A 54952-nucleotide genomic window follows, 5' to 3' on the forward strand; every position below is an offset into this window, starting at 1 on the left:
AGCGAGGCCAGAAACGCTTCGCGCTCCACGGTTTTCTCCGCCAGGCACTGATTCACGATCATCGGCTGAACGCTGCCGCCTTCCGTTCCCGAACCGATAAACGCACAGTCCGCGTCGCGCAGGGCAATCCAGGCCTGCTGCGCCTTTTTCAGCAGCTCGCGCTGGGGAGCTTCCGCGCGCTTGACGGCGGCCTGATAGGTCTGGTTGAGTTTTTTATCGGCAGCCTGGTATTGCTGCGCGCTACAGGTATTCAGTTCAAGCTGAGTGGTCGCTTTGTCGCACTCGTCGGCCAGCGCGCTGGCGCTCAGCAGCAGTGCTGCGCCTGCGAGAAATACTCTTTTCATCTTTCCCTCAGTGTAAAAAAGCCGGATGCGCTGCGCTTATCCGGCCTACGGTTGTTTTGTCGCCCCGGTAAGCATAGCGCCACCGGGGAGAGTTTACACGGATTAACCGATGGTCATCAGGCTGGCGTTACCGCCCGCTGCCGCGGTGTTGACGCTGAGGGAACGCTCCACGTACAGACGCTCCAGCAGCAGGTTGGTTTCCCCGCGCGCGAAGCCCTGCACTGAAACAATTGCCCCGCTGCGGGCCGCAACCTGCTCGCACAGCTCGCGCAGCTGGTCGGAATCACCGTGATATATGACGGCATCAAACGGCTGCGTCAGCAGCGCATCGGCTTTCGCGAAGTGGATACGGGCCGAGACCGCTTTCGGCAGCTGTTTGGCGAGATCGCTATGCAGCGCATCTTCCGGCCACAGCACTTCACACCCGGTGGCCATCGCGGCGGCCAGCTGTACCAGCGCGTCCTGCTCGTTATCCGCCACGCACAGAACGCGCTCGCGCGGCATCAGCGTCCAGGTATTGCGCTCGCCGGTCGGCCCCGGCAGCAGACGCTGCGTACCGGCCTGTGCCAGCTCGCCATACTGCTGCGCCACGGCACGCAGTTCAGGACGTTTTTCCGCCCAGGCGATCAGCGCTTCCAGCGGCTGGGTCAGCACGGTTTTCAGCTGTGCATCCACCGGATACTCCGCATCCTGACGTGCCAGGGTGACGCCCAGCGCGTTCTCAGGACGGTTCGCCAGCAGACGGTACAGGTAGAGCGGACCACCCGCTTTCGGGCCGGTGCCGGAGAGGCCTTCACCGCCGAACGGCTGCACGCCCACGACCGCGCCAACCATGTTGCGGTTAACGTACAGGTTGCCCACTTTGGCGCTGCCGGTTACCTGCGCGATGGTCTCGTCGATACGGGTATGTACGCCGAGCGTCAGGCCATAGCCGGAGGCGTTGATCTGCTCAACCAGATCGTTGAGGTTGTTACGGTTGTAGCGCACCACGTGCAGCACCGGACCGAAGACCTCTTTTTTCAGCTCGTCGAAGCTTGCCAGTTCGATAAGCGTAGGCGGCACAAATGTGCCGGAACGCCACTCGCGGGCGTCTTCGCTGTTGTCTCGCACCGCCTGGAACACCGGACGGCCTTTCGCGCGCATGGCCTGAATGTGGTTTTCAATATTGGCTTTGGCTTCCGCGTCGATCACCGGCCCGATGTCGGTGGTGAGACGGCCCGGGTTGCCCATGCGGCATTCGGCCATCGCCCCGCGCAGCATCTTCAGCGTGTGGTCAGCCACGTCATCCTGCAGGCACAGCACGCGCAGGGCGGAGCAGCGCTGACCGGCGCTGTCGAAGGCGGAGGCCAGCACGTCAACCACCACCTGCTCGGTGAGGGCGGAGGAGTCAACGATCATGGCGTTCATGCCGCCGGTTTCCGCGATGAGCGGCGTAGGACGACCCTGCGCATCCAGACGGGTGGCAATATTGCGCTGCAGCAGCGAGGCCACTTCGGTCGAACCGGTAAACATCACGCCGCGCACGCGGTTATCGGAGGTCAGTTTGGCGCCCACGGTTTCACCGCGGCCCGGCAGCAGCTGGACCACGCCCGCCGGTACGCCTGCTTCCAGAAGAATGTTGATGCCCTGCGCGGCAATCAGCGGGGTCTGCTCTGCCGGTTTTGCCAGCACGCTGTTGCCAGCGGCCAGGGCGGCGGCAATCTGGCCGGTGAAGATCGCCAGCGGGAAGTTCCACGGGCTGATACAGACGACCGGGCCGAGCGGGCGGTGGGTTTCGTTGTCAAAATCATCGCGCACCTGACCGGCGTAGTAGTGCAGGAAGTCGACCGCCTCGCGCACTTCGGCGATGGCGTTGCTGAAGGTTTTACCCGCTTCGCGCACCAGAATGCCGATGAGCGACTGCATCTGGTCTTCCATCAGCACCGCCGCGCGCTCCAGGATGGCGGCACGTTCCTGCGGCGGGGTGGCGAACCAGATAGGGGCGTTATTCACCGCGCTGTCCAGCGCCTGATCCACTTCCGCATCGGTGGCTTCTCGCACGTAGCCGACGATGTCTTTTGGCTCCGCCGGGTTGATGACCGGCTGCATGTCGCCGTCAGCAACGGGCTGCTCCAGCATCGGTTTGGCTTGCCACTTCTGCAGCGCGCTGTTGAGCAGGGCAGAGGAGAGGGACGCCAGACGGTGTTCGTTGGCGAGATCCAGCCCCGCCGAGTTGACGCGACCCTTGCCGTACAGCTCGCGCGGCAGGGCAATCTTCGGATGCGGCAGGCCAATCTGGCCTTCCTGCGCCGCCATCTTCTCAACGGCCTGCACCGGATCGGCGACCAGCTCGTCGAGCGGCAGCGTGGTGTCGGCGATGCGGTTAACGAAGGAGGTGTTCGCGCCGTTTTCCAGCAGACGACGCACCAGGTAGGCCAGCAGGGTTTCGTGGGTACCTACTGGGGCATAAATTCGGCACGGGCGGTTCAGCTTGCCGTCGGCCACTTTACCGGTCACCTGCTCGTACAGCGGTTCACCCATGCCGTGCAGGCACTGGAATTCGTACTGGCCCGGGTAGTAGTTCTGCCCGGCCAGGCTGTAGATTGCCGCCAGGGTATGGGCGTTGTGGGTGGCGAACTGTGGATAGATTAGGTTCGGCACGCCAAGCAGCTTTTTCGCGCAGGCGAGGTAAGAGACGTCGGTGTAGACCTTGCGGGTATAAACCGGATAGCCTTCCAGCCCTTCCATCTGGGCGCGTTTGATTTCGCTGTCCCAGTAGGCCCCTTTCACCAGGCGGATCATCAGGCGACGGCGGCTACGGCTGGCCAGGTCAATCAGGTAATCAATGACGAACGGGCAGCGCTTCTGGTAGGCCTGGATAACGAAACCGATGCCGTTCCAGCCCGCCAGCTCCGGCTCGAAGCACAGTTTTTCCAGCAGATCGAGGGAGATCTCCAGACGGTCGGCCTCTTCGGCGTCGATGTTGATGCCGATGTCATACTGGCGCGCCAGCAGGGTCAGGGACTTCAGGCGCGGGTAGAGCTCTTCCATCACCCGGTCGTACTGCGCGCGGCTGTAACGCGGGTGCAGGGCGGAGAGCTTAATCGAGATGCCCGGGCCTTCATAAATACCGCGACCGTTGGACGCTTTACCGATGGCGTGTATCGCCTGCTGGTAAGAAACCATGTAGGCCTGCGCGTCGGCGGCGGTCAGCGCCGCTTCGCCGAGCATGTCGTACGAATAGCGGAAACCTTTATCTTCCAGCTTGCGGGCGTTCGCCAGCGCTTCGGCAATGGTTTCTCCGGTCACAAACTGTTCGCCCATCAGACGCATTGCCATATCCACGCCTTTGCGGATCAGCGGCTCGCCGCTCTTGCCGATGATGCGGTTCAGTGAGCGTGACAGGTTGGCTTCGTTATGGGTGGAGACCAGTTTGCCGGTAAACAGCAGACCCCAGGTCGCGGCGTTGACGAACAGCGACGGGCTGCGGCCAATGTGCGAATGCCAGTTACCGTTGCTGATCTTGTCGCGGATCAGCGCGTCGCGGGTGGCTTTATCTGGAATACGCAGCAGCGCTTCCGCCAGGCACATCAGCGCCACGCCCTCCTGTGAGGAGAGGGAAAATTCCTGCAGCAGACCCTGAACCATCCCGGCGCGGCCGGTGGCGGTCTTCTGGTTACGCAGTTTGTCAGCCAACTGGTACGCCAGGCTGTGCGCCTGCGCGGCAACGGCTTCCGGCAGGCGAGCCTGCTCCAGCAGCATCGGCACGGCGTCGGTTTCGGCGCGACGGTACGCGCCGGTAATGGCGGCGCGGCTGACGGACTGCGGCAGGATCTGCTCGGCGAATTCCAGGAACGGCTGATGGCTCTCGTCACCAGCGGCCGGCGCTTCCTCGCTTTCATTGGCGGCGCCAGCGAGCAGGGCAGGCAGCTCCGGCAGGCCCTCGTCGCTCTCGAGTCTTTCGAGATAGTTAAAAATCGCCTGCTTAATTAACCAGTGCGGCGTGCGGTCAATGCGGGTTGCTGCGGTCTTAATCCGTTCGCGGGTTGCGTCATCCAGCTTAACCCCCATGGTGGTCATACCCATGCCAAAGCTCCTGTTGTGCTTTCATCGTGTTTGGTCGTTAGCGTGAAATATCCACCATGTTGCAACTTTGTGCAACCGTGTTAAATGTGACCTGGTTTGCAACCCGGGAAATGAATGAATTGTTAACGGATGGTTAGCTGGAAAAACGTGCTGCCTTTGTCCCGGGAAGCCTGTTTTTATGCGGGAGTTAACACTTTTAAAAGGTGCAACCCGTAAAAGCGTGAGCGAGTGCAACCTATAGGAAACTCGTATCAAACCGGGGATGAAATTGATGTAAATGCAGTGTTAAATCGTTTGTCAGCGGAGGGCGCATACGGCAGGATAGCGCGCCTCACCGAAACACAAGATACCGTCACCTCGTTCCGGTGATCATATAACAAGGCAACCCGGACGGTTGTCGCTCGACACTTTTGGAGAATTTGAATGGCAATTAGCACACCGATGCTGGTGACATTTCTCGTTTATATTTTTGGCATGATCCTGATAGGGTTTTTGGCATGGCGTTCAACAAAGAACTTTGACGACTACATTCTGGGCGGACGCAGTTTAGGCCCAATGGTGACCGCACTCTCTGCGGGCGCTTCCGACATGAGCGGCTGGCTGCTGATGGGGCTTCCGGGCGCGATTTTCATCTCCGGTATCTCGGAAAGCTGGATTGCCATCGGTCTGACCGTCGGTGCATGGATCAACTGGAAGCTGGTGGCAGGCCGCCTGCGCGTGCACACCGAGGCCAACAACAACGCCCTGACGCTGCCTGACTACTTCACCGGACGCTTTGAAGATAACAGCCGCGTGCTGCGTATTATCTCGGCGGTGGTGATCCTGGTGTTCTTCACCATCTACTGTGCCTCCGGCATCGTGGCCGGTGCGCGCCTGTTCGAAAGCACCTTCGGCATGAGCTACGAAACCGCCCTGTGGGCCGGTGCGGCGGCAACCATTCTCTATACCTTCGTGGGCGGTTTCCTGGCGGTAAGCTGGACCGACACCGTGCAGGCGAGCCTGATGATCTTCGCGCTGATCCTGACCCCGGTGATTGTGATTTTCACCGTTGGCGGCTTTGGCGATTCGCTGGAAGTGATCAAGCAGAAGAGCATCGAAAACGTCGACATGCTGAAAGGGCTGAACTTTGTCGCCATCGTCTCCCTGATGGGCTGGGGTCTGGGCTACTTCGGTCAGCCGCACATCCTGGCGCGCTTTATGGCGGCGGATTCTCACCACACCATCGTTCATGCGCGCCGCATCAGTATGACGTGGATGATTCTGTGTCTGGCGGGGGCGTGTGCGGTCGGCTTCTTCGGGATCGCCTACTTCAGCAATAACCCGGCGCAGGCGGGCGCGGTGAACCAGAACGCCGAACGCGTGTTTATCGAGCTGGCGCAGATTCTGTTTAACCCGTGGATTGCCGGTATTCTGCTCTCCGCGATCCTGGCCGCGGTAATGTCCACCCTGAGCTGCCAGCTGCTGGTCTGCTCCAGTGCGATCACCGAAGACCTCTACAAAGCCTTCCTGCGTAAAAACGCGAGCCAGAAAGAGCTGGTGTGGGTAGGGCGCTTTATGGTGCTGGTGGTGGCGCTGATTGCCATCGCGCTGGCGGCCAACCCGGAAAACCGCGTGCTGGGTCTCGTGAGCTACGCGTGGGCGGGCTTTGGTGCGGCGTTTGGTCCGGTCGTGCTGTTCTCCGTCATGTGGTCACGTATGACCCGTAACGGCGCGCTGGCGGGAATGATTATCGGTGCGCTGACCGTTATCGTCTGGAAACAGTTCGCGTGGCTGGGCCTGTACGAAATCATCCCAGGCTTCATCTTCGGCAGCATCGGTATCGTGGTCTTCAGCCTGCTGGGTAAAGCACCGTCTGCCTCCATGCAGAAACGCTTTGCGGAAGCAGACGCGCACTACCACTCCGCACCGCCGTCTAAGCTGCAGCCAGAATAATTTTCTCACGCAGTACCGTAGGCCGGGTAAGCGCAAGCGCACCCGGCTTTTTTCTTGCCAAAATCCGTCTTTTCCTGTGATATCCCTGTGCTTATAACAATGAGGATAGCGAAGCATGACAATCAAAACAGGGTTAATGGCGACGGCATTATTGATGCTGGCGGGCTGCAACGCGCCATCGCAACACGCGGCGGTGGAAACCTGCAAAGCGGATAACCAGATGCAGCAAACCACGCTCTATTTCGGCTTAAACCGTCCTGCCGGGGCGCAGATTACCCCCAACGAGTGGCAGCAGTTTGTTGACCAGGACGTGACGCCGCGCTTTCGCGATGGCTTAACGGTATTTGATGCCCGCGGGCAGTGGCTGGGGAACGACGGAAAAGTGGCGCGTGAACCGAGCAAGGCGCTGATGCTGATCCACGGTAAAGATGCGCAGAGTGAGAAGAACATCGAAGCGTTACGCGGGATTTATAAGTCACGCTTCGCGCAGGAGTCGGTGATGCGTGTCGATCAGCCGGTGTGCGTGCAGTTTTAATGAAAACGGCGGGAATGCCCGCCGTTGTTGTTTTGCAGGCCGGGATCGCTACGCGCCACCCGGCATTGCATCAGAGCACCAACCCCGCAAAGCTCGCCGACAGCAAACTCACCAGCGTCGCACCGTAGACCAGACGCAGCCCGAAACGCGATACCACGTTACCCTGCTGCTCGTTCAGGCCCTTAATCGCCCCGGCCACGATGCCGATGGAGGCGAAGTTAGCGAACGAGACGAGGAAGACGGATAAAATCCCCAGCCCGCGCGGGGACATCTGGTGCGCTATTTTCTGCAGCTCAATCATCGCCACAAATTCATTCGCCACCAGCTTGGTCGCCATAATGCTGCCCGCGTTTAAGGCATCGCTCAGCGGAATACCCACCAGCCATGCCAGGGGATAAAATACATAGCCCAGGATCTGCTGGAAGCTCATGCCAAATACGCTGGAGAAGAGGGCGTTAACGGCGCTAATAAGGGCGATAAAGCCAATCAGCATCGCCAGAATAATCATCGCCACCTTAAAACCGGCCAGAATATACTCGCCGAGCATCTCGAAGAAGCTCTGCGATTCATGCAGTTTTTCAAGCTTGATATCCGGCTCCGCTTCCGGGCGCGCCGGGTTGATGACGGAGAGAATAATAAAGGTGCTGAACATGTTCAGAATCAGCGCCGCGACGACAAATTTGGCATCGAGCATGGTCATATACGCCCCGACAATCGACAGGGAGACCGTCGACATGGCCGTGGCCGCCATGGTGAACAGACGACGCGAGGAGAGATCGCCCAGCACGCCTTTGTAGGCAATGAAGTTTTCCGACTGGCCGAGGATCAGCGAGCTCACCGCATTAAAGGATTCCAGCTTGCCCATGCCGTTCAGTTTGGACAGCAGCGTACCGATCACCCGAATAAAAATCGGCAGGATCCGCCAGTGCTGAAGAATACCAATCAGCGCGGAAATAAAAATAATCGGGCAAAGTACGCCGAGGAAAATGAACGCCAGCCCTTTTTCTCCCATACCGCCAAAGACGAAATTAGTCCCTTCGCCAGCAAATTTGAGCAGTGACTCAAAAAATCCCGAGACGTATTTAATCAGGAATAACCCGCTTTCGGCGTGCAGGAAAAAGAACGCCAGGGCAATTTCAATGACAATCAGCTGTAAAACAAAACGAATGCGAATTTTTCGGCGGTCGAAACTTACCAGCCAGGCAAGCGCGAGAATAATGACCAGCGCCAGCAGGAAATGGACAATTTTAAACATAATTTATTTTCACCAGGTGTTTGAGGCGGATATTTAGCCACAGCCCTGAATCAGCGTAAATGGGCATTTTCGTTATAACTTATAAACTTGACCGTTACGTATGTAACTATTATCAGGCTCTGCGTTTACAACTCGTCATCAAAACACCGCACATTTCGCTTGTGTTTCTTTCTGCCGTAATGATAATCACTATCACAAGAATTTACCTTTCTTTGCATCAGTTGACCGCGATAAACATTTAAGGTGTCGGCATGTTTGTTCCATTTCTCATTATGTTACGTGAAGGGCTCGAAGCCGCCCTTATCGTGAGCCTCATCGCCAGTTATCTGAAGCGAACCCAGCGCGGGCGCTGGATTGGCGTCATGTGGATCGGGGTCTTCCTTGCCGCGGCGCTCTGCCTGGGCTTAGGTGTCCTCATCAACGAAACCACCGGCGAGTTTCCGCAGAAAGAGCAGGAGCTGTTTGAAGGTATCGTCGCCGTGATTGCGGTGGTGATCCTCACCTGGATGGTGTTCTGGATGCGTAAAGTCTCCCGTAACGTGAAGGTGCAGCTGGAGCAGGCGGTGGATAACGCCCTACAGAAGGGGAACAACCACGGCTGGGCGCTCATTATGATGGTCTTTTTCGCCGTGGCGCGCGAAGGGCTGGAGTCTGTTTTCTTCCTGCTTGCGGCGTTTCAGCAGGATGTGGGGATCTGGCCGCCGCTGGGGGCCATGCTGGGCCTTGCCACGGCCGTGGTGCTCGGTTTCCTGCTCTACTGGGGCGGTATCCGCCTGAATCTGGGCGCCTTCTTCAAGTGGACCAGCCTGTTTATTCTGCTGGTAGCCGCGGGTCTGGCGGCAGGGGCGATTCGCGCCTTCCATGAAGCGGGCCTGTGGAACCATTTCCAGGACGTGGCGTTCGACCTCAGCAACGTTCTCTCCACGCACTCTCTGACCGGCACCCTGCTCGAAGGTATCTTCGGCTATCAGGAAACGCCGAGCGTCAGCGAAGTAGCGATGTACTTTATCTATCTGGTTCCGGCGCTGGTGCTGTTCGCAATGCCGCCGCGTACCGGCACGCAGGCGTCGCGCGTTGCGCCGTAATCTTTGATTGAGTAACAACATACTTTTAAAGGGAAGAGTCATGGCAATTCAGTTCCGTCGTAGTGCGTTATGCGCAGGCATTGCCGCGCTGTTCGCTTCTGCATTCTCCGCCTGGGGCGCGGATGTTCCACAGGTTAAGGTTACCGTCAACGACAAGCAGTGTGAGCCGATGACCCTCACGGTGAACAGCGGAAAAACCCAGTTTATTATTCAGAACCACAGCCAGAAGGCGCTGGAGTGGGAGATCCTGAAAGGCGTTCTGGTGGTGGAGGAGCGCGAAAATATCGCTCCTGGCTTCAGCCAGAAGATGACCGCCAACCTGCAGCCGGGCGAGTATGAGATGACCTGCGGTCTGCTGACCAACCCGAAAGGGAAGCTCATCGTCAAAGGTGAAGCGACGGCCGATGCGGCGAAAGGCGCTGCGGTACTGAGCCTGGGCGATGCGATTACCGCGTATAAAGCGTACGTCACGAAAGAGACGGCGGATCTGGCAGCGGCAACCAAAGCCTTTACCGATGCGGTGAAGGCCGGTGATATCGAAAAAGCGAAATCCCTCTACGCGCCAACCCGTCAGCATTACGAGCGCATTGAGCCGATCGCCGAGCTGTTCTCTGACCTTGATGGCAGCATTGACGCTCGTGAAGATGATTTCGAGCAGAAAGCGGCCGATCCGAAATTCACCGGTTTCCACCGTCTGGAGAAAGCCCTGTTTGGCGATAATTCTGCCAAAGGGATGGAGAAGTATGCCGACCAGCTGAACAGCGACGTGCTGGAGCTGCAAAAGCGCATCAGCGAGCTGGCCTTCCCGCCATCAAAAGTGGTGGGCGGTGCGGCCGGGCTGATTGAAGAAGTGGCCGCGAGCAAAATCAGCGGCGAAGAAGATCGCTACAGCCATACCGACCTGTGGGACTTCCAGGCTAACGTCGACGGCGCGCAGAAAATTGTTAACCTGCTGCGTCCTCAGCTGCAGAAAGAGAACGGCGAGCTGCTGGCCAAAGTGGATGCCAACTTCAAAAAAGTCGACACCATCCTGGCAAAGTACCGCACCAAAGACGGGTTTGAGACCTACGACAAGCTGACCGATGCCGACCGTAATGCGCTGAAAGGCCCGATTACCGCCCTGGCGGAAGATCTCTCCCTGCTGCGTGGCGTACTGGGTCTGGACTAAGCACGATGAATAAGCATAACGAGAGCGACGTGGCTGAGCCTTCCCGTCGCCGGTTGTTAAAAGGGGTAGGGGCGCTGGGGGGCGCGCTTGCTCTGGCTGGCGGGTGTCCGGTGGCGCACGCGGCGAAACCGCAAAGCGCGCCCGGCACGCTGTCACCCAATGCCCGCATGGAGACGCAGCCGTTTTATGGCGAGCATCAGGCCGGTATCCTGACGCCGCAGCAGGCGTCGATGATGCTGGTGGCCTTTGATTCGCTGGCCAGTGATAAAGCCGATCTGGAACGTCTGTTCCGCCTGCTGACGACGCGCATCGCGTTTCTTACCGCCGGTGGACCGGCGCCCGATACGCCGAACCCGCGTCTGCCGCCAATGGACTCCGGCATTCTGGGGCCATTCATTGCCCCGGATAACCTGACCATAACCGTTTCGCTGGGAGAATCGCTGTTTGACGCGCGCTACGGGCTGGCAAAACAGAAGCCGAAAGCGCTGCAAAAAATGACGCGCTTCCCGAATGATTCCCTGGATGCCGCCCTTTGTCACGGCGACCTGCTCCTGCAGATCTGCGCCAACACCCAGGACACGGTGATCCACGCCCTGCGCGACATCATCAAGCACACGCCGGATCTGCTGAGCGTGCGCTGGAAGCGGGAAGGGTTTATCTCTGACCACGCCGCCCGCAGCAAAGGCAAAGAAACCCCGGTGAACCTGCTGGGCTTCAAGGACGGCACGGCCAACCCGGACAGCCATGATAGCGCGCTCATGAAGGAGGTGGTGTGGGTCACTGCCGACCAGAATGAACCGGCATGGGCTGTGGGCGGCAGCTATCAGGCGGTGCGCATTATTCAGTTCCACGTGGAGTTCTGGGACCGCACGCCGCTGAAAGAGCAGCAGACGATCTTCGGTCGCGATAAGCAAAGCGGGGCTCCGCTCGGCATGAAGAACGAGCATGATGTGCCTGACTACGCCAGCGATCCGAATGGCGATGTGATTGCGCTGGACAGCCATATTCGTCTGGCCAATCCGCGCACCAAAGAGACGCAGTCGAGCCTGATGATGCGTCGGGGATACAGCTACTCGCTCGGCGTCACCAATTCCGGTCAGCTCGATATGGGGCTGCTGTTCGTCTGCTATCAGCACGATCTGGAAAAGGGCTTCCTGACTGTGCAGAAGCGGCTCAACGGCGAAGCGCTGGAAGAGTACATTAAACCCATCGGCGGCGGCTATTTCTTTGCCCTGCCAGGCGTGCGCGACAGCAACGCGTATCTCGCTCAAGGTCTTATTGAAGCCTGATAATTGTCCCTGCGACGATTCGCAGGGACATTATTTTTTCATATGACTATCCTGCTGTTATATTTCTGTAATATTTCTATATGAGACTGATTTCAACTGTAGGGACAGTCTTAAACGTTGCATTCAGGTAAAATAAATGTTGCATTTATGATAACTCCTGATGTACTTAAGATAAGACAGCGGTAGTTCCCGGCAGTGATGCTGAATCACTATGGAGATCGCGAATGGTTGCGTCCTGTACTGGACAAGGTAAACATAACAACCGCAGCACCCGGCGCGGAGGCTCAGACTCCGGCAGCGATTTCCTCACCACTAAATTTTCCCCCCTTCCTCAAGAATCTGATTCGACCGACGTGCAGAACGGTGCGCGTAGCTGTTCCGTATCGTCATCCGATAGTGCAAGCAATGGCTTACAAGGAAGCCAACCCTCTGATGTTCGTGCGCATAATCGTGCCGACGCTGGCGCGTGTGATGAATACCAACAACTCAAGGTGCTATCCATGGGAAGACAAAAAGCAGTGATCAAAGCTCGTCGCGAAGCAAAACGTGTGCTGAGACGGGATTCACGTAGCCATAAACAGCGTGAAGAAGAATCGGTCACCTCGCTTGTGCAGATGAGTGGCGTAGAAGCAATTGGCATGGCCCGTGACAGCCGTGATAATTCTCCAATTGTGGCGCGCAATGAGGCTCAGGCGCACTACCTGAATGCTATCGAGAGTAAACAGCTCATCTTTGCAACCGGTGAAGCCGGATGCGGGAAAACCTGGATCAGTGCAGCCAAAGCGGCGGAAGCGCTGATCCATAAGGACGTGGAGAGAATCATTGTTACCCGTCCGGTACTGCAGGCTGATGAAGATCTCGGCTTCTTGCCCGGTGATATTTCGGAGAAGTTTGCCCCGTACTTCAGGCCCGTCTATGACGTGCTGGTGAAGCGGCTGGGTGCATCCTTTATGCAGTACTGCCTGCGGCCAGAGATTGGCAAGGTGGAAATCGCGCCGTTCGCCTATATGCGCGGACGTACATTTGAAAATGCGGTCGTCATTCTTGACGAGGCTCAGAACGTGACCGCTGCGCAAATGAAGATGTTTTTAACGCGCCTCGGGGAGAACGTGACGGTTATCGTTAACGGCGATATTACCCAGTGTGACCTGCCGTCCGGCGTGAAATCCGGACTGAGCGACGCCATGTCACGTTTTGAGGAAGATGAGATGATTGGGGTGGTACGCTTCACCAAAGATGACTGCGTGCGCTCGGCGCTCTGCCAGCGCACGCTGCAAGCGTATTACTGAGTGTGCTGTTGCGTTCAAGGCCCGGGAAACCGGGCTTTGTTTTTTTTGCGGGCATGTCGTCGGGTGGCGCTGCGCTTACCCGACCTACAATACTCCATGCGTGCAATATGCGAAAAAAAAGCCCGCATTTTCATGCGAGCTCTTCTTTAAATATGGCGGTGAGGGGGGGATTCGAACCCCCGATACGTTGCCGTATACACACTTTCCAGGCGTGCTCCTTCAGCCACTCGGACACCTCACCATATTGTTTTGCTGCCTGACCGCTTGGGGGGCAACGGGGCGCTACTATAGGGAGTTGCGCTGACACGGTCAAGCAGATTTTCAGCTTTAGTGCCTGTTCGGTTAAGCAATAATCAGCTCCACGGTTTTTACGCCGTGGAGCAGGGGATTAACGCTGTGAATCGAGCACTTCGCTGTTTTTAACCACTTCCTGCGCTTTGCTGTAGCTTTCGATCAGCAGCTGATAAGCCGGGAAGATGTGGGTGTACACTTCCGCCCACTCCGCTGCATCTTCACGGTTCCATGTACGCTGGATCTCAGAGGCCACCGCCGCCGTATCCATCGGGACCACACCGGCCTGCACCACGCGCGCCAGCGTGATCTCCTGCGCCATTTTGCTGTAGGTGCCGGAGGCATCAATCACCGCAAACACTTTATACCCGTCCGCCACCGCGCTGATTGACGGGAAGGCCATGCAGACGCTGGTGATGGTGCCCGCAATGATCAACGTCTTACGCCCGGTGGCTTTTACCGCTGCCACGAACTCCGGGTTATCCCAGGCGTTGATTTCGCCTTTACGGGCAACATATTGCGCATGCGGCGCGTTGGCGTGGATCTCCGGGATAAGCGGTCCGTTTGGTCCTTGTGGGACGGACGCGGTGGTGATCACCGGAATCTTCGCCAGGGTTGCGATTTTTGCCAGCGCTGCCGCACGGGCACGCAGTTCTGGCATTGGCATATCCCCAACGGTCTGGAACAGACCGCTCTGGTGATCGATAAGCAACATCACCGCATCGTTTACATCGATGGCCGGACGGGTTCCGTTAAAATTCGCAGGTGTAGACATCTTCTTCTCCTTTATTACGTTCAGATCTGGCCGAAGCGGCCGGAATTGAAATCACGAATGGCTTCGTTGATTTCGGTTTTACTGTTCATCACAAACGGGCCATAGCCCACGATCGGTTCATTCAGCGGCTCACCGGCCATCAGCAGCACTTTTGCGTCGCTGTTCGCTTCCAGGTGCAGTTTGTCGCCTTCCTGACTTAACACGACCAGCTGGGCTTCACCCGCCTGAGCGGTACCGTTTACCGTGATACTGCCTTCAAGCACGACCAGCGCCGTGCTCCAGCCTTCCGGCTGAGCGAGCGTCAGATGGCTTCCCTGGTTCAGCGCGATGTCCCAGACGTTGAGCGGCGAGAAGGTGTGCGCCGGGCCGGTCACCGTGTCGTAGCGACCGGCAATAACCCGCAGCGTTCCACCACTGTCAGGCAGCGTCACCACCGGGATGTCGGCTTTCGTGATGCTCTGGTAGCCCGGTGCGGCCATCTTGTCTTTCGCCGGTAGGTTGACCCAAAGCTGCATCATTTTGAGTTCCCCGCCTTTCTGCGAGAACGCGCTGGAGTGGAACTCCTCGTGCAAAATGCCTGCGCCTGCGGTCATCCACTGCACGTCGCCGGGCCCAATCACACCGCCTTTCCCCGTGGAGTCGCGATGCTCCACTTCTCCGGCATAGACGATAGTGACCGTCTCAAAACCCCGGTGAGGGTGTTGGCCGACGCCGCGTTTCGCACCATCTGCCGGAAAGGTGTATGGACCCGCGTAGTCCAGCAGCAGGAACGGGCTGAGTGGCTCGCCGTGGGTTTGATAAGAGAACATTGAACGGACCGGGAAACCATCGCCCACCCAGTGCTGACGTGGAGCGGTATAAACGCCAGTGATGTTTTTCATGATTAATTCCTGATGTTCTGTTGATGTAATTAGCTTATATTCAGGGTTAATATCCCGGTAGATAGTGAAAATGGCATTCACTGTTCTGAAAATAGAACGATGAGGATTTATGCAGGATCTCAATGACTTCGTCTGGTTTGTGAAGGTTGTGGAGTACGGGGGGTTTGCGGCGGCGGGAAGGGCGCTTGACCAACCCAAGTCCAAACTGAGCCGCAGGATTGCGCAGCTGGAAGAGCGTCTCGGCGTACGGTTGATACAGCGCACGACGCGGCAGTTTACGGTGACGGAAGTGGGGCACACTTTCTATCAGCACTGTAAGGCAATGCTGATAGAAGCAGAAGCGGCAGAGGAGGCCGTTGCTGCGCTGCAGGCTGAGCCGCGCGGCGTCGTCAGGATCACCTGTCCCGTCACGTTACTGCACGTCCACGTGGGACCGATGCTGGCGCGGTTTATGGCGCGCTACCCCGGGATTAATCTCCAGCTTGAGGCCACCAATCGTCGGGTCGATCTTGTTGGCGAAGGTATTGATGTGGCTATCCGCGTGCGTCCGCGTCCGTTTGATGACAGCGATCTGGTGTTAAGGGTGCTGGCTGACAGGGGGCATTGCCTGGTGGCAAGTCCGCAGTTGATTGAACGTATGGGTAAACCGCGAATGCCTTCCGAGCTCAGTGAATGGCCTGGATTAAGTATGGGGGCCGGTAAACAGGTGCATAAATGGGAGCTCAGTGGTCCAGAAGGGGCGAAAGCGGAGATCCACTACGCACCGCGCTTTATTACCACCGACATGCTGGCACTGCGGGAAGCAGCGATGGCGGGCGTGGGCGTTGTACAGTTGCCGATATTGATGGTGAAGGATCAGCTTGCGTCAGGGGAACTGGTACGGGTGCTGGACGCGTGGGAACCCCGACGGGAAGTGATTCACGCGGTTTATCCTTCGCGGCGCGGCATGCTGCCGTCGGTCAGGACGCTGGTGGATTTTCTGACTGAAGAGTATGCGAAGATGGTGGAGGAGTAGCTTTTTGTAGGTCGGGTAAGCGCAGCGCCACCCGACATAAAGAGCGCAGGGAGTTTCAAGGTTCGAATCCCCCCTGCATGCGTGCAATATGCGAAAAAAAAGCCCGCATTTTCATGCGAGCTCTTCTTTAAAGATGGCGGTGAGGGGGGGATTCGAACCCCCGATACGTTGCCGTATACACACTTTCCAGGCGTGCTCCTTCAGCCACTCGGACACCTCACCATATTGTCATCCCGTTGTTGACGGGACGGGCGCTAATGTAAGGAAAAGCCGAACTGCCGTCAACTCACTTTTTCAGTAATTTAGCGCGTTTAGACAAACTTCAGACAACATGATTCTTAAATGTGCTGAAAGCGTCTTTTTTATCAACAACACAGCCGTGCAATAAATTTGTTATGCTGACAACCTCGTTAAAAAACAAAATAAATCAGCGCAATAAAAGGCAGGAATGACTATGGATATACTTTTCTATCACCCCACGTTTGATACGGCCTACTGGATCGAGGCGCTCACGGCGGCATTACCCGGCGCACGCGTTCGCGAGTGGAAGCGTGGAGATAACGAACATGCTGACTATGCGCTGGTCTGGCATCCGCCGGTAGAAATGCTCCAGGGCCGTAAACTGAAGGCCGTTTTTGCCCTTGGGGCGGGCGTGGATTCCATTCTGAGCAAGCTGAAGGCGCACCCTGACATGCTGCCGGAAGCGATTCCCCTGTTCCGCCTGGAAGATACCGGAATGGGGCAGCAGATGCAGGAATATGCCGTCAGCCAGGTGCTGCACTGGTTTCGCCGCTTCGATGACTATCAGGCATTTAAACAGCAGGCCCACTGGGAGCCGCTGCCGGATTACCGTCGTGAAGACTTTACCATCGGCATCCTCGGGGCGGGGGTGCTGGGCTCAAAGGTGGCTGAAGCCCTCGCACCGTGGGGCTTTCCGCTGCGCTGCTGGAGCCGCAGCCGCAAAGATTATCCGGGTGTCGAGAGCTTTGCCGGCACGGATGAACTCCCGGCCTTTCTGAACGGCACACGCGTGCTGATCAACCTGCTGCCCAATACGGCGGAAACGGTCGGTATCATCAATGAAGACTTGCTCAACCAGTTAGCCGATGAGAGCTACCTGATGAATCTGGCGCGCGGGGTGCATCTGGTCGAGTCCGATTTGCTGAAGGCGCTGGACAGCGGAAAGCTAAAAGGCGCCATGCTGGATGTCTATAGCCGTGAGCCGCTGCCGGTGGAAAGCCCGCTGTGGGCACATCCGCGTGTGGCGATGACCCCGCACGTGGCCGCCGTGACGCGTCCGGCAGAAGCGGTGGCGTACATATCCCATACCATCAGGGAAATGGAGAAGGGTAACGCGGTCACCGGCCAGGTCGACAGACAGCGCGGCTACTGAGAGAAACCCGGCGTTCGCCGGGTTTTTGCTAATATTCGCCGCTGATAACTGCTATCCTTTGGAAAAACCGCAGAGGAGAGAGAGATGTATCCCGTTGACCTGCATATGCACACCGTCGCCAGTACCCACGCGTATAGCAACCTCCATGATTATATCGCCCAGGCGAAGCTTAAGGGGATTAAGCTGTTCGCAATCACCGATCATGGCCCGGACATGGCGGATGCGCCGCACTACTGGCATTTTGTGAATATGCGGATCTGGCCACGTCTGGTGGACGGCATTGGGATACTGCGCGGCATCGAGGCGAACATCAAAAATACCGACGGTGAGATCGACTGCACCGGCCCGATGCTGACGTCTCTGGACCTTATCCTCGCCGGTTTCCACGAGCCGGTTTTTGCACCTCAGGATAAAGAGACCAACACCGCGGCGATGATTGCCACCATTGCCAGCGGCAATGTGCACATTATCAGCCACCCCGGCAACCTGAAGTACCCGATTGATATTCAGGCTGTCGCGCAGGCGGCAGCGAAGCACCGCGTGGCGCTGGAGATTAACAACTCCTCCTTTGTTCACTCGCGTAAGGGCAGTGAAGCCAACTGCCGCGAAGTGGCGGCCGCCGTCCGCGATGCGGGCGGCATGGTGGCGCTGGGTTCGGATTCCCATACCGCCTTCACGCTGGGCGATTTCAGCGAGTGCCTGAAGGTGCTGAATGACGTTAACTTCCCGGAAGCGCAAATCCTGAACGTCACCCCGCGCCGCATGCTCGATTTCCTCGAATCGCGCGGCATGGAGCCGATTGCCGAATTTGCCGATCTTTAATTGTGTAATGGAATAATAAAAATGAACGAGTTTTCCATCCTTTGCCGCGTGCTGGGTACGCTCTATTATCGCCAGCCGCAAGACCCGCTGTTGGTTCCGCTTTTTACGTTAATTCGTGAAGGCAAACTGGCGGAGAACTGGCCGCTGGAACAGGATGATTTACTGGCGCGTCTGCAAAAAAGCTGCGACATGCAGCAGATTGCGACCGATTACAATGCGCTGTTCGTCGGTGAAGAGTGCCGCGTTTCGCCATACCGTTCTGCCTGGCAGGAAGGGGCGACGGAAGCGGAAGTCCGAGCTTTCCTCTCCACCCGCGGTATGCCGCTAAGCGATACGCCAGCCGATCATATCGGTACGCTGCTGCTTGCTGCCTCCTGGATCGAAGACAACGCCGGGGATGATGAGAACGAAGCCATCGAAACCTTGTTCGAAACGTACCTGCTGCCGTGGGTCGGCACATTCCTGGGTAAAGTCGAAGCCCATGCCACCTCGCCATTCTGGAGAACGCTGGCACCGCTGACCCGCGACGCGATCGCGGCGATGTGGGATGAGCTGGAAGAAGAGAATGAAGAGTGATTTAGATCACATAAATTCTGCAACTCCGCATTTCAATTTGCACATAATGTGCTTCTGATCGCATTTCTATGGTGCGCTTCTGCTAAGATGCGCGCCATGAACATATTACTTTGTATCGCAATAACGACGGGCATTCTCTCCGGACTCTGGGGATGGGTGGCCGTGTCTCTCGGATTGCTCAGCTGGGCCGGATTCCTTGGCTGTACGGCCTATTTCGCCTGCCCGCAGGGGGGCGTCAAAGGGCTCTTCATCTCAGGCTGCACGCTGATGAGCGGGGTTATCTGGGCGCTGGTGATCATGAAAGGCAGCGCGCTGGCGCCGCATCTGGAGATACTGGGGTACGTCATGACGGGCGTGGTTGCCTTCCTGATGTGCGTTCAGGCTAAGCATCTGCTGCTTTCGTTTGTGCCGGGAACCTTCATGGGAGCGTGCGCCACCTTTGCAGGGCAGGGTGACTGGAAGCTGGTGGTGCCTTCCCTGGCGCTGGGGTTGCTGTTTGGCTATGCCATGAAAAACAGCGGTCTTTGGCTGGCGTCGCGGCGGGAAAAAGCGCAAAACATCACGGCGGTGAGCGAATAAAAAAAGGCGAGATAATCATCTCGCCTTTTTTATGCGCTTCCTGTCAGGATTCCGGAGGGACTGACATATCGCGGTATTTCACCAGTATCGGGTTCTGCACGTCTGCTTTGTTTTGCAGATCCCACAGCCCGCGGTCAATACCGTCGTTGATTAAGAAGATCACGCCGGTTTCAATGGCTGACATCAGACACATCATGACCGGCTCGTTAGAGGTGTAACCAATTTCACCCTCAAGCAAACGCTGGTAATCGATGAAGCGGAATACCCCTGCCTGAACTTCATAGGACAGTATGGTTTTGCTGGTGGTCACCGAAGAGAGCACTTCGCCTGTACTGACGTTGACCACACGCAGGTTAACGGCGATTTGGTCGAGCTGGTATTGGGTATCCGCACCGATACCGAAGTACCGCGCGCCCGCACCACCCGATTTAACGTTACTTTCGTAACCAATAATCGATCCTTCAATCATCACGTTTGCTGCCGCCAGAGATTCCAGAGGCGTGCGGTTATTGGCCGCGACGGTACCATTCTCCTGTGCGGCACGAATGATTTTCCGTTCATTCAACAGGTTCTGAAGACCCTGACGTTCCAGCGGAATAAACCAGTGCGAATCCTTGAGTGCGGTAACCAGCATCGCGGTGGCGCTTTGCGGCACAGCCGTGGAGAAGTTACTTGCCGGGTAAGGTTTGAATTGCCCGGTTTCATCCTGAATGTTGTATACGGAGACAAATATTTTCCCCGTTGGAGCAGGTAAATGTGTTAAATCACGATAACTCTGGGCCCGAGGCATTAATGTTGGTTTTGCAGCTTCTTTAGGTGGAGCAGTTAAACAACCGCTCAATAAGCACACTGCAACAAATATCAGGAAGCGCTGCATGATCGTTGTCCTTATTTAGCTATTGTTTAAAAGTCAGTTGAATTACTTTGAAGACCGGAAACCTGAATGGTGGATATTCTTCCGGTTTTACGATCGGTCACGTTCAGCTGAAGCTGTCCATCAGTGTTGGCGATATCAACGATAAAATCGTTGGTCACCATCCGGCCGGGTTTACCGGTATTAATGTTGGTCAATAACCCGCCTAAAATCTGCGACTGGATAGCCTGGGTGAAGTTGTCCAGGGCGGATGGGGTATCAATGCTAAAATCCTTTAAGCTTGGATCCTTATAGGAGTTTTGCGCCTGAGCCTCATTCAGCAGAAACGCACCGTTGTTAGGGTTACCGCCAAAGTTAGGGTTACGGAACTGAAACGTCATGTTTCCGGCCCAGCTTATGGGGGTGATCAGCATTATCGAAACAACTGCATATGCAATACGCATGACAGCCTCCGCATATCGGTTCGCTAGAACTCGTCTTTTGCTAAATCGCTGGTGCTTAATAGGGCTTTATCTATTTGCAGGCGATTAATAGCGTCTTCTGATTGTGCCAGTGCTAAGGCTACGTTTTTATCGAAGTCCATTTTTGTGGGGAATAAAAACGTTTGATAAATAACGTACTGATTGGCCGTTATTGTTATCCAACTTCCCCATCGTGCACTGGGCCGCTCGTTGATTGTTATATTTCCGGTATAGGTACTGTCCCATTTGTCACTGAAGGCCCGGTAAAAACTGTGCCCGACCGATGAGACAGTGTGGTCTGTTAACAATCCGGGAACTTCGACCTCGACGGCCTTCAGATTCCCTGCAGCGAGCAGGAAACTCGCTGCGGCGATCCAACTCAACGTGCGTTTCATGTGATTAACGCCTGAGGTTATCGTTAGCCCACGAAACCGCCTGAGTTCGGTTTTTCACAGCTATCTTCTTGAAAAGATTATAAAGGTGCGTCTTTACCGTATTTTCGCTGATAAATAACGAACGGGCGATTTCAATATTTGAAGCACCAATGCGTAACTTATTCAGGATCTCTTTCTCACGGTGCGTGAGCAGTGCTGACTCTGAGCTGTTATAGCGATAATTTCCGGAGTGCGTAATGAGATAGCTTGCAAGCTTTTGCGAAAAATAACACTCGCCGCGCAATATACCTTGCAGGCCCTCAACCACCCGGTCTTCTTCTTCCGTGACGTAGAACACGCCATTGATATGCGGCCAGCTTTCAATATCTCTGAAGGGATATTCGTCAGGTGTATTCAACAATAGCACGCGGATATTATTGTTTTTCCTGCTTAAAATATCCTGCCAGTAATGGATAAGCTTTTTATCAGCTTCCATCATATCGAACAGAATGATGCTGCCAGGGGCAATATCATCAAAAGAACGTTGAATATTATGCAATTTCCCGTTCAGTGATAAAGATTGCTTTAAATGTTGTAATAACGCTGTCGCTTGCAAAGAAGGTTTTGTGATCAACAGTAATGTATGACCATGTAAACTATGGACTTCATTATACATGATGAAACCCCACTTTTTTTGGCACCTGGCAGCTGCCCTCCTGTTTATTAGAGGACACCAGAAGTACTGACAGATGTTGCACTGCTGTGTGTAGAATCAGACCATAACCTCCACAGGGAGGTAAATATAAAACCAATTTCGTACATCTAATTTCAATCTAGCTTTTACGAAGTTTAAAGCAAGTGTTAAACATGTAACTGAATGTAAAAATCAATATTAATTTGTGAAATTAGCTTGTAATGAATGGCGAGAAATGATGAGAAAGTTGTACATATTAATAGAGGTGCACAGATTTTAAAAATCATACAAATATTTATAATTATTTGATTTATAAAGTTATTTGTTATTTTGATGAAACGATAATTAAGTATGAGTTACAGGTTGGTTCTAAGTCCGGGAATGAGCCGTGGTCTGGCTTAAGAAAATAGGTGTCGTGTCACGCACTGAGAAAAAATGTTCTTCAGCCGTTACGTTTAAACACCCCGGCAAGACCCGTGGACAGCCTTCGCCTCGCTGTACAACCCTTTCGCAAAACACCTGTAATAAAAAATATAAGCTGGCCTGAATAAAGTGTTTATTGATGTAAATTACGACTTTGTGGTGATCTGAAAAATAAAAATAAGCCGCGCGGGTGAGATATTTAAAATGTTTCAGCGGACATACTCTTCACCGTAACGACGCGTTAACACAATACGAATCGTTTTTACAATTAACACAGTTATACGGTTATGGCGTGATTCAATAACCAGGTCCAGGGTGACAACATGAAATACACATCGTTATTTATGGTGTTTACATTACTGGGTGCGCCTGGATTTGTAACCGCAGCGAATTCAGATTTAGCCAATCCTGAATATAACTTTGCGGTTAACGAATTAAGTCTTTCATCACTCAATCAGGCAGCCATTATTGGTCAACAGGGTGTTTTCAATGACGCTCAGGTTCGCCAGGAGGGTTCAAAACTCTTGTCCATTGTTTCCCAGGAGGGGGCAGGTAACAGAGCGAGAGTTGATCAATCAGGGGGTTACAATATTGCCTGGATCGATCAGAGCGGTAACGCGAATGATGCAGGTATTACGCAAGATGGATACGGTAATAGCGCGAAAATTATCCAGAAAGGGTCGGGTAATAGAGCAAATATTACGCAGTACGGTACGCAGAAAACCGCAGTTGTAGTGCAGAAACAGTCGCAAATGGCGATTAACGTTATTCAACATTAGCGCCTTCGCGACGACTTTAATCAATCCGATGGGGGTTTACCATGAAATTTCTCAAAGTGGCAGCGCTTGCAGCAATCGTAGTTTCTGGTAGTGCTATGGCGGGTTCTATTAATCAGGGCGGCTGGGGTCATGGACATGGTCATGGCGGATACAGTGGCCCAAATTCAACCCTGAATATTTATCAGGACGGTGGCGGTAACTCCGCGGTTGCTCTGCAGACAGACGCCAGAAATTCTGTGCTGAATATTACCCAGAAAGGTGGCGGTAACGGCGCTGACGTTGGTCAGGGTTCTGATGACAGTAAAATCAACCTGACCCAGAAAGGATTTGGCAACAGTGCAACACTTGATCAGTGGAACAGTAAAAAATCTGTTATGAACGTTAGCCAGTCCGGCGGCTTTAACGGTGCCCTCGTAGACCAGACTGCTTCTAACTCTACTGTCAACGTTACCCAGATCGGCTTCGGTAACCACGCGACAGCTCATCAGTACTGATACTGAAATCTGTGCTACAAAAAAACAGGGCTGATGCCCTGTTTTTTTTCGGGAGTTCATCATGAATACCTTAATTCTCCTCGCCGCGCTTTCCAGCCAGATAACCTTCAAAACGTCGCAGCAGGAAAATATGACCACCATTATTCCCCAGGTCACTCTGGCGCAGCCGTGTGATTGTCAGGTTCAGATTGTTTCCGTTCGGGAAGGGCAGGGGGGACAAAGTTCGTCCCGACAGCAAAATACCCTTTTTATCCCCGCTAATCAGACGATTGATTTAATGCGCCTGAGTTTAAATATAAGCGCAGGAGACACGGTAAAAATCGTTGTCACCGTCTCAGATGGAAAATCGCTTCATTTATCACAACAGTGGTCGCCAGCGGGAAGTTCGATCTAAACATTCATGGAATCAATGGCTTGTGAATGTGGCGGGTCTGTACCGTTGAGCTATGCTGATATCAGGGACCAGGTCATTATGTTCCTTAACGTGAGACTTCGTTTGTCATAATGAAGTGCGTTTACCCCTCAAGGACGATTTTCATTGAGGAGTACCTATAATGAACCACTCTTTCGTTCGACTCGTGACGGGTCTGGGCCTGATCGTTTCTGTTTTTAGCCTCCCGGTTTATTCCGCTACCATTGTGAACGGTGGCGTCATTCATTTTCGCGGTGCCATTGTTGCCGACCCCTGTGAAGTTACGCCGCAGCAGAGACAGTTTGCCATGTCCTGCCCGGATAATAATCGTATGCAAACGCGCATGGTCAGCTATGAAGAGGCGCTTAATGGCCACGTGTCCGATTCGAACCTGGCATCGCTGCGCATGAAATACCTCAACCCTGAAAAAACGCTCGCGGTTGTCGAAATACAGTATCGATAACGCTCTCTCTTCCGCTTTGTGCGGAAGAGGATTTTTTCTGATAGTTTTTTCTCCCGGGCAGCCCTGCGATACACTTAAGAAAAAGGCGGGTTGCAGAGGGGCTTTATGAAACCGCAAATTGAAGTTATTCATGGCGATATTACGACCATGCACGTCGACGTCATCGTCAATGCGGCCAATCCCTCCCTGATGGGGGGAGGCGGTGTGGACGGGGCTATCCACCGGGCTGCCGGACCGCAGCTGCTGGAAGCCTGCAAAACCGTGCGGCAACAGCAGGGTGAATGTCCTCCCGGTCATGCGGTCATTACGCTTGCGGGCGATCTGCCTGCCAGAGCGGTCATTCACGCCGTAGGGCCTGTCTGGCACGGTGGCGATCGGCATGAGGCGAGTATTCTGGAAGAGGCGTACCGGAACTGTCTGCGGCTGGCTGCCGACAACGGCTATAAAACAATGGCGTTTCCGGCTATAAGTACCGGTGTGTATGGCTTTCCTAAGGCGGCGGCCGCGACGATCGCCGTCGAAACCGTTTACCGCTACCTGTCGCTAAAACCGATGCCTGAGAAGGTTATCTTTGTCTGTTTCGACGAAGAAACTACCCACCTTTATCAACGGTTGCTGACCCAGCGCGGGCAGGAACTGGACACCTGAAGACAGCGCGGCGCACTCAGTGCGCTGCGGTTGTTTATGAGGCTTTTACCTGTGGTTTTCCTGAAAAGAGGAAACGCAGGAGCGGGATCCGCAGATGGATTTCATAGAGCACGATCGCAATCCCCACGACAAACACCAGACCGGTAAAGAACCCCAGCGTGTTGGAGGCGATATGCGGGGTGATATAAGCCCCGAAGAAAAGCGTTAACGGGTGATGCACCAGATAAATAAACAGCGAAGCATTGACGAAGTAGGTCACACGGCTGGACTTAAAGTTCAGCAGGCGGTGGCCGAGCGCGAATACCACGTTCACCATCCACAAACCCAGCAGCATGGTGATCACGCTTTCCGTTTCGTACATCCAGGCGTCGCCGCTGCCGTAGCGCTGATTCAGCAGATAGGCTGCGAACGCGAAGGCCGCACCTATCGCACACCACGGTGACGGAGTGGTAAACAGTGCTTTCAGCTTCGGATAAATAAACGCCAGCGCGCCGATTAGAAAGAACGGGATGTAGAACAGCGACTGCATCACCACGAAATTAAAGAGCCCGTCGCTTAAAATCGGCGAATAGACGATAAGCAGGGTCCGTCGCACGGCAGCATAAGCGATCCCCAACAGCAAGAAGAGCACTGACAGTTTGCCCATCGTAACGTTGGCGAAAAAGGCGTCGGCTGTCGAACTCAGGTGGTGGCGCAGGCGGCTAAAAATAAACAGACTCACCGTGGTGAGCACCACCAGGACCAGCAGGAACCACAGGTGAGACACCAGCTCCCAGACCAGCGTATTGTACTTTTCATACAGCGACAGATTCGGCCAGTTTTCCGCTTTGCCTTTGACGTACTGCAGCATAATGAACTGAGGCAGCGTCAGCAGCGGAATCGCGGTCAACATGGGGATCCCCACGCGCTCGACGCGCACTTTCCACCAGCGTTTAAGCGGGTATCGCAGAAACAGCATGTAAGAGAAATAGCCGGAGATGACAAAAAACACCTGCATACGGAAGGCGTGAATAAAGTCATTAAACAGCGTCAGCCACCAGGACGGCATCTGGCTATTCACATGCCAGGTGTGGCTGGAGTAAATCAGTGATATGTGAAAAGGGATCCCCAATAGCATCAGCCATGCCCGGATCGAGTCGAGGAAATATTCACGTTCTGTTGGTGTTGTGCTCATATAACGTTGTGCATTCTCAGACTTTTCGTCTTATCCCTAAGACTCATAATGGTTACATTCGAAAGCAACCCTACACCAAGACCGACACCCTGTCTCCAGGATAAGCACGCAAAGTGAATAATGGGTTCTTTCATTTGCTTAATCCATGAGCCAGCAGCTGAACAAAGCAGTGATAATGTTGTCGGATTGCCTGAGTTTCCATTAAAATGGATCGGATCGATATAAGCACACAAAGGGGGAAGTGCTTACTTATTATGAAACATAAACCACAGATGATGAAAATGCGTTGGTTAGGTGCTGCAGTGGTGTTATCACTGTATACCTCATCGGCACTGGCCTTTAACATCGACGATGTCGCAAAACAGGCAAAATCGATGGCAGGCAAGAGCTACGAAGCGCCGAAAAGTAACTTGCCCTCCGTTTTCCGCGACATGAAGTATGCGGACTATCAGCAGATCCAGTTCAATCACGATAAAGCGTACTGGAGCAATATTAAAACCCCGTTCAAGCTTGAATTTTATCATCAGGGTATGTACTTCGACACGCCTGTTGCCATCAATGAAGTGACGGCAACCGCGGTACGCAAGATCAAGTACAGCCCGGATTACTTCAATTTTGGCAATGTGCAACACGACAAAGATACGGTGAAAGACCTGGGCTTCGCTGGCTTTAAGGTGCTTTACCCGATCAACAGCAAAGATAAAAACGACGAAATCGTCAGCATGCTTGGTGCAAGCTATTTCCGCGTGATTGGCGCGGGGCAGGTATACGGGCTTTCTGCGCGCGGACTGGCTATTGATACCGCGCTGCCATCAGGTGAAGAATTCCCACGTTTCCGTGAGTTCTGGATTGAACGTCCAAAACCAACGGACAAACGTCTGACTATATATGCGCTGCTGGATTCTCCGCGTGCGACCGGTGCCTATCGCTTTGTGATCATGCCGGGTCGTGACACGGTGGTTGACGTGCAGTCTAAGGTTTACCTGCGTGATAAAGTGGGCAAACTGGGCGTTGCGCCGCTGACCAGTATGTTCCTGTTTGGGCCGAACCAGCCGTCACCGGCCACCAACTTCCGCCCGGAACTGCATGACTCCAACGGTCTGTCTATTCACGCCGGTAACGGCGAGTGGATCTGGCGTCCGCTGAACAACCCGAAACATCTGGCGGTGAGCAGCTTCGCAATGGAAAACCCACAAGGTTTTGGCCTGCTGCAGCGTGGTCGTCAGTTCTCCCGCTTTGAAGATCTGGACGACCGCTATGACCAGCGCCCAAGCGCCTGGGTCACGCCAAACGGTGACTGGGGTAAAGGTAAGGTCGAGCTGGTAGAAATTCCTACCAATGACGAAACCAACGATAACATCGTCGCTTACTGGACGCCGGATCAGTTGCCGGAAGCCGGTAAAGAGATGAACTTCAAGTACACCATCACCTTCAGCCGCGACGAAGATAAGCTGCATGCGCCGGATAACGCGTATGTCATGCAGACTCGCCGCTCAACGGGTGATGTGAAGCAGTCTAATCTTATCCGTCAGCCTGACGGTACCGTGGCCTTTGTCGTGGACTTCACAGGCCAGGATATGAAGAAACTGTCGCCGGACACTGCCGTTGCCGCTCAGGCCAGCATCGGTGATAACGGTGAAATCGTTGAGAATACCGTGCGTTACAACCCGGTAACCAAAGGCTGGCGTCTGACCCTGCGCGTGAAAGTGAAAGATCCGAAACAGACCACTGAAATGCGTGCAGCGCTGGTCAGTAACGATCAGCCACTGAGTGAAACCTGGAGCTATCAGCTACCTGCCAATGAATAATACATCTGAATATATTGATGCCATGCCGCTGACGGATATCGAAAAAGCGGCACTGCCTAAGAGCGACATCCGCGCGGTTCACACCGCGCTGGATGGTGAACATCGTCAGTTTTCCCGTGATGATGATACGCCGCTGGGGTCAGTAAAGGCACGTCTGGAGCAGGCCTGGCCGGACTCGCTGGCAGAAGGGCAGTTGATTAAAGACGACGAAGGGCGCGATCAGCTTCAGGCGATGCCGAAGGCCACGCGTTCCTCAATGTTTCCCGATCCATGGCGCACCAACCCGGTGGGCCGCTTCTGGGATCGCCTGCGCGGGCGTGATGTGACGCCCCGCTATCTGTCACGCCTGACGAAAGAAGAGCAGGCTTCCGAACAGAAATGGCGTACCGTGGGGACCATCCGTCGCTACATCCTGCTGCTGCTGACGCTGGCGCAGACGGTCGTTGCGACCTGGTATATGAAAACCATCCTGCCTTATCAGGGCTGGGCGTTTATCAACCCGACGGACATGATGGGCCAGGATCTCTGGGTCTCCTTCATGCAGCTGCTGCCGTACATCCTGCAGAGCGGCATCCTTTTGCTGTTCGCGGTTCTCTTCTGCTGGGTCTCGGCTGGTTTCTGGACCGCGCTGATGGGCTTCCTGCAGCTGCTGATGGGGCGTGACAAATACAGCATTTCGGCGTCAACGGTCGGGGATGAACCCCTCAATCCTGAGCACCGTACCGCGCTGATTATGCCTATCTGTAACGAAGACGTTGACCGCGTGTTTGCGGGCCTGCGTGCCACCTGGGAGTCCGTAAAGGCGACCGGCAACGCGGAGCATTTCGACGTTTACATCCTGAGCGACAGTTACAACCCGGATATCTGCGTGGCGGAACAAAAAGCGTGGATGGAGCTGATTGCGGAAGTGCAGGGCGAAGGGCAGATCTTCTACCGTCGTCGCCGCCGTCGTGTGAAGCGTAAAAGCGGTAACATCGATGACTTCTGCCGTCGCTGGGGTAATCAGTACAGCTATATGGTCGTGCTGGATGCGGACTCCGTCATGAGCGGTGACTGCCTGAGCGGTCTGGTGCGTCTGATGGAAGCCAACCCGAACGCGGGTATCATTCAGTCTTCGCCAAAAGCCTCCGGTATGGACACGCTCTATGCGCGCTGCCAGCAGTTCGCCACCCGTGTTTACGGGCCGCTGTTTACGGCGGGTCTGCACTTCTGGCAGCTGGGTGAATCGCACTACTGGGGTCACAACGCCATTATCCGCGTGAAGCCGTTCATTGAACACTGTGCGCTGGCGCCGCTGCCGGGCGAGGGTTCGTTTGCCGGTTCTATTCTGTCGCATGACTTCGTGGAAGCGGCGCTGATGCGTCGTGCTGGCTGGGGCGTCTGGATTGCCTACGACCTGCCGGGATCGTACGAAGAGCTGCCGCCGAACCTGCTGGACGAACTCAAGCGTGACCGCCGCTGGTGTCACGGTAACCTGATGAACTTCCGCCTGTTCCTGGTGAAAGGGATGCACCCGGTTCACCGTGCAGTGTTCCTGACGGGCGTGATGTCTTATCTCTCAGCACCGCTGTGGTTTATGTTCCTGGCGCTCTCCACTGCGCTGCAGGTCGTGCATGCCCTGACGGAGCCGCAATACTTCCTGCAACCGCGGCAGCTGTTCCCGGTGTGGCCACAGTGGCGCCCGGAACTGGCGATTGCGTTGTTTGCCTCCACCATGGTGCTGCTGTTCCTGCCTAAGCTGCTCAGCATCATCCTGATCTGGTGCAAAGGCTCGAAAGAGTACGGCGGTTTCTTCCGCGTGACCCTTTCACTGCTGCTGGAAGTGCTGTTCTCCGTGCTGCTGGCACCGGTGCGTATGCTGTTCCACACCGTGTTCGTGGTCAGTGCGTTCCTGGGCTGGGAAGTGGTCTGGAACTCACCGCAGCGTGATGACGACTCCACGCCGTGGAGCGAAGCCTTTATGCGCCACGGTTCTCAGCTGCTGCTGGGTCTGGTGTGGGCGGCCGGGATGGCGTGGCTGGATCTGCGCTTCCTGTTCTGGCTGGCGCCGATTGTCTTCTCGCTGATCCTGTCGCCGTTTGTCTCCGTGATCTCCAGCCGTTCGACGGTGGGGCTGCGGACCAAACGCTGGAAGCTGTTCCTGATCCCGGAAGAGTATTCCCCGCCGCAGGTGCTGGTGGACACCGATCGTTATCTCGAGCAGAACCGCAATCGCACGCTGGATGACGGCTTTATGCACGCCGTGTTTAACCCGTCATTCAACGCCCTGGCAACGGCGATGGCCACCGCGCGCCACCGTGCCAGCCAGGTGCTGGAGATTGCCCGCGATCGTCACGTTGAGCAGGCGCTGAACGAGACCCCGGAAAAACTCAACCGTGACCGTCGTCTGGTCCTGTTGAGCGACCCGGTCACGATGGCGCGTCTTCACTACCGCGTGTGGTCCGCTCCGGAGAGATACTCTTCGTGGGTAAACTACTATAAAGAACTGAAGCTGAACCCGCTGGCGTTGAAGGCGAAGTAAGGGGTTAAGTAGGGCGGGTAAGCGAAGCGCCACCCGCCAAATAAAATACCGGCTTAATCGCCGGTATTTTTTTAGAGGTTACTCATGAGAATAATCATCGTCGTTCTGATGGCGTGCCTGCTCAGCGGCTGCGGCAGCATCATCAGCCGCACCATTCCAGGGCAAGGCCACGGGAATCAGTATTACCCGGGCGTGAAATGGGATCTCCGTGACTCCGCATGGCGCTACCTCACCGTGCTGGATCTGCCATTCTCGCTAATTTTCGACACGCTGCTGCTGCCGATCGATGCCAGCCACGGCCCTTACGAGTAGCGTAAATTAACGCTCGTCCCACTCATCGGCTGCGGTTTGACCTTCTTCCGTATCGAGTGGTGGCTCGAGCTGAAATTCGCCCTCATCCCACTCGTGCAGGGTGTTTTCTTCCAGCCATTCCTGCCGCAGTTCGATTTCATCATAGTCACCGTCAAAGACGGCCTGCGCACCTTCACCGCTCAGGACCGGCAGACATTCCCCTTCTTCACCTTCATCGGCAAAGAATTCGGCCTGCCACATAATATCCCCATCCTGCAGAACGTATTTTTGGATATTAAGTTGTTGCACGTCAGCATCTTCTTCTTCAACGCCGGGGTTGTCGGCGAGGAACTCTTCACGAGCGGCATCAATAGCTTCTTCCAGCGTGGCGTACATGGTCATTGGTGTCTCCCTGTTTTCCAGAAGGTTTCAGGGAAAGAATAGCTGAATATCTGATTCTGCAAGTATGAATACGAAAATAAGCTTCAGGCGTTCGTCTTATTCCGCCACCGGCCGTAGCGCGCGGGATAAACTGAACCACGAATAGATCGCATTAAACAGCACTACGCCTGCCGTCACGATAAAGACGGCGCGAAAACCAAAGCTGGCGGAAATGCCAGCCCCGAGGAGCGGCCCGGTGACATTACCGATGTCGCGAAACGACTGGTTATAGCTGAAAATACGCCCGGCAATCTGGTTTGTGGAGTTGTAGACCAGCAGGGTCTGGACGGCGGGCAGTAACGCGCCGTCAGCGGCGCCCAGTAAAAAGCGCAGAACACCAAGCTGCCAGGGCGAGTGCACCATCGACATGGGGATCAGCAGCAGAACAGAGATCACCAACGCACAGATCAGAATTTTTTCCGGGCCGACGCGGTCTCCCAGTTTCCCCAGCCTCGGGGCGCTGAGCAATGCCGCCACGCCGGGCACGGATGCGATCAGCCCGCTAATAAATGCAATATTGCTGACGTTGCCCGCCAGATCGCGAACGTACAGCGTGAGGATAGGGGCAATCGATCCGGTTGCAACCTGAATAATCAGGGTCGTCACGAACAGACTCAGCACCAGTCTGGGATTTTTGAGCGAGGTCAGCACCTCCCTGGCGTGGAGCATCTCTTTCTTCGCAACGGGCGTGAAGTTTTCCCGAATACAGAGCAGGGTGATGATAAAGCACAGGAACAGCACGCTGGCGGTGATGAAGAACACCGGGCGCAGGCCATAGCTGTCGGCCAGGAGTCCGCCGGCCAGTGGCCCCAGCAGGGCACCGCTCACGCCGCCGGTTGAGAGCGTGCCCAGCGCCCAGCCGCTCTTATGGCGAGGAATTTGTGTGGCAATCAGGGCGTTGGCATTGGGAATAAAGCCTCCCAGCAAGCCCAGCAGCGCGCGCAAAATCAGGAACTGCCAGACGTTTTGCGCCACGCCCATCAGCGCCATGATGATGGCCATCCCCAGTGCCGAGCGGAGCAGCATGATTTTTCGCCCCTTACGGTCGGCAAGGCCACCCCAGAAGGGCGAGGCCATCGCGGAAAACAGGAACGTGATGCTGAATACCAGGCCGGACCACATATTGAGCGCGCTGTGGCCCGTCACGCCCAGCTGTTCGACGTAAAGCGGCAGGAAAGGCATGACCAGGCTAAACGCTGCGCCGGTGAGAAAACAGCCAAGCCACGCAACCGTGAGGTTACGCTTCCAGTTTATGGGGGCATCTGAGGGTGACATAACAATCCGCATAATGAGGTGCTGAGCACCTGAAGCATGAAGTAATAAGCCTGCTAATTATGCGCCTGGGTTATGATTGCCGCAATGAGGGGGAGCTTTTAAAGCTAAAACAGCATGCGGCCCTGAGGGCCGCACGTTGAAAATCAATAGCGTGACGGCGTGCCTTTTGGCCGGGTTTTAAAGCGACGGTGCAGCCACATATACTGCTCCGGGGCGAGCATGATGCACTTCTCCACAACGCTGTTCATCCAGCGTGCGGTGGTTTCTGCATCGTCAAGCGGCGGTGCGAGTTCCGGCTCCAGCATCATCAGCTCGTAGCCCGAACCGTCCGGCTTACGGCGGGGAACAAAAGGCACGATGGCGGCTTTGGACATCCGCGCCAGCATCCAGGTACCGGTGGTTGTCGCGGCCTCTTCAACGGCGAAGAAAGGGACAAAAACGCTGGCCTGTGGACCATAGTCGTGGTCGGGGGCATACCAGACCACTTCACCGGATTTCAGCGCGCGGATCATTCCCTTCAGATCTTTACGGTCGATCATGCTTTTGTTAGAGCGCATGCGGCCGTTGGTCTGGATTAAATCGATGACCGGGTTATCGTTAGGGCGATAAACGCCAATGCCGGGCGCCTGCATGCCGAACATACGCGCCCCGATTTCCAGCGTCAGAAAATGGACGCCGATCAGCAGAACGCCCGTCTGGTTGGCCTGAAGCGTATGCACCGGATCCATGCCGGTTCCCGTCACCTCACTCCAGCGAGCCATGCGTTTGTCCGGCCAGAACCACGCCATGCCGGTTTCCATAAGCCCCATCCCGACGGATTCGAAATTCTTCGCGACCATGTCGTGACGCTCTGATTCGCTCATCTGCGGAAAACACAGCTCAAGGTTGCGGTACGCGATTCTGGCGCGACGCTTCATAAACAGCTGTGCGAAACGGCCCAGAAATTTACCCAACCGAAAAATAACAGGGTAGGGAAGCTGTACCAGAAGCCATAAAAAGCCGATGCCAAGCCAGGTCAACCAATAGCGGGGATGCAAAAGGGCGGCAGTAAATGTTGGTAACTGGGTCATGTCTTTCCTGTGTTCAAACGTCCTGTTTTGCTAGTGTCTCATTTTTTGAGGCGTAGCCAAAATATCTGCTTTCGAAGCGTGCACGAATACAGCAATTGTTAAGCCTGATTAATCAGGGTGTGTGAAATGTAGCGTAAATTGTGTGGATGTAAATTGGTTTTGTTTGCTATATGATGCCGACCGAATTTTCATTCTCTCTAACGATTCCAGGATTGTACACCATGCCAGTGTTACACAACCGCGTGTCGAATGAGATGTTAAAAGCGCGTATGTTGGCTGAAACCGAACCGCGCACCACCATCTCATTCTATAAATACTTCACGATCGACGATCCGCAGGCGACCCGCGATGCGCTTTATCAGGCGTTCACGGCGCTGAACGTCTTCGGCCGCGTCTACCTTGCCCGTGAAGGCATTAACGCGCAGATTAGCGTACCGGAAAGCAAAGTCAGCGCCTTCCGTGACGTACTTTATCAGTTTGACCCGGCCCTTAACGGCTTACGCCTGAACATTGCCCTGGATGATGACGGGAAATCCTTCTGGGTGCTGCGCATGAAGGTGCGTGAACGCATCGTGGCGGACGGTATCGACGATCCTGAGTTTAACCCGGCGGACGTCGGTGAATACCTGAAGGCGGCGGAAGTGAATGCGATGCTGGACGATCCGGATGCCGTGTTTATTGATATGCGTAACCACTATGAGTATGAGGTGGGGCATTTCGAGAACGCGATGGAAATCCCGGCCGATACCTTCCGCGAGCAACTGCCGAAAGCGGTTGAGATGATGCAGGAGCATAAAGATAAAAAGATCGTTATGTACTGCACCGGCGGTATCCGCTGTGAGAAAGCCAGCGCGTGGATGAAGCACAACGGCTTTAATAAGGTCTGGCACATTGAAGGAGGCATAATCGAGTATGCTCGCCGCGCCCGTGAGCAGGGGCTGCCGGTACGCTTTATCGGGAAAAACTTTGTCTTTGACGAGCGTATGGGCGAACGTATTTCGGACGACGTCATTGCCCAGTGCCACCAGTGCGGCGCGCCGTGTGATACTCACACCAACTGCAAAAATGACGGTTGCCATCTGCTGTTCATTCAGTGCCCGGCCTGTGCCGAGAAGTTTAACGGCTGCTGTAGCGAGCTGTGCAGCGAAGAGAGCATCCTGCCGGAAGAAGAGCAGCGTCGCCGTCGCGCAGGGCGTGAAAACGGCAACAAGATTTTCAATAAATCACGCGGTCGTCTGAATACCAAACTGGGTATCCCTGACCCGGAATGATAATAACGCCCGGCACGGTGAAAGCCTGCCGGGCGACATTATTACGATTTCTGCTGTACACCTTCAACGGAAATAATCAGCTCCACGTCCTGAGACGCCGGGCCTAAATCCGTTGTGATATTAAAATCTTTCAGGTGAATTTTCCCTGCCGCTTCAAAACCTGCGCGTTTACCTCCCCACGGATCATCACCCTGACCCAGTAATTTCGCATCAAGCGTGACCGGTTTGGTTACGCCGTTAAGCGTCAGGTTGCCGGTAATATTCAGCTGATCGCCGTCTTTCTTCACCTCAGTAGAAGTGAAGGTTGCCTGCGGGAATTTCGCGACGTTGAGGAACTCCCCACTGCGCAGGTGTTTATCGCGCTCTGCGTGGTTTGTGTCGACGCTGTTCGTATTAATCGTCACATTGACTTTATCGGCCGCGGGATTTTTTTCGTCAAAGGTGAACGTGCCGTCAAAATCCTTAAAGGTGCCGTACAGCCAGCTATATCCCAGGTGCTGAATACGGAAATTGATGAAAGCGTGCTGGCCCTCTTTATCAATTTTATAATCCGCCGCCACGGCGGAACCGGCGGTGAATAACAGAGAACCCAGTGCGATACCCAGCAGGTGTTTTTTCATTTTATGCTCCAGAGTCAACTGACGAGCGGCCAAGCATGCGCTTTAGCGTATCGTCTTTATCAATAAAATGGTGTTTGAGGGCGGCAAACCCGTGAAGTACGGACAGGATCACCACGCTCCAGGCAAGCCAGAGGTGAATGACCCCCGCCGTGTCGGCCTGCGCCCCGGCATCGCTCAGTGTTGCCGGAACGTCGAACAGGCCGAAGACGTTAATCGGCTTACCGTCAGCCGTCGAAATGAGATAGCCGCTAATCAGGATGCCAAACAGCAGTGCATAGAGGGCAATATGCGCGGTGACTGCACTGAGGCGGGTAAATTTACTGTGGGTCTTTGGCGCAGCGGGCGGCGGGGAAATATGTCGCCAGATCACGCGGAAGACCAGCCCCAGCATCAGCAGGACACCAATGCTTTTATGCAACTCCGGCGCCTGGTGATACCAGCCATCGTAATAGCTGAGCGTGACCATCCAGAGCCCAAGTCCAAACATACCGTAGACGGCAAGAGCAAATATCCAGTGCAAACCTATGGATATTATTCCGTAGCGCCGGGAGGAGTTACGCAATTGCATCAGAATGTCCATTTTCAAATTAACCGGAAAGTAAAAATGAACGGGAAGGCGGGATATTGCAACTGAAATAATTGTCTATTGATTTTTATTTTATTTATTTCAGCAATTTTGAAAAGGATCGCTAGCGCTAATTCAATCTCTTCGTGCAAGCGAAATGGTGAGTTTCAATAAAGATAAATTAACGTCAATTATTGTCAGTAAGGCTTTTCAGTAAAATACAATGTAAACAAAATCAATAATGGCCAACAGCGCCCACAATAAGAGATAGAGCATAAAATGCTCGCGAATATTATTCATCAGAAAGCTAACGATCCTGCGCATAACGCCCCGTAATGCAGTGTGAATGAAACGGGCCCCGGGACCTCCGGCGCCCGTGGCGAATTATCCGTTAAAACGCGAGAGGGAGAAGGGCGTCAGATCAAACTGCGGTGCAATACCCTGGGCAAACTGCGCGGCGATTTCACCCAGCACGGAAGCAAACTTAAAGCCGTGGCCGCTCAGTCCGGTGATGAGCAGCGTGTTGTCATGCCCCGGCAGCGTATCAATGATAAAGTCTTCATCCGGCGTGTTGTCGTAGGTACAGGCCGCGCCATACAGCAAGCCGCCGATGCCCGGAAGAATAGTGCGCAGGAACGAGAAGGCTTCCGAACCATCCTGAGGAAAGGCGCCGAAAGGCTTACGCTCTTCAGGGGAGGTGATAGCCTGGCCCCCGTTGTGTTTACCGATTTTCAGCGCGTCTTTTTCTGACGGGAAGCCGTAGAACTGGTCGCCGTTGGGTAATTCGCCGGTGAAGGCCGGGAATTTATTCTGGACGCTGTAACGACCATCCGACTGGAACCAGGAGAAGACCTTGCGCACCGGCTGGATGGGCAGATCGGGCAGCAGGCGGGTAACCCAGGTTCCCGCGCTGACCAGCAGGCGATCCGCGGAATATTCACCGTCAAGGGTCGTTACCGTGACGCCATTATCGTCATGGGTGATGGCGTCCACCGGACAGTTGAACAGCTGCGCGCAGCCTGCCTTCTCGGCCAGCTCGATCCAGGTCTTGATCGCCGTTTCACAATGCAGCACACCAGAGTGGGCTTCAAAGAGGCCAATATAATCGTCCGGGACGCTAATTTCGGGCCAGCGCGCGCTAATGCCCGTCGCGTCCAGTTTCTCTACGTCCAGATTAAACGCTTTCGCGCTGCGTTCGACGCCGGCGAGAAATTCAGAATGGGCCGGGCCCAGGTTGATAACGCCGGTACGTTCGAAAATGCGGTCTTCAGTCTGTTTCGCCAGTTCGTCCCACAGCGTCTGGGCGCGAAGCACCAGCGCAACATAGCGCTCGCCTTCGCCATACGCATGTCGGATGAGGCGGGTATCGCCATGATGGCTGCCCTCCGCATGAGGCGGAAGATGGCTATCGATCATCAGGACCTTCAGGCCCGCCTGCGTCGCGTAATAACCGGCGGCAGAACCCACGGATCCGCTGCCAATAATGATTAAGTCGTATCTCATATGCATCTCGTAAACTGATGTTTTGTTAGCAGAGTAATTAACAACGCGGGGTTAGACAAGGGAGAAATAAATAAGGCACCGCGAGGGTGCCTGTTGAGTGAAAAGTGGGCATAAGCTTAGTGCCGTTTATACTCATTTTCCTGATAGTCGCCAGATTCTATTTTTGCAATACCTGCCTCTAAAATAGAAATAAACTGACGGGCGACGTCTGTTGTTAGCCACAGCGTCTGTCCAACTTCCGCTTCTTCACGGTTGAGTTGATTTGGGGTCTGGTAGTGCAAACGCAGCATCAGCGCATCGTAGCTATCTACGGTACTGATATCCCAGCCAACGAGTGGGTGGGTCTGGATGACTTCACTATTCTTTTCCATTATAACCCCCTTAATGCGTGTTAGAAGACAACGGCTTTGAGGTTCAATGCATGTTTTTCTGAAAGCAACTTCAGTATACCAAGTAATAAGGGTTCCGAAGGGAAAAATAAACAGGTGGCAACACATTTTTCTGCTTTTTAGGATTGTTCGAACAATAAAACACCATCTCGTTCACGATTTTTAAAGAAGATGCCGAATTAATTTGAACTTACGGGATTTTTAGGCAAAAAAAAAGCCGGGGCGACCCGGCAAAAAAACACAATGAGGGAGCAGTGTTAATCCGTGATGAACCAGTCGTCAGCGCTTTCCCACGTTTCCTGCAGGATTTCGCTGATGCGATCTTTATCTTCTTTTGCGGCACCAATAACGGAGAGGTTGTTTGCCGAGGCGTAACGCACCGTGACGGCACCGGCGTTGTCAGGAAAGGTATTGTTAATACGACGGGATAATTCGCCTGCCAGTGCATCAAGCGCGCCGGCAGGCAGAACGGTAGTTTTGGCTATGGTGACTTCAATACGCATAAATGCCCCCTGTGTAATATACTGTTTATTTATACAGGTATATTATCAGTTTGACAACAAGGGGCATTGATTTTTTAACGTTTTACCGTCCAGCTTACGGTTTCACCCGCCAGGAATGGGATTAGCGTGTCATCCGTCAGGGCAATGGACTCCTCAACGTGGCTCGCTTTACGCTCCAGTTCGATGAAGGTGTCATTGACCGGCAGGCCGTAGAAGCGTGGGCCGTTAAGAGAGCAAAATGCTTCGAAATGTTCCAGCGCGTTCATCTCTTCAAATACAGTTGCGTAGCTGGCAAGCGCCGTTGGGGCGTTGAAGCAGCCTGCACAGCCGCAGCTTGCCTCTTTACGATGGCGGGCGTGAGGCGCGGAATCGGTACCGAGGAACGCGCGGGAGAACCCGCTGGCGACCAGCTCACGCAGCGCCTGCTGGTGGATGTTACGCTTTAGGATAGGCAGACAGTAGAGGTGAGGGCGCACCCCGCCCACCAGCATGTGGTTACGGTTAAACATCAGGTGTTGTGGCGTAATGGTGGCGGCGATGAGATCGTTGCCGTCACGCACGTACTCTGCCGCGTCTTTGGTGGTGATATGCTCAAAGACCACCTTCAGCTCGGGCAGGCGCTGGCGCAGAGGCTCCATCACGGTCTCGATAAAACGGGCTTCACGGTCGAAGATGTCAATGTCAGCATGCGTCACTTCACCGTGAACCAGCAGCGGCATACCCAGTTTCTGCATGCGTTCCAGAACCGGCATGATGGCATCAATGCTGGTGACGCCGTGGCTGGAGTTGGTGGTGGCATTCGCCGGGTAGAGTTTCGCTGCCGTAAACACGCCTTCGTTAAAGCCGCGCTCCACTTCGTTCGGATCCAGTGAATCGGTCAGGTAGCAGGTCATCAACGGGGTAAAATCGTGTCCCGCAGGAACGGCATCGAGGATGCGCTGACGATAGGCTATCGCGGCATCGACGGTGGTGACTGGTGGCACCAGGTTAGGCATGACAATCGCGCGGCCATAAATTCCGCTGGTATAAGGCACGACGGTTTTCAGCATATCACCATCACGCAGATGAATATGCCAGTCGTCAGGGCGGCGGATTTTAAGAACCTGGGGTTGTGCAGTCATGGAAGCTCCGGCTTGTCAGGAATCAGTCATTAGGATGGCTGTTTTTGCCGGACACAAATCATAAGCGGAAACGTTTTCGTTTGCACACTTTTCCGTAAAAAAAAAGGGCGCCGCAGCGCCCTTCAGGTTAATCGGTGAAAGGAATGATAATTTCACCCGGCTTAACCTCTATCCCTTTTGCGTATTTTTTCGCCAGGGCTTCACCCTTGCTTTTGTCTTCACTTAAGACGTACGCGGGCTGCTGGTTAAAGTAATTCCGCAGCGACTGATTCAGATAGGGCATCAGGGTTTGCAGAACCGGCGCCATTTTGTCCGGAGACACCTGCGCATCGACGACCTCCATCTCCTGCAGGAAAATTGCCCCTTTCTCTTTGTTGAAAACAGGGAGTGCCTTCAGCTTGAGCTTGATGTTGGCTTTCTGGTTACCAAAGAGGGAGGACATATCGAGGTCCGCATCACCGGCCAGAGTGACTTTGTTTGGCTCTTCACGTCCGATCTGGCTGGTGAGATTTGTGAGCACGATATGCGCATCGGCAAGACCGGGTACGCCAATGTCTTTCGAGAAATTGTTATGTTTTTCCAGCGCCTGATTAATTTCCTGTTCACTGACGGTATATTGCGTGAGCTGGTTACAGCCAACCAGCAGACCGCTGACAACCAATGCCGCGGCTAAGACAATTTTCTTCATAGTGTTCCTCAACGAAAAATCGGCGCTTCTGTCCTGTTACGCCAGTATGTCAGCGTGAATGGGTAGAAACCAGCAGAAAAAACTGAGAAGTGGGGCGGGAGAGGCGCCCGCCCGAGGGAAAAGTTACGCGCCAGGCTCGAGCATGCCGCTCGCGCTGCGTTTCTGGCTGAACTGCCACCACAGGGCAAGGAGCGTCATAAAGCCCACCGCGCCAAGCATCATCCACGGGAGTTCAGGTTGATTTAACGCTTTGCCGGCATCAAACAACCAGCCGCCCCCGGCGTAACCTAATGCCCCGCCGAGTGCCAGCCCCAGGCGGCTGAACCCCATATAGCTGCCGCGAGCACGCGCATCCGCAAGCGAGGCGCTCAGCGTTTCGCGGGCAGGCTCGGCGATGATCGAGCCAATATAGAATGTACAAATCAGCGTAAACAGCTGCTGGAGCGTGTTCACCAGACCGATCGGCATCATGCTCAGCGTCATCAGGAACAGTCCGGCCATCAGACGATGTTCCAGACGAAAACGTCGCTCGCTCCAGCGGGCAATCGGATAGAGCAGCGTTAACGACAGGCAGGCTTCGATGGCGTACATCCATTTCACCGCCGCAGGGGTACCTGCAATGTCGTTAACCATGATCGGCAGCATCAGCATGACCTGCACGGCCAGCATGTAATATCCCGTCAGGGTCAACACATAGGTGACAAAGCGCTTGTCATGCAGGACGCGACCAAGCCCTTCCCGGACCGGCGCTTTCACCGTCGACAGTTTCCACGCCGGCAGGAACAGGCCATTAAACAGCGCGCACAGAATAAAGAGTACCGCGCCAGCCGCACAGACCAGACGGAAGTCATACTGCAGCAGCCAGCTTCCCAGCAGGGCGCCGACAACCGCCCCGGCACTGTCCTGCATCATGAGAATCGAGAAGAAGCGGCCGCGGTGCTGCGGGCGAATCAGCTTTACCACCAGCGCGGTGCGGGGCGGATCGAACAGCGTGCCCCCGATACCGGAGAGGAAACAGGAGAACCAGAGCAGCCACGGCTCCTGAGCGACCGCCATCGTGGCAAAGCCTGCCGCGCGCAGCAGCATACCGGTTACGATCATCGGTTTAGCACCAAAGCGGTCGGCGATGGCTCCGCCAAAGACGCCCAGGCCCTGCTGGACAAACTGGCGTAGCCCCAGGGCAATGCCGACCATGAGTGCCGCCCAGCCCATCTGATCGACAAAGCGGATCGAAATAAGCGGAAAAACGACAAAAAAGCCGAGCACGACCAGCATGTTATCGACGAGCAGGAAATATTTACCCAGGCTCCTGGCCTGTGATACGCGGGACATTTTCCCTCCAGGGAAAATAAGATGGTGAGCACGCTAACATTCTGCGGTGTCGCCGCGTTTTTTCCCACCCCTGAACGCGACAATATTTTTTTATCAAAAGGGTGCTTTGATAGAGAGTTCTCATCGAAAAGTGAGAAAAGAGGTGAAAATGGTATGTCACTGTTTTCACAGACGGCGCAGGCGCAGGTATAGTAAAGCTAATGGGTAAGCTGAAGTGACGGGAAGGAGTGGTATCGATGTTTGGCTATCGCAGTAATGTGCCAAAAGTGCGTCTGACAACGGACAGGCTGGTCGTTCGTCTGGTGCATGAGCGTGATGCCTGGCGTCTGGCGGATTATTACGCCGAGAATCGCCAGTTTTTAAAACCCTGGGAACCCGTTCGGGATGAGAGCCATTGTTACCCTTCCGGCTGGCAGGCGCGCCTCAGCATGATTACGGAATTTCACAAGCAGGGCAGCGCGTTTTATTTCGCGCTGCTGGATCCTGAAGAGAAAGAGATTATCGGGATCGCCAATTTTTCAAACGTGGTGCGGGGATCGTTTCACGCCTGCTACCTTGGCTACTCCATCGGTCAGAAATGGCAGGGACAGGGGCTGATGTACGAGGCGCTGACGGTAGCGATCCGCTATATGCAACGCACGCAGCACATCCATCGCATTATGGCGAACTATATGCCGCATAACCAGCGCAGCGGAAATCTGCTGGCGCGTTTAGGGTTCGAGAAAGAGGGTTACGCCAAAGACTATCTGCTGATAGACGGAGAGTGGCGCGACCACGTTCTGACGGCATTAACCACCCGGGACTGGACTGCAGGTCGTTAAGGAGAAAAGATGAAGTATCAGCTAAACGGTACAGAAGCGCGCGTGATTGGGTGCTTACTCGAAAAACAGGTCACCACGCCGGAGCAGTATCCGCTCTCTGTCAACGCCGTGACCATGGCCTGCAACCAGAAAACCAACCGCGAGCCGGTGATGAACCTCAGTGAACATGACGTTCAGGAGGTGCTGGACGCCCTGGTAAAACGCCACTATCTGCGCACCGTCAGCGGATTCGGCAACCGCGTGACCAAATATGAACAGCGCTTTTGTAACTCCGAATTTGGCGACCTGAAGCTGAGCAGTGCGGAAGTGGCGGTCATCACCACGCTGTTGTTGCGCGGGGCGCAGACGCCGGGGGAACTGCGCACCCGTGCTTCCCGCATGCATGAGTTCAGCGACATGCAGGAGGTCGAGCAGACCCTGGAAGGGCTGGCTTCTCGAGAAGACGGCCCATACGTGGTACGTCTGGCGCGCGAGCCGGGCAAGCGTGAAAGCCGCTATATGCATCTGTTCAGCGGTGACGTTGATATTTCAGTGAAATCCAGCGCAACCGATATGAATGCTGGAGATGACGATTTGGTTGCCCGCGTAGAGGCGCTGGAAGACGAGGTCGCAGGGCTGAAACAGCGTCTGGATGCCTTGCTGGCACATTTGGGAGACTGACGGTGAAAAAATTACGCGTAGGCGTGGTGGGGCTGGGCGGTATCGCACAAAAAGCCTGGCTGCCTGTTTTAGGTGCGGCGACGGACTGGACCCTGCAAGGGGCATGGTCACCCACCCGAGAAAAGGCAGAACGTATCTGCGAAACCTGGCGCATGCCGTATGCTGCCTCATTGCAGGATCTGGCCCGCGAGTGCGATGCGGTCTTTGTCCATACCTCAACGGCAACCCATTATCAGGTGGTGAGTGAACTGCTCAATGTGGGGGTTCACGTCTGCGTGGACAAACCGCTGGCTGAAAATGTTCAGGATGCCGAGCGGCTGATTGAACTGGCCGCGCGTAAAAAACTGACGCTTATGGTGGGTTTCAACCGCCGCTTCGCACCGCTTTACCAAAAGCTTAAGGCACAGTCGGGCACGCTTTCCTCGCTGCGGATGGATAAACACCGCACAGACAGCATCGGGCCGAACGATCTGCGCTTCACGCTGCTGGATGACTATCTGCACGTTGTGGATACGGCGCTGTGGCTCGCCAGCGGCAATGCGCAGCTGCAAAGTGGCACGCTACTGACGAACGAGCAGGGTGAAATGGTCTACGCCGAACATCATTTCTCGATTGACCATCTGCAGGTAACCACCAGTATGCATCGTCGTGCAGGCAGCCAGCGAGAATGCGTCCAGGCCGTCACCGACGGCGCGTTGTACGACATTACCGACATGCGTGAATGGCGGGAGGAGAAGGGCAGCGGCGTGGTGACGCTACCTGCCCCTGGCTGGCAAAGCACGCTTGAACAGCGCGGTTTTGCCGGTTGCGCCCGTCACTTCATCTCCTGCGTGCAAAATCAGACGGTTCCTGAAACGTCCGGCGAGCAGGCCATCATGGCGCAGCGCGTTGTGGAAAGGCTCTGGCGCGAGGCCATGAGTGAATAACTCGCTGTAACATCTGCGGATAGTAATTCGTTGAAATCCGGGTAGACTAAGCGCCGCTTGTAGGCTTTGCCGGGTGGCGCTTACGCTTGCCCGTCCTGGAAATCCGTATGGTTCTGGAAATTCACGTTAATGAACTTATTAAAATCGCTGGCGGCCGTCAGCTCGATGACCATGTTTTCCCGCGTGCTGGGTTTTGCGCGCGACGCCATTGTGGCAAGGGTATTTGGTGCAGGGATGGCCACGGACGCCTTTTTCGTCGCGTTCAAATTACCGAACCTGCTGCGTCGTATTTTTGCGGAGGGGGCGTTTTCTCAGGCATTCGTCCCGATCCTGGCGGAATATAAAAGCAAGCAGGGCGAGGACGCAACGCGCGTCTTTGTCTCTTATGTCTCCGGCCTGCTGACGCTGGCGCTGGCGGTGGTGACCGTCCTCGGGATGCTGGCTGCGCCCTGGGTGATTATGGTGACCGCGCCCGGCTTTGCCGATACGGCCGACAAGTTTGCTCTGACCTCGCAGCTTTTGCGCATCACCTTCCCTTATATTCTGCTGATCTCGCTGGCCTCGCTGGTGGGGGCGATCCTCAACACCTGGAACCGCTTCTCTGTACCGGCGTTTGCGCCGACGTTCCTTAACGTCAGTATGATCGGCTTTGCCCTGTTCGCCGCGCCGCACTTCAACCCGCCGGTACTGGCGCTGGCCTGGGCGGTCACCGTGGGCGGCGTGCTGCAGCTGGCGTATCAGCTGCCGCATCTGAAAAAAATCGGCATGCTGGTGCTGCCGCGCATCAACCTCAAAGATGCCGGGGCGATGCGCGTCATCAAGCAGATGGGGCCCGCCATTCTCGGCGTCTCCGTCAGCCAGATCTCGCTGATTATCAACACCATCTTTGCCTCGTTCCTGGTGTCCGGCTCGGTTTCCTGGATGTACTATGCCGACCGCCTGATGGAGTTCCCATCCGGGGTGCTGGGCGTGGCGCTGGGGACCATCCTGCTGCCGTCGCTGTCGAAAAGCTTTGCCAGCGGTAATCATGATGAGTATTGCCGCCTGATGGACTGGGGCCTGCGTCTCTGCTTCCTGCTGGCCCTGCCAAGCGCGGTGGCGCTGGGTATTCTGGCCAAACCGCTGACGGTGTCGCTCTTCCAGTACGGGAAGTTCACCGCCTTCGATGCCGCCATGACCCAGCGCGCACTGATTGCCTACTCGGTGGGACTGATGGGGCTGATCGTGGTGAAAGTGCTGGCGCCGGGCTTTTATTCGCGTCAGGACATCAAAACGCCGGTAAAAATTGCCATCGTGACGCTGATTATGACGCAGCTGATGAACCTGGCGTTTATTGGTCCGCTGAAGCATGCAGGCCTGTCATTATCGATTGGTCTGGCGGCCTGTCTGAATGCCGGGCTGCTGTACTGGCAGCTGCGCAAGCAGGATATTTTCACGCCGCAGCCGGGCTGGGGGCGTTTCCTGGCGCGTCTGATCGTTGCGGTACTGGTGATGTCTGCCGCGCTGCTCGGCATGATGTACGTGATGCCGGAATGGTCCCTGGGTACCATGCCTTATCGTCTGATGCGGCTGATGGCCGTAGTAGGCGTCGGGGTGGTGGCGTACTTTGCCACGCTCGCGGTGCTGGGTTTCAAAGTCAAAGAGTTTGCCCGCCGGACGGCATAAACGCCAAAAGGGGAGTTCACCTTAGGGTGCTCCCCACTGCATAATTTGTCGCTTTAGCGTCAAATCGAAATCTTTTTCACACCCGCAATACGTGCAGTCGCTGTCTGACCATCCGCACCGTACAGTCCGGTTTCTTTATGCGGTTTCAATACCTCAAGCGCCTGCTGATTACGCTCAATCTGACCTTCCAGTAGCCAGCCGTTATGCTGGTTAAGATCGCGCAGGTGCTGGGTTTTTTCGGTAATGGTCTGCCAGCGCTCAATAATATCGTCATTGGCGCTGCGCTTAGGATCCTGCTCAGCGCGTCGCTGCTGCTCCAGATAATCCAGCGTTGCCAGAAGCGAACTTTTGTCTTCAGTAATACGCTGCAGCGCGCTGCCGTTGATGTGACCGGAAGAGAGATGCTGCTGTTCAGCGTCCATTACCGTTTTCAGGTCGTTCAGGACAACCGTCATTTGATCCAGTATTTCTGACAGTCGACTCATACGGTTAGTTACTCTGTAAGAAACTCTGTGCTTCCTGAATCAGGGCGTCAGCGATTTTGCTGGTGTCCATTTTCAGCTCACCGTTACGAATAGCTGTTTTCAGCGCTTCAACACGTTCCATATTGATATCGTTGCTGCCCGGCTGCATCAGTTTTGCCTGTGCGTCGCTCAGGGTCACGCTGGTGCTGTTGGACGTTGACGGTTTTTCCAGACGCGTTTTCTGCGCCGTAGCGTCATTCGTTTCGCGAGGTTGTACAGCGCTTACCGGCTTCAGGGCTGATGTACGATCAATGCTCATAGTGTTGTCCTCATCGAGGGTTCGCGGCGTTTGCGCCTGACATCATCATTAGTGGAATATTTATCGGCACGCGCCGCGAAATCTTTAAAAAGATTATAGGTTAATCAGAATATTCCCATCAGCATCGACGGTTCCGCTCACCACCTGGCCTGAGGACATTCTGACGCGGGCGTTTTGCGCCACCGCGGCATTGTTCAACGCTTTCCCTTCACTGTTGATGCTAAAGCCATCTCCGTTGGCCACCACCATCACCTGTTGGCCTGCTTTTACCCGCCATGCCTGACGCAGCATGGAGATCTGTATCGGCTGGCCTGGCGCGACGTCGCGCAGGCTGACGGCGTCCTGTGCCTGGTTAATATCCAGCATGGTGCGTGGCGGCAGCTGATCCAGACGGCCGCGCTTCAGCGTCACGCTGTTTGTCTGCAGCACGCTGCCGCGCGCAATGGGCACGGCAGCGACAACATAATTGCCCGTTGCCTGAACGGCAACCTGTAAATAGCGTTTTTCGTTGGCGCAGCGTGCCAGCACGTTCACATTCCCCCAAAGCTTTGTGAACCCCACCACGCTGAAGGACGGCTGGTCACACGTCGGGTACAGATTCGGTGGCGTGCGCACGGTAACGGTCACGTCATCGCTAAAGCCTGCCAGTTTTTCAGCAAAAAAAGCCGTTAGCCGATCCTGTAACCCTTCAGCCTGCGCCAGAGGGCTTAACAGCAAGAGAGCCGCCACCAGACCACGTTTTAACGTTTGCATCGCAAGTTCCACCGTTTCCAGAGTTGAACGAATTCTACCTGCAGTGGTTTTGCATCAACGGAATAAATAGCGACGCATTTTGCGCTTATTCCGTCGATAGGGGAGACCGGGTGAGATTTAAGCTGTGAACTGAAATTTTGCCATCAGCGGAGGAGACATGCTCGATAAACTCGACGCCGCGTTACGTTTTCAGCAGGAAGCGCTCAACTTACGCGCCCAGCGGCAGGAGATTTTAGCCGCCAATATCGCTAACGCCGATACCCCGGGGTATCAGGCGCGCGATATTGATTTTTCCAGTGAACTCAAAAAGGTGATGGAGCGTGGACGTGCCGAAGGAACGGGTGTTGCACTTGCCATGACATCCTCTCGCCATATTCCTGCTCAGGCGATGACCGCGCCAGCGACCGATTTACTTTATCGCATTCCCGATCAGCCCTCACTCGACGGTAACACCGTGGATATGGACCGGGAGCGTACCCAGTTTGCCGACAACAGCCTGAAATACCAGACGGGTCTGACCGTACTCGGCGGACAAATCAAAGGCATGATGAACGTCCTGCAGGGGGGGAACTGATAGATGGCCTTGCTGAATATTTTTGATATCGCCGGTTCGGCGTTAACCGCACAGTCCAAACGCCTGAACGTGGCCGCCAGTAACCTGGCGAACGCCGACAGCGTCACCGGACCCGACGGCCAGCCCTATCGTGCCAAACAGGTTGTCTTTCAGGTCGATGCTGCGCCAGGCGCGGCGACGGGCGGCGTGAAGGTCTCTGATGTAGTAGAGAGCCAGGCGCCGGACAGGCTGGTGTATGAGCCGGGTAACCCGCTTGCGGATGCCAGCGGATACGTGAAGATGCCAAACGTGGATGTGGTGGGTGAGATGGTGAACTCCATGTCGGCTTCCCGTAGCTACCAGGCCAACGTCGAAGTGCTTAATACCGTGAAGAGCATGATGCTCAAAACACTCACTCTCGGCCAGTAAAGGAGACATGCATGTCCATCGCCGTAAATGTGAATGATCCTACGAACTCGGGTGTTAACAACACAAAGAGTACGACAGGTTCTAACTCCCTGACGGGGAGTAACGCCGCCGACCTTCAGGGCAGCTTTCTGACGCTGCTGGTGGCGCAGCTTAAGAACCAGGATCCCACCAACCCAATGCAGAACAACGAACTGACCACGCAGCTTGCGCAGATCAGTACCGTGAGCGGCATTGAGAAACTGAACACCACCCTCGGTTCCGTCTCTGGGCAGATTAACAGCGCCCAGTCTCTGCAGGCGGCAAGCCTGATTGGTCACGGGGTGATGATCCCGGGAACCACGATTCTGGCAGGCACCAGCACCACCGACGGCAATACCACCACGACGACCACGCCGTTTGGCGTTGAGCTCCAGCAGCCGGCTGAGAAGGTGACGGCAACGATCACGGATGCCAATAACGTGGTGGTTCGCACCATTGATATCGGCGAGCTGAAGGCGGGCGTTCACACCTTTACCTGGGATGGCAGCCTGACCGACGGCACCAAAGCACCAAACGGATCCTACAAAGTGGCAATCAGCGCCAGCAACGGGACGACCCAGTTGGTAGCGCAGCCGCTGCAGTTCGCGCTGGTCCAGGGCGTGATTAAAGGAAGCGACGGCAACAAACTGGATTTGGGAACCTCTGGTTCCACCACACTCGACGAAGTTCGGCAGATTATCTAAGCCTTAACACTTATCAGGAGTAAGTCATGGCCTTTTCTCAAGCGGTCAGCGGCCTGAATGCTGCGGCCACCAACCTGGACGTCATTGGCAACAACATCGCCAACTCCGCGACCTATGGTTTTAAATCCGGTTCTGCATCCTTTGCAGACATGTTTGCCGGTTCCAAAGTCGGCCTGGGCGTGAAAGTTGCGGGCATCACTCAGGACTTTAGCGACGGCACCACCACCAACACCGGTCGTGGTCTGGACGTTGCCATCAGTCAGAACGGTTTCTTCCGTATGGTCGACTCCAACGGCTCTGTGTTCTACAGCCGTAACGGCCAGTTCAAGCTGGATGAAAACCGTACGCTGGTGAACATGCAGGGCATGCAGCTGACGGGCTACCCGGTAGCGGGAACGCCGCCTACCGTTCAGACCGGTGCGAACCCTCAGGCAATTACCATCCCGAATACCCTGATGGCGGCGAAATCGACCACCACCGCGACGCAGCAGATCAACCTGAACTCAACCGATCCTGTTCAAACCGCTCCCTTCGATGCGACTAACCCGGATACCTACAACAAAAAAGGGACCGTGACCGTATTCGACAGCCAGGGTAACGCCCATAACATGTACGTCTACTACGTTAAGACGGCTGACAATAAATGGGATCTTTACACTCAGGACGGCAGCGTAGCGGGTTCTGCTGCGACGAAAGCGGCGCAGATGAACTTTGATGCGAACGGCAACCTGGCGGGTGTGTATAACTACGACGCGGCGGGTGTGCTGAGCGCAACGCCAAACGCCACGCCGGCCATTAACATCACCACGGGCTCTGTCAGCGGTGCGACGGCGGCGACTTTCTCCCTGAGCTTCCAGAACTCCATGCAGCAGAACACCGGCGCGAACAGCGTGGTGGCAACCAATCAGAACGGCTACAAGCCAGGCGATCTGGTGAGCTACCAGATCAACGACGATGGCACCGTGGTGGGAAGCTACTCTAACGAACAGTCTCAGGTTCTGGGTCAGATCGTGCTGGCAAACTTCGCCAACAACGAAGGTCTGAAATCGGAAGGCGACAACGTCTGGTCTGCCACCCAGTCCTCTGGCGTGGCGCTGCTGGGTACCGCAGGCACCGGTAACTTTGGCAAGCTGACCAACGGCGCGCTGGAAGCTTCCAACGTGGATATGAGTAAAGAACTGGTGAACATGATCGTCGCGCAGCGTAACTATCAGTCGAACGCGCAGACCATCAAAACCCAGGACCAGATCCTCAACACGCTGGTTAACCTGCGTTAAGCGGCTAACAGGAAAGCGCAATGGATCACGCAATATATACCGCGATGGGCGCAGCAAGTCAGACGCTCAATCAGCAGGCCGTTACCGCCAGCAACCTGGCAAACGCCTCAACGCCGGGCTTTCGCGCGCAGCTTAATGCGCTGCGCGCGGTGCCGGTAGAAGGGCTTTCCCTGCCGACCCGTACACTGGTGACCGCATCGACCCCTGGCGCCGATATGACGCCAGGGCAGATGGATTACACCTCACGCCCGCTGGACGTTGCTCTGCAGCAGGACGGCTGGCTGGCGGTGCAAACGGCGGACGGCAGTGAAGGCTATACCCGTAACGGGAACATCCAGGTGAGCGCGACGGGCCAGCTGACGATTCAGGGGCATCCGGTGATGGGGGAAGCGGGTCCGCTGACCGTACCGGAAGGCTCTGAGCTGACTATCGCTGCGGACGGCACCATTTCGGCGCTCAACCCGGGCGACCCGGCCAATACCGTTGCGCCCGTCGGTCGTCTGAAGCTGGTCAAAGCGGAAGGCAAAGAGGTGCAGCGCGGCGACGACGGTATGTTCCGTCTGACCCAGGCGGCGCAGGCGACGCGGGGTGCCACCTTACAGGCCGACCCGAGCATCCGCGTGATGTCCGGCGTCCTGGAAGGCAGTAACGTCAAGCCGGTCGAAGCCATGACCGACATGATTGCCAGCGCCCGCCGCTTTGAAATGCAGATGAAGATCATCAGCAGCGTGGATGAAAACGCGGGCAAGGCTAACCAACTTCTGGCTATGAGCTAACAGGATTCCTTATGATCAGTTCTTTATGGATCGCGAAAACTGGCCTGGACGCCCAGCAAACCAATATGGACGTGATTGCCAACAACCTGGCAAACGTCAGCACCAATGGTTTCAAGCGTCAGCGCGCCGTTTTCGAAGATTTGCTTTATCAAACCATCCGCCAGCCGGGGGCGCAGTCTTCTGAACAGACGACGTTGCCATCGGGTCTGCAGATCGGTACCGGTGTTCGTCCGGTGGCTACCGAGCGTCTGCACAGTCAGGGCAACCTGTCTCAGACCAACAACAGCAAAGACGTGGCGATCAAAGGCCAGGGCTTCTTCCAGGTGCAGCTGCCTGACGGGACTTCTGCCTACACCCGCGACGGCTCGTTCCAGGTCGATCAGAACGGCCAGCTGGTGACGGCGGGCGGTTTCCAGGTCCAGCCTGCGATTACCATCCCGGCGAACGCCCTGAGCATCACCATCGGTCGTGACGGTGTGGTCAGCGTAACCCAGCAGGGGCAGGCCGCGCCGGTTCAGGTTGGGCAGCTCAACCTGACCACCTTCATGAACGATACCGGTCTGGAAAGCATTGGTGAGAACCTCTACACCGAGACGCAATCCTCCGGTACGCCAAATGAAAGTACCCCGGGCCTGAACGGCGCGGGCCTGCTGTATCAGGGCTATGTTGAAACCTCCAACGTGAACGTGGCGGAAGAGCTGGTGAATATGATCCAGGTCCAGCGCGCGTATGAAATTAACAGTAAAGCAGTGTCGACGACCGACCAGATGCTGCAGAAACTGACGCAACTCTAAGGTGTAGCCCGGTGCGGTAAACGCCGCGCCGGCTCCCTGTTTTCGAAGATGAAGGCAATGCAAAAAAACGCGGCGTTTCGTTATCCGATACTGACTGTTCTGGCCGTCACCCTCAGCGGGTGTGCCTGGATCCCGTCTAAACCTTTGGTCCAGGGTGCGACGACTGCCCAACCCGTTCCTGGCCCTGCGCCAGTGGTAAACGGCTCCATTTTCCAGACCGCGCAGCCGATTAATTACGGCTATCAGCCGCTGTTTGAAGATCGCCGCCCACGTAACGTCGGCGATACATTGACCATTGTGCTGCAGGAAAACGTCAGCGCGAGCAAAAGCTCGTCGGCGAACGCCAGCCGCGATGGCAAAACGAATTTTGGCTTCGACACCGTGCCACGCTACCTGCAGGGACTGTTCGGCAACGCGCGTGCTGATGTCGATGCCTCTGGCGGCAACACCTTTAACGGTAAAGGCGGCGCGAATGCCAGCAACACCTTCAGCGGTACGCTGACGGTGACGGTTGACCAGGTACTGGTTAACGGCAACCTACATGTTGTGGGTGAAAAACAGATCGCCATCAACCAGGGCACTGAATTCATTCGCTTCTCGGGCGTGGTTAACCCTCGCACCATCAGCGGCACCAACACCGTTCCGTCCACTCAGGTGGCGGATGCGCGCATTGAGTACGTCGGGAACGGCTATATCAATGAAGCGCAAAATATGGGTTGGCTGCAGCGCTTCTTCCTTAATTTATCGCCGATGTAAGCGAGGTGACCCATGTTTAAATCGATCTTCGCCGTGGCGCTCGCGCTGGTGGCTACCTTTGCCCAAGCTGACCGTATTCGCGATCTCACCAGCGTCCAGGGCGTGCGTGAAAACTCGCTGATTGGCTATGGCCTGGTGGTGGGGCTGGACGGTACCGGTGACCAGACGACCCAGACCCCCTTTACCACCCAAAGCCTGAACAACATGCTTTCCCAGCTCGGCATTACCGTGCCAGCGGGAACTAACATGCAGCTGAAAAACGTGGCGGCAGTAATGGTCACCGCGTCCTACCCGGCGTTTGCGCGCCAGGGACAAACCATTGACGTGGTGGTCTCCTCAATGGGTAACGCCAAAAGCCTGCGCGGCGGTACGCTGCTGATGACCCCGCTGAAAGGCGTCGACAGCCAGGTTTATGCGCTGGCGCAGGGGAACATTCTGGTCGGCGGTGCGGGAGCATCCGCAGGCGGAAGCAGCGTGCAGGTGAACCAGCTTAACGGTGGACGGATAACCAACGGGGCGATCATTGAGCGTGAACTGCCGACCCAGTTTGGCGCGGGCAACACCATCAACCTGCAGCTCAATAATGAAGACTTCACGATGGCGCAGCAGATTGCCGATACCATCAACCGCAGCCGCGGCTACGGTAATGCAACGGCACTCGATGCGCGCACCGTGCAGATCCGCACCTCCACCGGTAGCAGCAACCAGGTGCGTATGCTGGCCGATATCCAGAATATGGAAGTGAACGTTCCGGTCCAGGATGCGAAGGTGATCATCAACTCCCGTACCGGCTCGGTGGTCATGAACCGGGAAGTGTCGCTCGACAGCTGCGCCGTGGCGCAGGGGAACCTCTCCGTGACGGTAAACCGCTCCGCGAACGTGAGCCAGCCGAATACGCCATTTGGTGGCGGTCAGACGGTGGTGACGCCGCAAACGCAGATTGATATGCGCCAGAGCGGCGGGTCACTGCAAAGCGTGCGCTCCAGCGCCAACCTGAACAGCGTGGTTCGTGCCCTGAATGCCCTGGGGGCAACGCCGATGGATCTGATGTCCATCCTGCAATCGATGCAAAGCGCGGGCTGCCTGCGCGCCAAACTGGAAATCATCTAATGCTGACCGATAGCAAACTGTTGACCAGTGCAGCCTGGGACGCCCAGTCGCTCAACGAACTGAAAACCAAAGCAGGAAAAGACCCGGCGGCGAATATCCGCCCGGTCGCCCGCCAGGTGGAAGGGATGTTTGTACAGATGATGCTGAAAAGCATGCGCGAAACCCTGCCGAAAGACGGGATGTTCAGCAGTGATTCAACGCGTCTCTACACCAGCATGTATGACCAGCAGATTGCGCAGCAGATGACCGCCGGGAAAGGCCTCGGTCTGGCTGACATGATTGTCAAGCAGACCGAAGCCGCGCAGGGCATTCAGCCTCAGGATCAGCCGCAGCAGGTACCGATGAAATTCGACCTGGAAACGGTGACCAGCTATCAGAACCAGGCTCTGACGCAAATGGTGCGTAAAGCCATGCCGAAAGCCACGGGCAGCGGCGATGAGCCGCTCTCCGGTGACAGCAAAGACTTCCTGGCTCAGCTTTCTCTACCTGCGCGTCTTGCCAGCGAACAGAGCGGCGTGCCGCATCACCTGATTCTGGCGCAGGCCGCGCTGGAGTCGGGCTGGGGTCAGCGCCAGATCCGCAAGGAAAACGGCGAGCCGAGCTTCAACATCTTCGGCGTGAAGGCTACCTCCAGCTGGAAGGGGCCAACCACGGAGATCACGACCACGGAATACGAGAACGGTGCGGCGGTGAAGGTGAAAGCCAAATTCCGCGTCTACAGCTCGTATCTGGAAGCCTTGTCCGATTATGTTGGCCTGCTGAGCCGAAATCCGCGCTATACCGCCGTGACGCAGGCGGCGACGGCGGAGCAGGGCGCTCAGGCGCTGCAAAACGCGGGCTACGCGACCGACCCGAACTATGCGCGTAAGCTCACCAGCATGATCCAGCAGCTGAAATCAATGGGCGAGAAGGTCAGCAAAGCCTATAGCACAGATATTGAAAATCTGTTCTGAAAGTTCTCAAGTCCCGGTGGAGGTTGCCGATAACCTTCATCAGGACTCGTGTCTGAACGTATAAAAGGAACCCCCATGTCCAGTTTGATTAACAGCGCCATGAGTGGCCTCAGTGCTGCGCAGTCGGCACTCAATACCGTCAGTAATAATATTTCAAGCTATAACGTGGCAGGCTATACCCGCCAGACCACGGTGCTGGGCGCATCTAACAGCACGCTGACCGGCGGTGGCTGGGTGGGTAACGGGGTGTATGTCTCCGGTGTCCAGCGTGAGTATGACGCCTTCATCACCAACCAGCTGCGCGCCGCGCAGACGCAGAGCAGCGGCCTGACGACGCGCTACCAGCAGATGTCAAAAATCGACGACGTGCTCTCCGATACCACCAACTCGCTCTCCACCACGCTGCAGGACTTCTTCAAGAGTCTGCAAACGCTGGTGAGCAACGCGGAAGACCCGGCGGCACGTCAGACGGTGCTGGGTAAAGCG

59 protein-coding genes and 2 tRNA genes (2 of these 61 running past the window's edge) are annotated in these 54952 nt (G+C 55.5%); 34 read left to right on the forward strand and 27 right to left on the reverse strand.

Annotated elements, in window-relative coordinates:
• A protein-coding gene (locus ABFV38_RS08080; protein ID WP_021240804.1) for a lysozyme inhibitor LprI family protein crosses the window boundary here: on the reverse strand, positions 1 to 344 show its 5' portion. 52 nt of this gene lie to the left of the window's left edge; the window shows 344 of its 396 coding nt (coding positions 1–344); its start codon is at positions 342 to 344; the stop codon falls past the left edge of the window.
• A gap of 102 nt (positions 345 to 446) precedes the next feature.
• Complete coding sequence (gene putA, locus ABFV38_RS08085; RefSeq protein ID WP_348959074.1) at positions 447 to 4409, reverse strand: trifunctional transcriptional regulator/proline dehydrogenase/L-glutamate gamma-semialdehyde dehydrogenase; 3963 nt, start codon at positions 4407 to 4409, stop codon at positions 447 to 449.
• 423 nt (positions 4410 to 4832) lie between these two features.
• On the opposite strand from putA, the gene putP reads away from it, so the two are divergent.
• Entirely contained in the window at positions 4833 to 6341 is a 1509-nt protein-coding gene (putP, locus tag ABFV38_RS08090; RefSeq protein ID WP_024909642.1) for a sodium/proline symporter PutP, read from the forward strand.
• 115 nt (positions 6342 to 6456) lie between these two features.
• A complete protein-coding gene (locus ABFV38_RS08095; RefSeq protein WP_235404215.1) occupies positions 6457 to 6876 on the forward strand; it encodes a DUF3574 domain-containing protein in 420 nt (139 codons plus the stop codon).
• A gap of 70 nt (positions 6877 to 6946) precedes the next feature.
• Here the strand turns inward: ABFV38_RS08095 and ABFV38_RS08100 are convergent, their stop codons facing one another.
• The gene (locus tag ABFV38_RS08100; protein ID WP_063621352.1) at positions 6947 to 8131 is read right to left on the reverse strand and encodes a nucleoside transporter C-terminal domain-containing protein; all 1185 of its coding nucleotides are present in this window, start codon (positions 8129 to 8131) and stop codon (positions 6947 to 6949) included.
• A 251-nt stretch (positions 8132 to 8382) separates the two neighbouring features.
• Between ABFV38_RS08100 and efeU the strand changes: the two genes are divergently transcribed.
• The 4 genes from efeU (at position 8383) to phoH (ending at position 12962) form a co-directional block, all read left to right on the forward strand.
• Entirely contained in the window at positions 8383 to 9216 is an 834-nt protein-coding gene (gene efeU, locus ABFV38_RS08105; protein WP_045908301.1) for an iron uptake transporter permease EfeU, read from the forward strand.
• A gap of 40 nt (positions 9217 to 9256) precedes the next feature.
• Entirely contained in the window at positions 9257 to 10384 is a 1128-nt protein-coding gene (gene efeO, locus ABFV38_RS08110; RefSeq protein WP_045908300.1) for an iron uptake system protein EfeO, read from the forward strand.
• Between the two features lie 5 nt (positions 10385 to 10389).
• On the forward strand, positions 10390 to 11673 hold the full coding sequence (gene efeB / locus ABFV38_RS08115; RefSeq protein WP_047747495.1) for an iron uptake transporter deferrochelatase/peroxidase subunit: 1284 nt from the start codon (positions 10390 to 10392) through the stop codon (positions 11671 to 11673).
• 500 nt (positions 11674 to 12173) lie between these two features.
• A complete protein-coding gene (gene phoH / locus ABFV38_RS08120; protein WP_008503509.1) occupies positions 12174 to 12962 on the forward strand; it encodes a phosphate starvation-inducible protein PhoH in 789 nt (262 codons plus the stop codon).
• 153 nt (positions 12963 to 13115) lie between these two features.
• Here phoH and ABFV38_RS08125 read toward each other — a convergent pair.
• From ABFV38_RS08125 to ABFV38_RS08135, 3 genes are all read right to left on the reverse strand, one after another.
• Positions 13116 to 13203 (reverse strand) — tRNA-Ser (locus tag ABFV38_RS08125).
• Between the two features lie 147 nt (positions 13204 to 13350).
• On the reverse strand, positions 13351 to 14028 hold the full coding sequence (locus ABFV38_RS08130; protein ID WP_048027360.1) for an isochorismatase family protein: 678 nt from the start codon (positions 14026 to 14028) through the stop codon (positions 13351 to 13353).
• 20 nt (positions 14029 to 14048) lie between these two features.
• The gene (locus ABFV38_RS08135) at positions 14049 to 14909 is read right to left on the reverse strand and encodes a pirin family protein (protein WP_348959077.1); all 861 of its coding nucleotides are present in this window, start codon (positions 14907 to 14909) and stop codon (positions 14049 to 14051) included.
• Positions 14910 to 15018: 109 nt separating this feature from the next.
• Here ABFV38_RS08135 and ABFV38_RS08140 point away from each other — a divergent pair, with 109 nt between their 5' ends.
• Positions 15019 to 15924, forward strand: coding sequence for a LysR family transcriptional regulator (locus ABFV38_RS08140; protein WP_025912992.1), 906 nt, complete (start codon positions 15019 to 15021; stop codon positions 15922 to 15924).
• Positions 15925 to 16058: 134 nt separating this feature from the next.
• Here the strand turns inward: ABFV38_RS08140 and ABFV38_RS08145 are convergent.
• A tRNA-Ser gene (locus ABFV38_RS08145) sits at positions 16059 to 16146 on the reverse strand.
• A 232-nt stretch (positions 16147 to 16378) separates the two neighbouring features.
• Between ABFV38_RS08145 and ghrA the strand changes: the two genes are divergently transcribed.
• The 4 genes from ghrA to ABFV38_RS08165 all read left to right on the forward strand — a co-directional run bounded on the left by ghrA (position 16379) and on the right by ABFV38_RS08165 (position 19294).
• Positions 16379 to 17317 carry a glyoxylate/hydroxypyruvate reductase GhrA gene (gene ghrA, locus ABFV38_RS08150; protein WP_235404209.1) on the forward strand — a complete coding sequence of 313 codons (939 nt, stop codon included), beginning with the start codon at positions 16379 to 16381 and terminating at the stop codon, positions 17315 to 17317.
• A gap of 84 nt (positions 17318 to 17401) precedes the next feature.
• Positions 17402 to 18139, forward strand: a complete 738-nt coding sequence (locus tag ABFV38_RS08155) for a phosphatase (protein ID WP_348959078.1) — start codon at positions 17402 to 17404, stop codon at positions 18137 to 18139.
• A gap of 21 nt (positions 18140 to 18160) precedes the next feature.
• Complete coding sequence (locus ABFV38_RS08160; protein WP_045908295.1) at positions 18161 to 18715, forward strand: molecular chaperone; 555 nt, start codon at positions 18161 to 18163, stop codon at positions 18713 to 18715.
• Positions 18716 to 18811: 96 nt separating this feature from the next.
• Positions 18812 to 19294: a DUF1097 domain-containing protein gene (locus ABFV38_RS08165; RefSeq protein WP_139125294.1), complete on the forward strand. Its 483-nt coding sequence runs from the start codon at positions 18812 to 18814 to the stop codon at positions 19292 to 19294.
• A gap of 43 nt (positions 19295 to 19337) precedes the next feature.
• Here ABFV38_RS08165 and csgG read toward each other — a convergent pair whose 3' ends face one another.
• The 4 genes from csgG to csgD are packed head-to-tail and all read right to left on the reverse strand — an operon-like array spanning position 19338 to position 21679.
• Entirely contained in the window at positions 19338 to 20171 is an 834-nt protein-coding gene (csgG, locus tag ABFV38_RS08170) for a curli production assembly/transport protein CsgG (protein ID WP_045357119.1), read from the reverse strand.
• 26 nt (positions 20172 to 20197) lie between these two features.
• Positions 20198 to 20611 carry a curli production assembly/transport protein CsgF gene (csgF, locus tag ABFV38_RS08175; protein ID WP_023311106.1) on the reverse strand — a complete coding sequence of 138 codons (414 nt, stop codon included), beginning with the start codon at positions 20609 to 20611 and terminating at the stop codon, positions 20198 to 20200.
• 23 nt (positions 20612 to 20634) lie between these two features.
• Complete coding sequence (gene csgE / locus ABFV38_RS08180) at positions 20635 to 21024, reverse strand: curli production assembly/transport protein CsgE (protein ID WP_008500845.1); 390 nt, start codon at positions 21022 to 21024, stop codon at positions 20635 to 20637.
• 4 nt (positions 21025 to 21028) lie between these two features.
• On the reverse strand, positions 21029 to 21679 hold the full coding sequence (csgD, locus tag ABFV38_RS08185) for a biofilm master transcriptional regulator CsgD (protein WP_021240790.1): 651 nt from the start codon (positions 21677 to 21679) through the stop codon (positions 21029 to 21031).
• A gap of 764 nt (positions 21680 to 22443) precedes the next feature.
• Here csgD and csgB point away from each other — a divergent pair.
• The 5 genes from csgB (at position 22444) to ymdB (ending at position 24916) form a co-directional block, all read left to right on the forward strand.
• Positions 22444 to 22899: a curli minor subunit CsgB gene (gene csgB / locus ABFV38_RS08190; RefSeq protein ID WP_348959079.1), complete on the forward strand. Its 456-nt coding sequence runs from the start codon at positions 22444 to 22446 to the stop codon at positions 22897 to 22899.
• Positions 22900 to 22940: 41 nt separating this feature from the next.
• A complete protein-coding gene (gene csgA, locus ABFV38_RS08195) occupies positions 22941 to 23393 on the forward strand; it encodes a curli major subunit CsgA (RefSeq protein ID WP_008500842.1) in 453 nt (150 codons plus the stop codon).
• A 61-nt stretch (positions 23394 to 23454) separates the two neighbouring features.
• On the forward strand, positions 23455 to 23787 hold the full coding sequence (gene csgC / locus ABFV38_RS08200; RefSeq protein WP_235404203.1) for a curli assembly chaperone CsgC: 333 nt from the start codon (positions 23455 to 23457) through the stop codon (positions 23785 to 23787).
• Positions 23788 to 23947: 160 nt separating this feature from the next.
• Positions 23948 to 24268, forward strand: a complete 321-nt coding sequence (locus ABFV38_RS08205; RefSeq protein ID WP_348959081.1) for a type 1 fimbrial protein — start codon at positions 23948 to 23950, stop codon at positions 24266 to 24268.
• A 105-nt stretch (positions 24269 to 24373) separates the two neighbouring features.
• Positions 24374 to 24916: an O-acetyl-ADP-ribose deacetylase gene (gene ymdB / locus ABFV38_RS08210; RefSeq protein ID WP_348959082.1), complete on the forward strand. Its 543-nt coding sequence runs from the start codon at positions 24374 to 24376 to the stop codon at positions 24914 to 24916.
• A gap of 34 nt (positions 24917 to 24950) precedes the next feature.
• On the opposite strand, the gene mdoC is transcribed toward ymdB, so the two are convergent.
• The gene (gene mdoC / locus ABFV38_RS08215) at positions 24951 to 26090 is read right to left on the reverse strand and encodes a glucans biosynthesis protein MdoC (RefSeq protein WP_048027372.1); all 1140 of its coding nucleotides are present in this window, start codon (positions 26088 to 26090) and stop codon (positions 24951 to 24953) included.
• Positions 26091 to 26344: 254 nt separating this feature from the next.
• Between mdoC and mdoG the strand changes: the two genes are divergently transcribed.
• From mdoG to ABFV38_RS08230, 3 genes are all read left to right on the forward strand, one after another.
• On the forward strand, positions 26345 to 27898 hold the full coding sequence (gene mdoG, locus ABFV38_RS08220) for a glucans biosynthesis protein MdoG (RefSeq protein ID WP_021240787.1): 1554 nt from the start codon (positions 26345 to 26347) through the stop codon (positions 27896 to 27898).
• Positions 27891 to 30419, forward strand: coding sequence for a glucans biosynthesis glucosyltransferase MdoH (gene mdoH / locus ABFV38_RS08225; RefSeq protein ID WP_045908288.1), 2529 nt, complete (start codon positions 27891 to 27893; stop codon positions 30417 to 30419). The genes mdoG and mdoH overlap by 8 nt, the downstream gene beginning before the upstream one ends.
• A gap of 84 nt (positions 30420 to 30503) precedes the next feature.
• A complete protein-coding gene (locus tag ABFV38_RS08230; protein WP_008500835.1) occupies positions 30504 to 30731 on the forward strand; it encodes a YceK/YidQ family lipoprotein in 228 nt (75 codons plus the stop codon).
• Between the two features lie 6 nt (positions 30732 to 30737).
• On the opposite strand, the gene ABFV38_RS08235 is transcribed toward ABFV38_RS08230, so the two are convergent.
• The 3 genes from ABFV38_RS08235 to ABFV38_RS08245 all read right to left on the reverse strand — a co-directional run bounded on the left by ABFV38_RS08235 (position 30738) and on the right by ABFV38_RS08245 (position 33496).
• A complete protein-coding gene (locus ABFV38_RS08235) occupies positions 30738 to 31112 on the reverse strand; it encodes a MysB family protein (RefSeq protein WP_008500834.1) in 375 nt (124 codons plus the stop codon).
• A 96-nt stretch (positions 31113 to 31208) separates the two neighbouring features.
• Positions 31209 to 32426 (reverse strand): multidrug efflux MFS transporter MdtG, encoded by a 1218-nt coding sequence (mdtG, locus tag ABFV38_RS08240; protein ID WP_348959085.1) that lies wholly within the window; start codon positions 32424 to 32426, stop codon positions 31209 to 31211.
• Between the two features lie 143 nt (positions 32427 to 32569).
• A complete protein-coding gene (locus tag ABFV38_RS08245; protein WP_045910183.1) occupies positions 32570 to 33496 on the reverse strand; it encodes a Kdo(2)-lipid IV(A) acyltransferase in 927 nt (308 codons plus the stop codon).
• Positions 33497 to 33717: 221 nt separating this feature from the next.
• Here ABFV38_RS08245 and ABFV38_RS08250 point away from each other — a divergent pair, with 221 nt between their 5' ends.
• Positions 33718 to 34767, forward strand: coding sequence for a rhodanese-related sulfurtransferase (locus ABFV38_RS08250; protein WP_008500831.1), 1050 nt, complete (start codon positions 33718 to 33720; stop codon positions 34765 to 34767).
• Positions 34768 to 34808: 41 nt separating this feature from the next.
• On the opposite strand, the gene ABFV38_RS08255 is transcribed toward ABFV38_RS08250, so the two are convergent.
• From ABFV38_RS08255 to mdtH, 9 genes are all read right to left on the reverse strand, one after another.
• The gene (locus ABFV38_RS08255; RefSeq protein WP_348959088.1) at positions 34809 to 35387 is read right to left on the reverse strand and encodes a YceI family protein; all 579 of its coding nucleotides are present in this window, start codon (positions 35385 to 35387) and stop codon (positions 34809 to 34811) included.
• Position 35388: 1 nt separating this feature from the next.
• Positions 35389 to 35955 (reverse strand): cytochrome b, encoded by a 567-nt coding sequence (locus ABFV38_RS08260; RefSeq protein WP_348959090.1) that lies wholly within the window; start codon positions 35953 to 35955, stop codon positions 35389 to 35391.
• A 207-nt stretch (positions 35956 to 36162) separates the two neighbouring features.
• The gene (locus ABFV38_RS08265; RefSeq protein ID WP_032645429.1) at positions 36163 to 36276 is read right to left on the reverse strand and encodes a DUF2770 family protein; all 114 of its coding nucleotides are present in this window, start codon (positions 36274 to 36276) and stop codon (positions 36163 to 36165) included.
• A 60-nt stretch (positions 36277 to 36336) separates the two neighbouring features.
• A complete protein-coding gene (gene solA / locus ABFV38_RS08270; protein ID WP_348959091.1) occupies positions 36337 to 37455 on the reverse strand; it encodes an N-methyl-L-tryptophan oxidase in 1119 nt (372 codons plus the stop codon).
• A gap of 116 nt (positions 37456 to 37571) precedes the next feature.
• Complete coding sequence (bssS, locus tag ABFV38_RS08275) at positions 37572 to 37826, reverse strand: biofilm formation regulator BssS (RefSeq protein ID WP_008500827.1); 255 nt, start codon at positions 37824 to 37826, stop codon at positions 37572 to 37574.
• A 275-nt stretch (positions 37827 to 38101) separates the two neighbouring features.
• Positions 38102 to 38347: a DNA damage-inducible protein I gene (dinI, locus tag ABFV38_RS08280; protein WP_133294159.1), complete on the reverse strand. Its 246-nt coding sequence runs from the start codon at positions 38345 to 38347 to the stop codon at positions 38102 to 38104.
• A gap of 74 nt (positions 38348 to 38421) precedes the next feature.
• Positions 38422 to 39468: a dihydroorotase gene (pyrC, locus tag ABFV38_RS08285; RefSeq protein ID WP_348959093.1), complete on the reverse strand. Its 1047-nt coding sequence runs from the start codon at positions 39466 to 39468 to the stop codon at positions 38422 to 38424.
• A 127-nt stretch (positions 39469 to 39595) separates the two neighbouring features.
• Positions 39596 to 40156 carry a lipoprotein gene (locus ABFV38_RS08290; RefSeq protein WP_045910186.1) on the reverse strand — a complete coding sequence of 187 codons (561 nt, stop codon included), beginning with the start codon at positions 40154 to 40156 and terminating at the stop codon, positions 39596 to 39598.
• 123 nt (positions 40157 to 40279) lie between these two features.
• Entirely contained in the window at positions 40280 to 41488 is a 1209-nt protein-coding gene (gene mdtH, locus ABFV38_RS08295) for a multidrug efflux MFS transporter MdtH (RefSeq protein WP_063621367.1), read from the reverse strand.
• 236 nt (positions 41489 to 41724) lie between these two features.
• Between mdtH and rimJ the strand changes: the two genes are divergently transcribed.
• From rimJ to murJ, 4 genes are all read left to right on the forward strand, one after another.
• On the forward strand, positions 41725 to 42309 hold the full coding sequence (gene rimJ / locus ABFV38_RS08300; protein ID WP_008500822.1) for a ribosomal protein S5-alanine N-acetyltransferase: 585 nt from the start codon (positions 41725 to 41727) through the stop codon (positions 42307 to 42309).
• A 9-nt stretch (positions 42310 to 42318) separates the two neighbouring features.
• Positions 42319 to 42969, forward strand: coding sequence for a YceH family protein (locus tag ABFV38_RS08305; protein WP_343665775.1), 651 nt, complete (start codon positions 42319 to 42321; stop codon positions 42967 to 42969).
• A gap of 2 nt (positions 42970 to 42971) precedes the next feature.
• Entirely contained in the window at positions 42972 to 43895 is a 924-nt protein-coding gene (locus ABFV38_RS08310; protein ID WP_348959095.1) for a Gfo/Idh/MocA family oxidoreductase, read from the forward strand.
• Between the two features lie 129 nt (positions 43896 to 44024).
• On the forward strand, positions 44025 to 45560 hold the full coding sequence (murJ, locus tag ABFV38_RS08315) for a murein biosynthesis integral membrane protein MurJ (RefSeq protein ID WP_048222521.1): 1536 nt from the start codon (positions 44025 to 44027) through the stop codon (positions 45558 to 45560).
• A 59-nt stretch (positions 45561 to 45619) separates the two neighbouring features.
• Here the strand turns inward: murJ and flgN are convergent, their stop codons facing one another.
• The 3 genes from flgN to flgA form a co-directional block, all read right to left on the reverse strand.
• Positions 45620 to 46045: a flagella biosynthesis chaperone FlgN gene (gene flgN, locus ABFV38_RS08320; RefSeq protein WP_008500818.1), complete on the reverse strand. Its 426-nt coding sequence runs from the start codon at positions 46043 to 46045 to the stop codon at positions 45620 to 45622.
• 4 nt (positions 46046 to 46049) lie between these two features.
• Complete coding sequence (flgM, locus tag ABFV38_RS08325) at positions 46050 to 46343, reverse strand: flagellar biosynthesis anti-sigma factor FlgM (RefSeq protein ID WP_008500817.1); 294 nt, start codon at positions 46341 to 46343, stop codon at positions 46050 to 46052.
• A 93-nt stretch (positions 46344 to 46436) separates the two neighbouring features.
• Entirely contained in the window at positions 46437 to 47096 is a 660-nt protein-coding gene (gene flgA, locus ABFV38_RS08330) for a flagellar basal body P-ring formation chaperone FlgA (RefSeq protein WP_023327100.1), read from the reverse strand.
• A 157-nt stretch (positions 47097 to 47253) separates the two neighbouring features.
• On the opposite strand from flgA, the gene flgB reads away from it, so the two are divergent.
• The 10 genes from flgB to flgK all read left to right on the forward strand — a co-directional run.
• Positions 47254 to 47670: a flagellar basal body rod protein FlgB gene (gene flgB, locus ABFV38_RS08335; RefSeq protein ID WP_008500815.1), complete on the forward strand. Its 417-nt coding sequence runs from the start codon at positions 47254 to 47256 to the stop codon at positions 47668 to 47670.
• Between the two features lie 3 nt (positions 47671 to 47673).
• Positions 47674 to 48078: a flagellar basal body rod protein FlgC gene (flgC, locus tag ABFV38_RS08340; protein WP_008500814.1), complete on the forward strand. Its 405-nt coding sequence runs from the start codon at positions 47674 to 47676 to the stop codon at positions 48076 to 48078.
• An 11-nt stretch (positions 48079 to 48089) separates the two neighbouring features.
• On the forward strand, positions 48090 to 48800 hold the full coding sequence (gene flgD / locus ABFV38_RS08345; protein ID WP_032650840.1) for a flagellar hook assembly protein FlgD: 711 nt from the start codon (positions 48090 to 48092) through the stop codon (positions 48798 to 48800).
• Positions 48801 to 48826: 26 nt separating this feature from the next.
• On the forward strand, positions 48827 to 50077 hold the full coding sequence (flgE, locus tag ABFV38_RS08350; protein ID WP_235404189.1) for a flagellar hook protein FlgE: 1251 nt from the start codon (positions 48827 to 48829) through the stop codon (positions 50075 to 50077).
• A gap of 20 nt (positions 50078 to 50097) precedes the next feature.
• Positions 50098 to 50853: a flagellar basal body rod protein FlgF gene (locus tag ABFV38_RS08355; protein ID WP_008500811.1), complete on the forward strand. Its 756-nt coding sequence runs from the start codon at positions 50098 to 50100 to the stop codon at positions 50851 to 50853.
• An 11-nt stretch (positions 50854 to 50864) separates the two neighbouring features.
• Positions 50865 to 51647 (forward strand): flagellar basal-body rod protein FlgG, encoded by a 783-nt coding sequence (flgG, locus tag ABFV38_RS08360; RefSeq protein WP_008500810.1) that lies wholly within the window; start codon positions 50865 to 50867, stop codon positions 51645 to 51647.
• 57 nt (positions 51648 to 51704) lie between these two features.
• Positions 51705 to 52403, forward strand: coding sequence for a flagellar basal body L-ring protein FlgH (flgH, locus tag ABFV38_RS08365; RefSeq protein ID WP_008500809.1), 699 nt, complete (start codon positions 51705 to 51707; stop codon positions 52401 to 52403).
• A 12-nt stretch (positions 52404 to 52415) separates the two neighbouring features.
• Positions 52416 to 53513: a flagellar basal body P-ring protein FlgI gene (locus ABFV38_RS08370; protein ID WP_029740346.1), complete on the forward strand. Its 1098-nt coding sequence runs from the start codon at positions 52416 to 52418 to the stop codon at positions 53511 to 53513.
• Positions 53513 to 54466, forward strand: coding sequence for a flagellar assembly peptidoglycan hydrolase FlgJ (gene flgJ, locus ABFV38_RS08375; RefSeq protein WP_021240767.1), 954 nt, complete (start codon positions 53513 to 53515; stop codon positions 54464 to 54466). The genes ABFV38_RS08370 and flgJ overlap by 1 nt, the downstream gene beginning before the upstream one ends.
• A gap of 75 nt (positions 54467 to 54541) precedes the next feature.
• Positions 54542 to 54952, forward strand: the start of a protein-coding gene (gene flgK, locus ABFV38_RS08380) for a flagellar hook-associated protein FlgK (RefSeq protein ID WP_334762331.1). 1230 nt of this gene lie beyond the right edge of the window; 411 of the gene's 1641 nt are visible here — the first part of the coding sequence; it begins with the start codon at positions 54542 to 54544; the stop codon falls past the right edge of the window.

This window comes from Enterobacter cloacae complex sp. Mu1197, from assembly GCF_040059225.1.
Lineage (GTDB): Bacteria > Pseudomonadota > Gammaproteobacteria > Enterobacterales > Enterobacteriaceae > Enterobacter > Enterobacter quasiroggenkampii.

Coding starts and splice junctions, on each gene's coding strand:
- putA (WP_348959074.1), bottom strand. CDS start 4,409: ATGGGTATGACCACCATGGGGGTTAAGCTGGATGACGCAACCCGCGAA.
- putP (WP_024909642.1), top strand. CDS start 4,833: ATGGCAATTAGCACACCGATGCTGGTGACATTTCTCGTTTATATTTTT.
- ABFV38_RS08095 (WP_235404215.1), top strand. CDS start 6,457: ATGACAATCAAAACAGGGTTAATGGCGACGGCATTATTGATGCTGGCG.
- ABFV38_RS08100 (WP_063621352.1), bottom strand. CDS start 8,131: ATGTTTAAAATTGTCCATTTCCTGCTGGCGCTGGTCATTATTCTCGCG.
- efeU (WP_045908301.1), top strand. CDS start 8,383: ATGTTTGTTCCATTTCTCATTATGTTACGTGAAGGGCTCGAAGCCGCC.
- efeO (WP_045908300.1), top strand. CDS start 9,257: ATGGCAATTCAGTTCCGTCGTAGTGCGTTATGCGCAGGCATTGCCGCG.
- efeB (WP_047747495.1), top strand. CDS start 10,390: ATGAATAAGCATAACGAGAGCGACGTGGCTGAGCCTTCCCGTCGCCGG.
- phoH (WP_008503509.1), top strand. CDS start 12,174: ATGGGAAGACAAAAAGCAGTGATCAAAGCTCGTCGCGAAGCAAAACGT.
- ABFV38_RS08130 (WP_048027360.1), bottom strand. CDS start 14,028: ATGTCTACACCTGCGAATTTTAACGGAACCCGTCCGGCCATCGATGTA.
- ABFV38_RS08135 (WP_348959077.1), bottom strand. CDS start 14,909: ATGAAAAACATCACTGGCGTTTATACCGCTCCACGTCAGCACTGGGTG.
- ABFV38_RS08140 (WP_025912992.1), top strand. CDS start 15,019: ATGCAGGATCTCAATGACTTCGTCTGGTTTGTGAAGGTTGTGGAGTAC.
- ghrA (WP_235404209.1), top strand. CDS start 16,379: ATGGATATACTTTTCTATCACCCCACGTTTGATACGGCCTACTGGATC.
- ABFV38_RS08155 (WP_348959078.1), top strand. CDS start 17,402: ATGTATCCCGTTGACCTGCATATGCACACCGTCGCCAGTACCCACGCG.
- ABFV38_RS08160 (WP_045908295.1), top strand. CDS start 18,161: ATGAACGAGTTTTCCATCCTTTGCCGCGTGCTGGGTACGCTCTATTAT.
- ABFV38_RS08165 (WP_139125294.1), top strand. CDS start 18,812: ATGAACATATTACTTTGTATCGCAATAACGACGGGCATTCTCTCCGGA.
- csgG (WP_045357119.1), bottom strand. CDS start 20,171: ATGCAGCGCTTCCTGATATTTGTTGCAGTGTGCTTATTGAGCGGTTGT.
- csgF (WP_023311106.1), bottom strand. CDS start 20,611: ATGCGTATTGCATATGCAGTTGTTTCGATAATGCTGATCACCCCCATA.
- csgE (WP_008500845.1), bottom strand. CDS start 21,024: ATGAAACGCACGTTGAGTTGGATCGCCGCAGCGAGTTTCCTGCTCGCT.
- csgD (WP_021240790.1), bottom strand. CDS start 21,679: ATGTATAATGAAGTCCATAGTTTACATGGTCATACATTACTGTTGATC.
- csgB (WP_348959079.1), top strand. CDS start 22,444: ATGAAATACACATCGTTATTTATGGTGTTTACATTACTGGGTGCGCCT.
- csgA (WP_008500842.1), top strand. CDS start 22,941: ATGAAATTTCTCAAAGTGGCAGCGCTTGCAGCAATCGTAGTTTCTGGT.
- csgC (WP_235404203.1), top strand. CDS start 23,455: ATGAATACCTTAATTCTCCTCGCCGCGCTTTCCAGCCAGATAACCTTC.
- ABFV38_RS08205 (WP_348959081.1), top strand. CDS start 23,948: ATGAACCACTCTTTCGTTCGACTCGTGACGGGTCTGGGCCTGATCGTT.
- ymdB (WP_348959082.1), top strand. CDS start 24,374: ATGAAACCGCAAATTGAAGTTATTCATGGCGATATTACGACCATGCAC.
- mdoC (WP_048027372.1), bottom strand. CDS start 26,090: ATGAGCACAACACCAACAGAACGTGAATATTTCCTCGACTCGATCCGG.
- mdoG (WP_021240787.1), top strand. CDS start 26,345: ATGAAACATAAACCACAGATGATGAAAATGCGTTGGTTAGGTGCTGCA.
- mdoH (WP_045908288.1), top strand. CDS start 27,891: ATGAATAATACATCTGAATATATTGATGCCATGCCGCTGACGGATATC.
- ABFV38_RS08230 (WP_008500835.1), top strand. CDS start 30,504: ATGAGAATAATCATCGTCGTTCTGATGGCGTGCCTGCTCAGCGGCTGC.
- ABFV38_RS08235 (WP_008500834.1), bottom strand. CDS start 31,112: ATGACCATGTACGCCACGCTGGAAGAAGCTATTGATGCCGCTCGTGAA.
- mdtG (WP_348959085.1), bottom strand. CDS start 32,426: ATGTCACCCTCAGATGCCCCCATAAACTGGAAGCGTAACCTCACGGTT.
- ABFV38_RS08245 (WP_045910183.1), bottom strand. CDS start 33,496: ATGACCCAGTTACCAACATTTACTGCCGCCCTTTTGCATCCCCGCTAT.
- ABFV38_RS08250 (WP_008500831.1), top strand. CDS start 33,718: ATGCCAGTGTTACACAACCGCGTGTCGAATGAGATGTTAAAAGCGCGT.
- ABFV38_RS08255 (WP_348959088.1), bottom strand. CDS start 35,387: ATGAAAAAACACCTGCTGGGTATCGCACTGGGTTCTCTGTTATTCACC.
- ABFV38_RS08260 (WP_348959090.1), bottom strand. CDS start 35,955: ATGCAATTGCGTAACTCCTCCCGGCGCTACGGAATAATATCCATAGGT.
- ABFV38_RS08265 (WP_032645429.1), bottom strand. CDS start 36,276: ATGCGCAGGATCGTTAGCTTTCTGATGAATAATATTCGCGAGCATTTT.
- solA (WP_348959091.1), bottom strand. CDS start 37,455: ATGAGATACGACTTAATCATTATTGGCAGCGGATCCGTGGGTTCTGCC.
- bssS (WP_008500827.1), bottom strand. CDS start 37,826: ATGGAAAAGAATAGTGAAGTCATCCAGACCCACCCACTCGTTGGCTGG.
- dinI (WP_133294159.1), bottom strand. CDS start 38,347: ATGCGTATTGAAGTCACCATAGCCAAAACTACCGTTCTGCCTGCCGGC.
- pyrC (WP_348959093.1), bottom strand. CDS start 39,468: ATGACTGCACAACCCCAGGTTCTTAAAATCCGCCGCCCTGACGACTGG.
- ABFV38_RS08290 (WP_045910186.1), bottom strand. CDS start 40,156: ATGAAGAAAATTGTCTTAGCCGCGGCATTGGTTGTCAGCGGTCTGCTG.
- mdtH (WP_063621367.1), bottom strand. CDS start 41,488: ATGTCCCGCGTATCACAGGCCAGGAGCCTGGGTAAATATTTCCTGCTC.
- rimJ (WP_008500822.1), top strand. CDS start 41,725: ATGTTTGGCTATCGCAGTAATGTGCCAAAAGTGCGTCTGACAACGGAC.
- ABFV38_RS08305 (WP_343665775.1), top strand. CDS start 42,319: ATGAAGTATCAGCTAAACGGTACAGAAGCGCGCGTGATTGGGTGCTTA.
- murJ (WP_048222521.1), top strand. CDS start 44,025: ATGAACTTATTAAAATCGCTGGCGGCCGTCAGCTCGATGACCATGTTT.
- flgN (WP_008500818.1), bottom strand. CDS start 46,045: ATGAGTCGACTGTCAGAAATACTGGATCAAATGACGGTTGTCCTGAAC.
- flgM (WP_008500817.1), bottom strand. CDS start 46,343: ATGAGCATTGATCGTACATCAGCCCTGAAGCCGGTAAGCGCTGTACAA.
- flgA (WP_023327100.1), bottom strand. CDS start 47,096: ATGCAAACGTTAAAACGTGGTCTGGTGGCGGCTCTCTTGCTGTTAAGC.
- flgB (WP_008500815.1), top strand. CDS start 47,254: ATGCTCGATAAACTCGACGCCGCGTTACGTTTTCAGCAGGAAGCGCTC.
- flgC (WP_008500814.1), top strand. CDS start 47,674: ATGGCCTTGCTGAATATTTTTGATATCGCCGGTTCGGCGTTAACCGCA.
- flgD (WP_032650840.1), top strand. CDS start 48,090: ATGTCCATCGCCGTAAATGTGAATGATCCTACGAACTCGGGTGTTAAC.
- flgE (WP_235404189.1), top strand. CDS start 48,827: ATGGCCTTTTCTCAAGCGGTCAGCGGCCTGAATGCTGCGGCCACCAAC.
- ABFV38_RS08355 (WP_008500811.1), top strand. CDS start 50,098: ATGGATCACGCAATATATACCGCGATGGGCGCAGCAAGTCAGACGCTC.
- flgG (WP_008500810.1), top strand. CDS start 50,865: ATGATCAGTTCTTTATGGATCGCGAAAACTGGCCTGGACGCCCAGCAA.
- flgH (WP_008500809.1), top strand. CDS start 51,705: ATGCAAAAAAACGCGGCGTTTCGTTATCCGATACTGACTGTTCTGGCC.
- ABFV38_RS08370 (WP_029740346.1), top strand. CDS start 52,416: ATGTTTAAATCGATCTTCGCCGTGGCGCTCGCGCTGGTGGCTACCTTT.
- flgJ (WP_021240767.1), top strand. CDS start 53,513: ATGCTGACCGATAGCAAACTGTTGACCAGTGCAGCCTGGGACGCCCAG.